Annotated in this window: 45 protein-coding genes (1 of these 45 only partly in view); 33 read left to right on the top strand and 12 right to left on the bottom strand. The window is 56.7% G+C overall.

What is annotated here, in order from left to right; all coding sequences use genetic code 11:
• On the top strand, positions 1-223 hold a 223-nt coding region (locus RSK20926_RS17405; RefSeq protein WP_008208725.1), incomplete at its 5' end, for a cytochrome P450.
• Positions 224-380: 157 nt separating this feature from the next.
• On the opposite strand, the gene RSK20926_RS17400 is transcribed toward RSK20926_RS17405, so the two are convergent.
• Positions 381-845, bottom strand: a complete 465-nt coding sequence (locus tag RSK20926_RS17400) for an Lrp/AsnC family transcriptional regulator (protein WP_008208723.1) — start codon at positions 843-845, stop codon at positions 381-383.
• 158 nt (positions 846-1,003) lie between these two features.
• Here RSK20926_RS17400 and cobA point away from each other — a divergent pair, with 158 nt between their 5' ends.
• From cobA to RSK20926_RS17370, 6 genes are all read left to right on the top strand, one after another.
• The gene (cobA, locus tag RSK20926_RS17395) at positions 1,004-1,810 is read left to right on the top strand and encodes a uroporphyrinogen-III C-methyltransferase (protein WP_050773115.1); all 807 of its coding nucleotides are present in this window, start codon (positions 1,004-1,006) and stop codon (positions 1,808-1,810) included.
• On the top strand, positions 1,810-2,118 hold the full coding sequence (locus RSK20926_RS17390; RefSeq protein ID WP_008208719.1) for a DUF2849 domain-containing protein: 309 nt from the start codon (positions 1,810-1,812) through the stop codon (positions 2,116-2,118). Before cobA ends, RSK20926_RS17390 begins: the two co-directional genes overlap by 1 nt.
• Entirely contained in the window at positions 2,111-3,775 is a 1,665-nt protein-coding gene (locus tag RSK20926_RS17385) for a nitrite/sulfite reductase (protein WP_008208717.1), read from the top strand. Before RSK20926_RS17390 ends, RSK20926_RS17385 begins: the two co-directional genes overlap by 8 nt.
• 3 nt (positions 3,776-3,778) lie before the next feature.
• Complete coding sequence (locus RSK20926_RS17380; RefSeq protein ID WP_008208715.1) at positions 3,779-4,549, top strand: phosphoadenylyl-sulfate reductase; 771 nt, start codon at positions 3,779-3,781, stop codon at positions 4,547-4,549.
• Positions 4,550-4,554: 5 nt separating this feature from the next.
• Positions 4,555-4,956, top strand: a complete 402-nt coding sequence (locus RSK20926_RS17375; RefSeq protein WP_037255617.1) for a DUF934 domain-containing protein — start codon at positions 4,555-4,557, stop codon at positions 4,954-4,956.
• A gap of 141 nt (positions 4,957-5,097) precedes the next feature.
• A complete protein-coding gene (locus RSK20926_RS17370; protein WP_008208713.1) occupies positions 5,098-5,964 on the top strand; it encodes a ferredoxin--NADP reductase in 867 nt (288 codons plus the stop codon).
• A gap of 175 nt (positions 5,965-6,139) precedes the next feature.
• Here the strand turns inward: RSK20926_RS17370 and RSK20926_RS17365 are convergent, their stop codons facing one another.
• Both RSK20926_RS17365 and RSK20926_RS17360 read right to left on the bottom strand, forming a co-directional pair.
• Positions 6,140-6,475 carry a GFA family protein gene (locus RSK20926_RS17365; protein ID WP_232281923.1) on the bottom strand — a complete coding sequence of 112 codons (336 nt, stop codon included), beginning with the start codon at positions 6,473-6,475 and terminating at the stop codon, positions 6,140-6,142.
• A gap of 218 nt (positions 6,476-6,693) precedes the next feature.
• Positions 6,694-7,464, bottom strand: coding sequence for a hypothetical protein (locus RSK20926_RS17360; RefSeq protein WP_008208711.1), 771 nt, complete (start codon positions 7,462-7,464; stop codon positions 6,694-6,696).
• Between the two features lie 288 nt (positions 7,465-7,752).
• Here RSK20926_RS17360 and infC point away from each other — a divergent pair, with 288 nt between their 5' ends.
• Entirely contained in the window at positions 7,753-8,355 is a 603-nt protein-coding gene (gene infC / locus RSK20926_RS17355; protein WP_008208707.1) for a translation initiation factor IF-3, read from the top strand.
• Positions 8,356-8,564: 209 nt separating this feature from the next.
• On the top strand, positions 8,565-9,176 hold the full coding sequence (locus RSK20926_RS23375; RefSeq protein ID WP_008208706.1) for a methyl-accepting chemotaxis protein: 612 nt from the start codon (positions 8,565-8,567) through the stop codon (positions 9,174-9,176).
• 77 nt (positions 9,177-9,253) lie between these two features.
• Here the strand turns inward: RSK20926_RS23375 and RSK20926_RS17345 are convergent, their stop codons facing one another.
• The 8 genes from RSK20926_RS17345 to RSK20926_RS17310 all read right to left on the bottom strand — a co-directional run bounded on the left by RSK20926_RS17345 (position 9,254) and on the right by RSK20926_RS17310 (position 18,420).
• Positions 9,254-10,030 carry an FAD binding domain-containing protein gene (locus RSK20926_RS17345; protein ID WP_008208705.1) on the bottom strand — a complete coding sequence of 259 codons (777 nt, stop codon included), beginning with the start codon at positions 10,028-10,030 and terminating at the stop codon, positions 9,254-9,256.
• Between the two features lie 92 nt (positions 10,031-10,122).
• A complete protein-coding gene (locus tag RSK20926_RS17340) occupies positions 10,123-12,486 on the bottom strand; it encodes a xanthine dehydrogenase family protein molybdopterin-binding subunit (RefSeq protein ID WP_008208704.1) in 2,364 nt (787 codons plus the stop codon).
• Between the two features lie 109 nt (positions 12,487-12,595).
• The gene (locus RSK20926_RS17335; protein ID WP_008208703.1) at positions 12,596-13,081 is read right to left on the bottom strand and encodes a (2Fe-2S)-binding protein; all 486 of its coding nucleotides are present in this window, start codon (positions 13,079-13,081) and stop codon (positions 12,596-12,598) included.
• A 211-nt stretch (positions 13,082-13,292) separates the two neighbouring features.
• Positions 13,293-14,309 carry a molybdopterin-binding protein gene (locus RSK20926_RS17330; protein WP_008208702.1) on the bottom strand — a complete coding sequence of 339 codons (1,017 nt, stop codon included), beginning with the start codon at positions 14,307-14,309 and terminating at the stop codon, positions 13,293-13,295.
• Entirely contained in the window at positions 14,306-15,289 is a 984-nt protein-coding gene (locus tag RSK20926_RS17325; RefSeq protein WP_008208700.1) for an XdhC family protein, read from the bottom strand. Before RSK20926_RS17325 ends, RSK20926_RS17330 begins: the two co-directional genes overlap by 4 nt.
• 540 nt (positions 15,290-15,829) lie before the next feature.
• A complete protein-coding gene (locus tag RSK20926_RS17320; protein ID WP_008208698.1) occupies positions 15,830-17,080 on the bottom strand; it encodes a vWA domain-containing protein in 1,251 nt (416 codons plus the stop codon).
• Between the two features lie 42 nt (positions 17,081-17,122).
• A complete protein-coding gene (locus RSK20926_RS17315; protein WP_008208697.1) occupies positions 17,123-17,515 on the bottom strand; it encodes a hypothetical protein in 393 nt (130 codons plus the stop codon).
• Positions 17,512-18,420: an AAA family ATPase gene (locus RSK20926_RS17310; protein ID WP_037255613.1), complete on the bottom strand. Its 909-nt coding sequence runs from the start codon at positions 18,418-18,420 to the stop codon at positions 17,512-17,514. The genes RSK20926_RS17315 and RSK20926_RS17310 overlap by 4 nt, the downstream gene beginning before the upstream one ends.
• Before the next feature lie 281 nt (positions 18,421-18,701).
• On the opposite strand from RSK20926_RS17310, the gene RSK20926_RS17305 reads away from it, so the two are divergent.
• The 24 genes from RSK20926_RS17305 to RSK20926_RS17190 all read left to right on the top strand — a co-directional run bounded on the left by RSK20926_RS17305 (position 18,702) and on the right by RSK20926_RS17190 (position 44,185).
• Positions 18,702-19,733, top strand: a complete 1,032-nt coding sequence (locus RSK20926_RS17305) for a glycosyltransferase family 2 protein (protein WP_008208695.1) — start codon at positions 18,702-18,704, stop codon at positions 19,731-19,733.
• 10 nt (positions 19,734-19,743) lie between these two features.
• Positions 19,744-20,370: a sulfotransferase gene (locus RSK20926_RS17300; RefSeq protein WP_008208694.1), complete on the top strand. Its 627-nt coding sequence runs from the start codon at positions 19,744-19,746 to the stop codon at positions 20,368-20,370.
• Positions 20,370-22,745 (top strand): glycosyltransferase family 2 protein, encoded by a 2,376-nt coding sequence (locus RSK20926_RS17295; RefSeq protein ID WP_008208693.1) that lies wholly within the window; start codon positions 20,370-20,372, stop codon positions 22,743-22,745. Before RSK20926_RS17300 ends, RSK20926_RS17295 begins: the two co-directional genes overlap by 1 nt.
• A gap of 48 nt (positions 22,746-22,793) precedes the next feature.
• Complete coding sequence (locus RSK20926_RS17290; protein ID WP_008208692.1) at positions 22,794-23,438, top strand: FkbM family methyltransferase; 645 nt, start codon at positions 22,794-22,796, stop codon at positions 23,436-23,438.
• 2 nt (positions 23,439-23,440) lie between these two features.
• Positions 23,441-24,526, top strand: a complete 1,086-nt coding sequence (locus RSK20926_RS17285) for a glycosyltransferase family 2 protein (protein WP_008208691.1) — start codon at positions 23,441-23,443, stop codon at positions 24,524-24,526.
• Between the two features lie 141 nt (positions 24,527-24,667).
• Positions 24,668-25,624 (top strand): hypothetical protein, encoded by a 957-nt coding sequence (locus RSK20926_RS17280; RefSeq protein ID WP_008208689.1) that lies wholly within the window; start codon positions 24,668-24,670, stop codon positions 25,622-25,624.
• Positions 25,625-25,717: 93 nt separating this feature from the next.
• A complete protein-coding gene (gene pyrC / locus RSK20926_RS17275) occupies positions 25,718-26,761 on the top strand; it encodes a dihydroorotase (RefSeq protein WP_008208688.1) in 1,044 nt (347 codons plus the stop codon).
• Positions 26,762-26,841: 80 nt separating this feature from the next.
• Positions 26,842-27,522, top strand: coding sequence for an orotate phosphoribosyltransferase (locus tag RSK20926_RS17270; protein WP_037255610.1), 681 nt, complete (start codon positions 26,842-26,844; stop codon positions 27,520-27,522).
• A gap of 242 nt (positions 27,523-27,764) precedes the next feature.
• Positions 27,765-29,321, top strand: coding sequence for a replicative DNA helicase (locus RSK20926_RS17265; protein ID WP_442852524.1), 1,557 nt, complete (start codon positions 27,765-27,767; stop codon positions 29,319-29,321).
• 265 nt (positions 29,322-29,586) lie between these two features.
• Complete coding sequence (locus RSK20926_RS17260) at positions 29,587-30,540, top strand: isopenicillin N synthase family dioxygenase (protein ID WP_008208685.1); 954 nt, start codon at positions 29,587-29,589, stop codon at positions 30,538-30,540.
• 30 nt (positions 30,541-30,570) lie between these two features.
• Positions 30,571-31,608 (top strand): alanine racemase, encoded by a 1,038-nt coding sequence (alr, locus tag RSK20926_RS17255; RefSeq protein ID WP_008208684.1) that lies wholly within the window; start codon positions 30,571-30,573, stop codon positions 31,606-31,608.
• Positions 31,605-32,387, top strand: coding sequence for an MlaE family ABC transporter permease (locus RSK20926_RS17250; RefSeq protein ID WP_008208683.1), 783 nt, complete (start codon positions 31,605-31,607; stop codon positions 32,385-32,387). Before alr ends, RSK20926_RS17250 begins: the two co-directional genes overlap by 4 nt.
• Positions 32,388-32,410: 23 nt before the next feature.
• Positions 32,411-33,157 (top strand): ABC transporter ATP-binding protein, encoded by a 747-nt coding sequence (locus RSK20926_RS17245; RefSeq protein ID WP_037255607.1) that lies wholly within the window; start codon positions 32,411-32,413, stop codon positions 33,155-33,157.
• Positions 33,158-33,670: 513 nt separating this feature from the next.
• Entirely contained in the window at positions 33,671-34,120 is a 450-nt protein-coding gene (locus tag RSK20926_RS17240; protein ID WP_008208679.1) for a paraquat-inducible protein A, read from the top strand.
• A gap of 135 nt (positions 34,121-34,255) precedes the next feature.
• Positions 34,256-35,620: a DNA repair protein RadA gene (radA, locus tag RSK20926_RS17235; protein WP_037255564.1), complete on the top strand. Its 1,365-nt coding sequence runs from the start codon at positions 34,256-34,258 to the stop codon at positions 35,618-35,620.
• A gap of 41 nt (positions 35,621-35,661) precedes the next feature.
• Positions 35,662-36,216 carry a CvpA family protein gene (locus RSK20926_RS17230; protein WP_008208676.1) on the top strand — a complete coding sequence of 185 codons (555 nt, stop codon included), beginning with the start codon at positions 35,662-35,664 and terminating at the stop codon, positions 36,214-36,216.
• A gap of 382 nt (positions 36,217-36,598) precedes the next feature.
• The gene (locus tag RSK20926_RS17225) at positions 36,599-37,276 is read left to right on the top strand and encodes a Hint domain-containing protein (protein WP_008208675.1); all 678 of its coding nucleotides are present in this window, start codon (positions 36,599-36,601) and stop codon (positions 37,274-37,276) included.
• Between the two features lie 318 nt (positions 37,277-37,594).
• Positions 37,595-39,115: an amidophosphoribosyltransferase gene (purF, locus tag RSK20926_RS17220; protein ID WP_008208674.1), complete on the top strand. Its 1,521-nt coding sequence runs from the start codon at positions 37,595-37,597 to the stop codon at positions 39,113-39,115.
• Positions 39,116-39,322: 207 nt separating this feature from the next.
• Positions 39,323-39,865, top strand: coding sequence for a DUF2199 domain-containing protein (locus tag RSK20926_RS17215; protein WP_008208673.1), 543 nt, complete (start codon positions 39,323-39,325; stop codon positions 39,863-39,865).
• A 225-nt stretch (positions 39,866-40,090) separates the two neighbouring features.
• Entirely contained in the window at positions 40,091-40,432 is a 342-nt protein-coding gene (gene pilP / locus RSK20926_RS17210) for a type IV pilus biogenesis protein PilP (RefSeq protein ID WP_269724430.1), read from the top strand.
• A gap of 124 nt (positions 40,433-40,556) precedes the next feature.
• Entirely contained in the window at positions 40,557-41,201 is a 645-nt protein-coding gene (locus RSK20926_RS17205) for an SDR family NAD(P)-dependent oxidoreductase (protein ID WP_008208671.1), read from the top strand.
• A gap of 219 nt (positions 41,202-41,420) precedes the next feature.
• Positions 41,421-42,203 (top strand): 5'/3'-nucleotidase SurE, encoded by a 783-nt coding sequence (gene surE / locus RSK20926_RS17200; RefSeq protein WP_037255562.1) that lies wholly within the window; start codon positions 41,421-41,423, stop codon positions 42,201-42,203.
• A complete protein-coding gene (locus tag RSK20926_RS17195) occupies positions 42,200-42,847 on the top strand; it encodes a protein-L-isoaspartate(D-aspartate) O-methyltransferase (RefSeq protein WP_008208665.1) in 648 nt (215 codons plus the stop codon). Before surE ends, RSK20926_RS17195 begins: the two co-directional genes overlap by 4 nt.
• A gap of 117 nt (positions 42,848-42,964) precedes the next feature.
• Entirely contained in the window at positions 42,965-44,185 is a 1,221-nt protein-coding gene (locus tag RSK20926_RS17190) for a M23 family metallopeptidase (RefSeq protein ID WP_008208663.1), read from the top strand.
• A 72-nt stretch (positions 44,186-44,257) separates the two neighbouring features.
• Here the strand turns inward: RSK20926_RS17190 and RSK20926_RS17185 are convergent, their stop codons facing one another.
• Positions 44,258-44,445: the 3' end of an ATP-binding protein gene (locus tag RSK20926_RS17185; protein WP_008208661.1), read on the bottom strand. It continues 661 nt past the right edge of the window; 188 of the gene's 849 nt are visible here — the last part of the coding sequence; its start codon lies beyond the right edge, outside the window — the gene reads right to left on this strand; its stop codon occupies positions 44,258-44,260.

The following is a 44,445-nucleotide window of genomic DNA, read 5'->3' as shown; positions in this document are numbered from 1 at the left end:
AGACGACCCGGAGCTCTTTGATCCAACACGGCCAGCGCGCACCAATACCGCCTTTGGTGGCGGCTTGCATTTCTGTGTCGGCGCCCCATTGGCCCGATTGGAGATGCAGATAGCACTGCCAATCCTGTTTGAGCGCTGCCCTAGCCTGAAACTTGCGGCAGATCCGGAGTATAGCAACAGCTATCATTTCCACGGATTGACCCGGTTGATGGTGACCACCTGAGGGCCAAAACTATGGGTCAAGGGGCGCCCTGCGCCCCTACGCAGCAGGGCTCGCCCTTGACGCGGAACCCAATCCCGGAGAACCAAACAGGCGTCTTCAGGGGCGGACCACCCCTTGAAGCACTCCTTTAACCTTCTCTGCCGTCAACTCCGGAACACTAATCCAGCGGCAACATGGTTGTGGATTTGATCTCTTCCATCGACAAAAGCGCAGTCACATTATGCACCCGCACTTCTGAGATCAAAGCCTGATAAAACTTGTCATAGGCACGGGCATTTTGCACCCGCACCTTGAGAATGTAGTCGATATCGCCGGCCAGGCGATGTGCCTCTTGCACCTCGGCGCGGTCACGCAGGGCCTGAAGGAACTTTGCCTGCCATTGCGCCTCATGCTCTGAGGTGCGGATCAAGACAAAGAAACAGGCCTCAAATCCCAGCGCTTCGGCATCCAGCACCATGGTCTGCTGCCCGATCACCCCTGCCTCGCGCAATTTGCGGATCCGATTCCAGACTGGGGTCTTGGAACTGCCCACTTGTTTGGCAATTTCATCCAAAGATTGGCCCGCATCGCGCTGCAGCTCAGCCAAAATTTTCCGATCTGTGGCGTCTATCCGCACTGTCATTCTCTAAATCCTCATCAATCAGGACCATTCTATCCGATCACTTCGCACGGAAGAACGATTTTCCTTATTTGCCGCAGCATATAGCGCTAAGGCGGGAATATTTCCTATATCTAACCTCAAGTCAAACAGCTGCAAAGAGGTCCTCCATGGCCGACAACATGACACACACTGCTTTCGCCACCACTCACACTCTGAGCGGTATGTGTTGCCTTGTCTCTGGCCAGGTGGCTTTTGCGGGCTCTGGCCCGGGCGACCCTGGGCTACTGACCCTCAAAGTGTTGCAAGCCCTGCAAGAGGCTGAGATCATTCTCTACGACCGCCTCGTCAGTGCCGAGGTGCTGGCTCTGGCCGGTCCTGAGGCACTGCTGGAGAACGTCGGCAAAGAGGGCTTTGGCCCACAGATGAGCCAAGACGAGATCTGCGAACGCATGATTGCCCATGCGCTGCGCGGCAAAAAGGTTCTGCGTCTGAAATCCGGCGATCCCACCATCTATGGCCGCCTGGATGAAGAGCTCACCGCCTGCGAAGAGGCCGGGATTGCCTATCAGATCATGCCTGGCATCACTGCCGCCTCGGCGTCCGTTGCCAGCATCGGTCAAAGCCTGACACAGCGCGGGCGCAACACCTCGGTGCGGTTCCTGACCGGCCATGACATGAAGGGCTTTGCCGATCATGACTGGGCCGCCCTGGCGCGCCCCGGCGAGGTTGCAGCCATCTATATGGGCAAGAAATCCGCCCGCTTTGTGCAGGGCCGCCTGATCATGCATGGCGCCGACCGCTTCACCCCGGTCACTGTCATCGAAAACGCCTCCCGCGCCGATGAGCGCGTCCTGGAAACCACATTGGACCGCCTGCCTGCCGATCTGGCTGATGCAGATCTCTCCGGTCCCGCCCTCACCTTCCTTGGGCTCGCCCCGCGCCAAAGCCGGGCCGCCCTCGCTGACCTGAATATGGAGCTTGCATAATGGCCCGCCCCTTTACGCCCAAAGTCATCACCGCCAATGACCTGCTCGAAGGCGATGTGATCTATTTCAAAGCCGACGGCACCTGGACCCGCCATATGGGCGAGGCAGAGCTGATCGTGGATGAGGCCGAGGCGCAGCTGCGTCTGCTCGAGGCCGAAAAACAGGCTCTGACCACCGTCGGTGCCTATCTGGCCGATGCCAAGGCAGGCCCCAATGGCCCGGAGCCGACGCATTTCCGAGAAGAATTCCGCCGCAAAGGCCCTTCCAACTACCAGCACGGCAAACAGGAGGCACTCGCCAATGTATAAGTACAACGCTTTTGACGAGGCCTTCTTGGCCGAACGCAACGCCCAGTTCCGTGCCCAGGTCGAGCGCCGCATCGACGGCTCCCTCACTGAAGATGAGTTCAAGCCGCTGCGCCTGATGAACGGCGTCTATCTGCAGCTGCATGCTTATATGCTGCGGGTTGCAATCCCCTATGGCACGCTGAATTCCGCCCAGATGCGCCAGCTGGCGCTCTTGGCTGAGAAGTGGGACAAGGGCTACGGCCATTTCACCACCCGCCAGAACATCCAGTACAACTGGCCCAAGCTGCGCGACATCCCCGACATGCTGGATGCGCTGGGTGAGGTCGGGCTGCATGCGATCCAGACCTCGGGCAATACCATCCGCAACACCACCGCCGACCATTTCGCCGGTGCCGCTGCCGATGAGCTGACCGATCCGCGCCCCTACGCGGAGCTGATCCGCCAGTGGTCCACTGATCATCCCGAATTCCAATTCCTGGGCCGCAAGTTCAAAATCGGCATTACCGGCAGCCCCAATGACCGCGCCGTGGTCAAGGCCCATGACGTGGGCTTGCGGATGGTGCAGCAGAACGGCGAGATCGGTTTTGAGGTCATCGTCGGTGGCGGCTTGGGTCGCACGCCCATGGTGGGCAAAGTGCTGCGGGACTTCCTACCCAAAGAGGACCTCCTGCCCTATCTAGAAGCCGTGCTGGCGGTTTATAACGTGCTGGGGCGCCGTGACAACAAGTACAAAGCCCGGATCAAGATCACCGTTCAGGAGAACGGTATCGAGAAGTACCGCGAGCTGGTGGAAGAACACTTTGAAGCGCGCCGCAAAGAGTTCGACGGCACCGACCAGCTGCTTTTGGCGGAGATCAAAACCCATTTTGCGGCACCTGCGTTCCGCCAGGGGTCTATTGCGGCCTATAGTGCGGCCTATGATGCGGACCCGGTCTTCCGGGCCTGGGCCGATACCAATTTGGCCGAGCACCGCGACGGCGAACACGCCATCGTAACCGTCTCGATCAAGAAACATGGCGCCACTCCTGGCGACGCGACCGCAGAACAGATGCGGGTGATGGCGGATCTGGCCGAAGAATTTGGCTATGATGAGCTGCGCATCAGCCACCAGCAGAACGTGATCATCCCGCACGTCCATAAATCGGACCTGCCCGCAATCCACGCCCGTCTGAAAGAGCACGAGCTGGCCACCGCCAATATCGGCCTGATCTCCGATATCATCGCCTGCCCCGGCATGGACTACTGCGCTCTGGCAACTGCCCGATCGATCCCTGTCGCACAGGAGCTGGCACAGCGTTTTGATGATCTGAAACTGGAGCATGACATTGGACACCTGCAGATCAAGATCTCTGGCTGCATCAATGCCTGTGGTCACCACCACGTCGCGCATATCGGCATCCTCGGTCTGGACCGTGCGGGCGTCGAAAACTACCAGATCACCCTCGGCGGTGATGCGACAGAGACCGCGGCCATCGGCACCCGGACCGGCCCCGGTTTTGCATATGACGAAATCATCCCCGCGGTAGAGCGCATCGTTCAGACCTATCTGAGCCTGCGCCAGGGCGACGAGGAAACCTTCCTCGAAACCTACCGCCGCCTCGGCATGGAGCCCTTCAAAGCGGCCCTGTATCCCGAGGCTCAGAAAAAGGTGGCGTAGATCATGGTACAGTTTGCCCAAGGTACAACCCCAGAGCAAAACGCAGAGGTTTTTGAAAGCCTCAAAGCCAAAGCTGATGCGTTGAATGCGCGCTTTCGCCATCATTCGGCCACCGCCGTGATGGAAGGCGCCCTCAACGATGCAGGGCACATCGCGCTTGTCTCCAGCTTCGGAGCGGAATCAGTCGTCCTGTTGCATATGGCCGCGGTCATCGACCCGATGGTGCCGGTGATCTTTATCGATACAGAGCTTCTGTTCACCGAGACGCTGATCTATCAGCAGGAGGTGAGCGAGCGTCTGGGCCTGCGCAATGTGCAGATTATTCGCGCCGCCGATATCGCTGAAAAGGACCCCTATGGCGCTCTGCGCTTTAGCGACACCGATGCCTGCTGTGCCCTGCGCAAGACCGCACCGCTGCAGAGGGCTTTGTCGGAATTTGACGGCTGGATCACCGGCCGTAAGCGTTTTCAGGCTGGAACCCGAGCGGCGCTTGAGTTCTTTGAGGTCGAAATGGAGGCCAATGGCCCAACCGGTCGCCTCAAGATCAACCCGTTGGCCCATTGGGCGCCGGAAGATGTACGCGCCTATATGGATGAAAATCGCCTGCCCCGCCATCCGCTGGTCGCCAAGGGCTACCCCTCGATTGGCTGCGCCCCCTGCACCTCGCCGGTGCAGCCCGGTGAAGACCCGCGTGCGGGCCGCTGGCGGGACCAAAGCAAAGAAGAATGCGGCATTCACGTGGTCAATGGCCAATTTGTCCGCACAGGAGCATGAGTGATATGACTGTAATTGTGACTGACGCGGGTTTTGGCCCGGAAACATGGACCGCTGGTTTTGAAGCCGAGACTGTCCTGAACCTCACCTCTGACACTGATCCCGCCAGCCTGGCCGGGCAGATCGCCGGGGTGGAATTGGTCCGCATCGCGTTCCCCAGCTTTGCTGATGGGCGTGGCTTTACCCTGGCGCGCCAGCTGCGTCTCATGGGCTACAACGGTCGCCTGCGGGCCCATGGTCATGTCTTGGCAGATCAATACGCCATGGCACGCCGCACGGGTTTTGATGAGGTGGAGATCAGCGAAGAACTCGCGGCCCGCCAACCACAGGAGCAATGGCTTGCGCGCTCTGCCTGGACCTCCCATAACTACCAAGCCCGCCTGCGCGGCAGCACTGCTGCCTCCTGACGCCAGCTTTTCGACTTCATTGGGATGCCTTTGCCGCAAAGTCACAGCCAAAGTGCTGCGGCTTTGCGCTTTCCGGGCTTTCCCTGACCTGAATCAAAGATTAATCAGAGGTGCCGGTCTTTAACACCGGCAGTGCTATCGATGAACGAGATGACTTCTGTGACCGACACCGCCACCGACCAAAAGCCGGCCAAAGCAGTGCCTACGCTGCCCGACGCCCAAACCGTAACCGAGGTTAAGCACTGGACGGACCGGCTGTTCTCCTTCCGCTGCACGCGTCCGGCCTCCCTGCGCTTTCGCTCCGGCGAATTCGTGATGATCGGCCTGATGAATGATCCAGATCCCAAGACCGGCAAGCAAAAGCCGCTTCTGCGCGCCTATTCCATCGCTTCCCCCTCCTGGGACGAGGAAATGGAGTTCTACTCGATCAAGGTGCAGGATGGCCCGCTGACCTCGAAGCTGCAGCACATCCAGCCCGGCGATGAAATTATCCTGCGTCCCAAACCAGTCGGCACCCTGGTGCATGACGCGCTGGTTCCGGGCAAGCGGATCTGGTTCTTTGCCACCGGCACCGGCTTTGCGCCCTTTGCCTCGCTGCTGCGTGAACCCGAGACCTATGAGAAATTCGACGAGGTGATCATCACTCATACCTGCCGCGAAGCGGGTGAGCTGACCTATGGCCGCGAACTGATCGAGAGCCTGAAGGACGACGAGCTCCTGAACGAGGTGATCGGCGAGGGCTTCTGGAAGAAGATCAAATACTACCCGACCACGACCCGCGAAGAGAGCGCCAAGATGGGCCGCATCACCGATCTGATGCGCTCGGGCGAAGCCTTTGAGGATCTGGGCGTGCCACCGCTGAACCCCGAAAGCGACCGCGCCATGATCTGCGGTAACCTGGCCTTCAACCTGGAGCTCAAGGATCTCTTTGAAAACACCTACAACCTCGAAGAAGGCGCTAACTCCAAGCCTGCGCATTTTGTTGTGGAAAAGGCTTTCCTGGACTGATCGCACAGAGACTTCTGATAAGAAAGCCGGGCCGCATCTGCCCGGCTTTCTTTTTTGTTTGCACATGACATTCGAACAGTATGTCTGCGTGATTCCAGCCTGAATATGGGACAAATTAGCGGAGAGAGCAGGCTGCGTTGCGGTGACAGCGGCCTATTTAGCGCATTTGCTTTCCTTAGGCCTGTTCGGGATGCACTTCAGATTGCGGCGCCTCATCACAGATCTCGTACCAGTCTGGTTTCTCCGCCACATGCTCATGAAACTGAACCTTCAGACCAATATCTTCGTCCAGCGCATTGGCGGCGATGGGGAAGCTGTCTTCTTGCGACAAGATTTCCCCCAATGAGGTGCCACAGGTCATACAGAAACATCTGCCGTATTTGTAAGGCGCCTCTGGCTGGAAAAGGGTCACATTCTCTCTGCCCTGGACCCATCTAAGATCGGCCTGCTTCACAAAGACAATGGTGCTGGCCCCTGCTTTGCGACAACGACTGCAATGGCAGGTTCCCATCATCGATGGCTTGTTTAACAGTTCAAATCGCACAGCGCCGCAATAGCAACTTCCCTTAATCACAATTTTTCTCCTTGCTTGCACCAGGCGGAACATATCGTGAACATATGAAATGAGCAATCAAAATGGAGAGTATTAGGATAAGGCTCAAAAGAAAGAGAGACGCCTCATTTCGGCGCCTCTCCAAGACCTCGAAATCTCCAACAGAGCAGCTCTGATTACAGACCCAAAGCCGTTTTGATCTGCTCCAGAACGCCTCCTAGCAACTCTGGGTTATCCTTTGCCTGGCCCAATGTACCGCGCAGAAGGGTTTTCTTCACATCATCAAGGTTAGATGCATCGATCAACTCGATCACCTTGTCGTAGTTGAAACCCTCCGGCGTCAGGTACTCCGCTACAGCTGTTGCAGCTCCCGCCGCACTTGCCAGAGTGCTCTCACCGGTTTCGGCGACGCTCGTAGCGACTTCAGAAACAGTCTCACTTGTGGCTTCAGCAACTGCGCTAGCAGTATCAGTCGCGGTCTGAGCAGCGGTGCTGGCTACTTCTGTAGCGGTATCAGCTGCTTCCGCAACCACTGAGGATGCGACCTCACCTGCTGTTTCGGCTACATTGGCAGCGGCTTCACCCGCTCCAGTGGCAATACCGCTTGCAGTCTCAAGTGCATTTTCCATCGCTTCTTCAGCAACTTCTTGAACCCTGTCCTGGGCGTCATCCGCCAGTTCCTCTGCGGCGTTTTCAACAGTTTCGGCCGCAGCTTCGGCACTCTCTGTAAGCTCGGTCGCCGCAGTCTCAAGTGCTTCCTCCACCGCTGCCTCTGTAGAAGCCACCTCTTCAACCGACTCTTCCGCAACTTCAGCAGCATTCTCTGCGGGTGCCTCGCTTACATTTGCAGCGGGTTCAGGTGCCAGAGCGGTCTGCTGCCCCTCAAAATACAGATACCCAGCGGCGGCCACTGCTCCCAATCCCAAAATCACAACGATTGGTTTCATTGCATAACTCCATGTCATTTTGCATCACCCAATACCGGGCGTTATGCGCACTGAGGTGAGCTTTGCATGCACCTTTAGCAAGGGGGAAATCCTGAGGCGCGACCTCACAAGCCAAAGCCTGCGCAAATCTAAAGCCCTGTCGGCAAGTCCTGGCGCAGTTGCCCCGCGCACCCTCAAAGTTGCTGTGAAAGCTGTAACTGCAGTTGAATTCACCTGAAACCACTAGTATTCGCGCAACGCCCCCGGAAAACCCCCACTGCAACTCCGGTTGCCGCTTGAAAGCCGACGTTGTTCCGTTTAAGTTCCGGGCTCGAAAACGGCAATCATCAAAGGATTAAAGCCATAGCCCGCAGACCACATAATGCGCCGCCGCAACGAGACACTGGCCCGCGCACCAACGAAAAGATTCGCGCCTCTGAAATCCGCCTGATTGGCGCCGATGGGGAGAATGTCGGAGTCGTTCACCCAGCCAAAGCCATGGATCTGGCTAATGAAGCTGGTCTCGATCTCGTAGAGATCTCGCCGAATGCGAAGCCTCCGGTCTGCAAGATCATGGACTTTGGCAAGTTCAAATACGAACAGCAGAAACGCGAGAGCGAAGCCCGCAAGAAGCAGAAGATCATCGAAGTCAAAGAGGTCAAGTTCCGCCCGAACACCGACACTCACGACTACGAAGTAAAGATGCGGAACGTTTTCAAATTCCTGGAAAACGGCGACAAGGTGAAGGTCACACTGCGCTTCCGCGGCCGCGAAATGGCGCACCAGAACCTGGGCCGGGAACTCCTGGAGCGGGTTGCCGAGGACGTCAAGGAAATCGGCAAGGTTGAAAACATGCCGAAGATGGAAGGCCGTCAGATGATCATGATGATCGGCCCGCTTCCGCAAAAATAGCTCAAGTCGGACTTTGTTTCCGTAAAAGCTTTGCAACGCTTCTCCATATCTTTGGAGGAGCGTTTTTTGTTTTCTCAGCCGCTCCATCTAATGCTGAGTAAATCCTGCATGTTCTTTGGCAAGCAAACTCTGCATCAATCCCGCCTCTTGAGCTTGCGTTAACCTCCTTTTGCTAGGGCTCAATACAGCAACATCATTGGCGGACTTCGATGCAAACTTTAAATGACATTCAAAACAAAGCCTTCATGGCCATTGGACCGGCAAGAATTGCCGCACTCGCGCTCTTGGTACTGAAAGACAAAGAAACCACAGAAGACGCGCAGACAGCACTGAAACTGTCGCAGGATCGTGTAGGCGAAGCGCAAGAGATGTTAGAAAGCAAGCTGCCGGCCATGTTGAAATCCAATCAACATAGCCTCCCAGAAGCCTTGGAGACACAGCGACAAGATTGCATCAAGGCCATGACACCTCTCGTCCAGTCCCTCAAGGTCGACCAACACGAGCAAAGCCGTGATTTTGCAGAACACTGCCTTTATCAGCTGGAGCCTCAGATCTCAAAATTTCTGAAAGAACTGACCTCTCATTTGCTTGAAAGCCAGAAACAGCTGGAGGCCAACCGCCAGGACAAGATGCTGCAAGCCATTACCAGCGCCGAAGCGGCGGGCAAGAATATTCAGCTCATCGCTTTCAATGCCTCTATTGAAGCGGCCCGCATTGGGGAACTTGGCAAAGGCTTTACTGTTATTGCCTCTGAAATCCGCGACCTTGCGGGCAAGACGCAAGGCATCCTCGACAATATTGCCAGCCTTCTAAAAAAGTAACGTATATCACCAGCCGAAAACACAAATGGTCCTGCCGCATAGCATGCGACAAGACCATTTCTCTTTGTTGGGCCGTTTCAAACAGCCGAGACAGCACGCTTGGTCAACACCCCAACCAGATGAGCGCGATAGGCTTTGCTTCCATGAATGTCAGCCATCATTCCCTCTGCATCCAGTGCAAGCCCCTCCAGCGCAGCTGCGCTGAAATTGCTATTCAAAGCCACTTCGGCCTCATCCCAACGGAAGGCTCCCTCCTCTGAGGCTCCGGTCACGCCGACGCGCACCCCATCAGCATATTTGGCAACAAACACCCCAACCAATGCAAAACGGGAGGCGGGCTGAACGAACTTCTGGTAATTTGCGCCCTCGGGAATTTCACAACGTACCGATGTGATGATCTCCCCTTCTTCCAGAGCAGTCTCAAACAGGCCTTGGAAATAATCGTCGCCCGCAATCTCTCGATTGTTAGTCACGATGGTGGATTTCAGTGCCAGCATTGCGGCCGGGTAGTCCGCGGCGGGATCGTTATTGGCCAGGCTGCCGCCAATGGTGCCGCGGTTGCGCACCGCCGGATCGCCAATCTGCCCGGCCAATGCCGCCAGCGGCGGGCAGGCCTCGGCCGCTACCTCTGCATGGGTTGCGCCGCCGCCGATTGTCAGCATCCCGTCGGCGATAGAAACCCCCTTCATTTCGGCGATGCCTGCAAGGCTCACCAGTTTCGAGGGCATAGCCAGACGCTGTTTCAGCGTCGGGATCAGGGTCTGGCCGCCGCCCAGCGCCTGGGCCTCCTCTTCTGCCAAGGCTGCAACCGCTTCGGCGATGCTTGAGGGGTTTTCAAACTCGAAATTATACATTCCGTTTTCCTTTCCAGAACTGGCCCGGCCAGCTCCTTCATCTTTCTAAACAATATCCCGGGGGTGCGGGGGCTGGCCCCCGCCCTTCCCTCTCAGCCTTGCATCGCGGCCCAAACCCGCGATGGGCTTAAGGGCATATCCACATGGGTCACATCCTTGCCCGCGGATTGCAGCGCATCGACAACCGCATTGACCACCGCAGGCGGGGAGCCGATGGCGCCGGCCTCGCCGCAGCCCTTTACGCCCAAGGGGTTATGGGTGCAGGGGGTCTGGCAGGAATGATCCACCTGATAGAAAGGCAGATCATCAGCGCGCGGCATGGCATAGTCCATGAAGGAGGCCGACAGGAGCTGCCCGTCGTCATTATAGACCGCCGCTTCCAGCAGCGCCTGGCCAATGCCCTGGCCTAGCCCGCCATGGACCTGACCGTCCACAATCATCGGGTTGACGATATTGCCAAAGTCATCCGCCGCCGCAAAACGCTCGATGCTGACCTTGCCGGTATCCGGATCCACCTCAACCTCGCAGGCATAGGCGCCTGCGGGATAGGTGAAGTTGGCCGGATCATAAAAGGCGGTCTCCTCCAGGCCCGGCTCGATCTCTTCCAGCGGGTAGTTATGCGGCACATAGGCCGCCAGGGTTACATCGCCCCAAGCCACGGATTTATCCGTGCCCGCAACCGAGAACTGCCCATCCTTCAGCTCGATGTCGGCCTCAGCGGCTTCCATCAGATGGGCAGCGATCTTCTTGGTCTTGGCGATAATCTTTTCTGTGGCGCGCACCATGGCAGAACCGCCCACTGCCAGCGAGCGGGACCCATAGGTACCCATGCCCATCGGCGTATTGGCGGTATCGCCATGGACGATCTCCACCATGCTCTCGTCGATACCGATCATCTCAGCAATCACCTGCGGGAAAGAGGTCTCATGCCCCTGCCCGTGGCTGTGGCTGCCGGTCATCACCACCAGCCCGCCGGTAGCATTGACCCTGACGGTCGCACTTTCATAAAGCCCCGCGCGCGCACCGAGCTGTCCAACCAGGTTCGAAGGTGCAATGCCGCAGGCCTCGATATAGCAGTTCACCCCCAGGCCGCGAAGTTTGCCCTTGGCTTCGCTCTCGGCCCGCCTCGCGGCAAAGCCCGCAAGATCGGCGATCTCCTCCAGCTTATCCATGGTGGCGTTGTAGTCACCGGTATCATATTCCACCGCCACCGGGGTGGCATAGGGGAACTCGGTGATAAAGTTCTGGCGGCGCAGGGCAATGGGATCAACACCCAGTTCCCGCGCGGCCTTGTCAATGACCCGCTCCAGCTGGAAAGTGGCTTCAGGCCGACCCGCGCCACGGTAGGCATCCACCGGAACAGTGTTAGTGAAGACGGCCTTCACGTTCACATAGATCAGAGGGGTCCTATAGTTCCCAGCCATCAGCGTGCCATGCAGCCAGGTCGGAACCGAGGGCGCGAAGGTCGAGAGATAGGCCCCCATATTGGCATGGGTATCGGTGCGCAGCGCGGTGAAGTTATTCGCCGCATCCAGTGCAAGTTCAATCTTGGTCACATGGTCGCGACCATGGGCATCACTGACAAAGGCTTCCGAGCGGCTCGAAGTCCATTTGACCGGCCGATTGACCGCCTTTGCCGCAAAGGTGCAAAAAGCCTCTTCCGCGTAATGGAAGATCTTGGAACCAAAGCCCCCGCCCACATCCGGCGCAATCACGCGCAGCTTGTGCTCAGGGATCCCCAGCACAAAGGCCCCCATCAGCAGGCGGATCACATGCGGGTTCTGTGAAGTGGTATAAAGCGTGCTGTCGCCAGTGGCGCGGTTGAAATCACCCACCGCCACACGTGGTTCCATCGGGTTGGCCACAAGGCGGTTGTTGACCAGCTCCAGCGTTGTCACATGGGCGGCATTGGCAAAGGCCTCGTCCACCGCGCCTTTGTTTTCCTCAACAAAGCCCCAGTCGTAGCAAAGGTTTGAGGTGAGATCGTCATGCACCTTGGTGGAGCCTTCAGCGAGTGCCGCTTTCATGTCGACAACGGCGGGCAGCTCTTCAATGTCAAGCTCGATCGCTTCGGCTGCATTGCGAGCCTGATCGGGCGTTTCTGCCACCACAGCTGCAATCGCCTCCCCAACGTGTCGTACTTTACCCTGAGCCAGAACCGGGTGGGCGGGCTCTTGCATCACCTCACCATGACGGTCCGTCACCTGCCAGCCGCAGGGTATGCCTCCAACCCCTTCAAAGTCCACGCCTGTGAAAATGCGAACAACGCCGGGCATTTCAGCAGCGATCGAAGTATCAACCCCGTTCAGCTTACCATGGGCCATATCCGAGCGCAGAAAATGCACATAGGCTTGGCCATTCAGATTGATGTCATCTGTATAATTCCCGGTTCCGGTCAGGAACCTTGCATCCTCGCGCCGCTTGGGGCTGGCGCCAATACCACTATCTTTTGGCATGTCTCAAATCTCCTCCCTGGAGTGTGCCTCCGCTTGGGGCGCACCTCTTGGTTATGCTTTTGACAATTGCCGGGGCCGCGCCTCCCTCTGGCGGCCCAGGAGGCGGGCGTTATTCTGCTGCGATGGCAGAGGCATCCTGTCCGGATGCGGCCAAGATCGCCTTGACGATGTTATGATAGCCGGTACAGCGGCAGAGGTTCCCTTCAAGGTACTCTCGGATCTCCTGCTCGCTGGGCTTGGGATTGTCCTTCAGCAGAGCCGCTGCGGACATCACCATCCCCGGCGTGCAGAAACCACATTGAAGCCCGTGATGATCCTGGAAGGCCTGCTGGATCACATTCAGCGTACCATCAGGGGCGGCCTGACCTTCGATGGTGGCAACCTCAGCGCCTTCGGCCTCAGCGGCCAACATGGTGCAGGATTTCACCGCAACCCCATTCACATGGACAACACAGGCGCCGCACTGGCTGGTGTCGCAGCCCACATGGGTTCCCGTCAGCCCCAGTTCCTCACGCAGGAAAGACGACAACAGCGTGCGCCCCTCTGCCTCTCCGCTCGCGGCTTTGCCGTTCACGGTCATCGAGACCTTGGTCATGTATTCCTCCCGTTTAGCTTGTTTTTTTCTGGCTAATGAGAGTTAAACACGGGAAGAGCTCTACGCGAACCCCTTTGGACGCTGGGTCACAAACAATTTTACCGGTTGGCAAAAAATGGCTCTCCTCTCAGAGAAGGACCTCCAAATCAGGACAATTTGACCCTAGCCTGCAGCCACACTGCACAAATGGGAGGCGATCTCTTGGCTGCCCCTAGCTATCTCTCGGCATGGGGCGCGTGGGAATCTCTTTAAGCAACCCGCCGACACCCATGGCAGCAATATCCCCTCCGGTCAGATCCAAGCCGCACAAAACCCTTTCCAGCACCCAATCGGCGCCATTCAAAGCAGGGGAACGCGCACATCCAGGCAAACCGATGACAGGCTTCTCACCCAGATTGCCCAAGAATAGCAGGTTGCCAGGATCAACCGGCATACCAAAGCGCGTGATCCTGCCACCAGCAAGGTGCAGCGCCTCTGGTGCAACATCTCGTGCATCTGAAGTAGCTGAGCCGGTCAGAACAAGCAGCACCTCTCCCGGTGCCTTTTGAAGCGCTGCAGACAAGTCTTCCTCGCGATGTGGGACAATCTGTCGGGAGGTCAGCTCTAGCCCCATTCGGTGTAGGCGCCCAGCCATGGCACGCCGCCCCTTGTTCGACGGCATCTCTTCGTTGACCTGCGTTTCGATCAGTGTGGCCGTTCTGAATACTGGTGGCAGTACTTTGACCGCTTCGCCCCCCTTTTGTGCAGCAGCTTGCAAAAGTTCTGAGGCAACCGCGTAGGAAATTATCTTTATGGTGGCGATCATTCCCCCTTCGTCTACGCGATACCAGGGCGGAACAGTCGCAATAGTGATCATAGGGTCAACAGCATTCAGCGCTTCGATACATGCAACATCCAGGCAGGTTATCCCGCAACAATCCGCATAGAGATTTACCCGGCCTGCACCCGCATCAGAGATACGTACGCGTTGCCGAGCTTCGTCCGGCACCAATGCCCGCGCCAGGAATAATGCAGCTTCGTTTTCTTGAACGTCCTCAGCTTCGATTTCCGCAACCGTTACAACCTCATGCCCGACCGCGATCAAATCCTCCAAGTGGCGACGTGTAAGTTCCGTTCCCTTTGGGATCCTATAGGGAGTCCCTATCTCCTCAGCCGAACGCGATGCCTTGATCGAATGGGCCAGAATCGTTCCAAGTGCCTCACGAACAGGGCGCTTGCCGAATTTCATGTCTGTTTCCCACGCAGCACGGCTGTCATCTCTGCCAGGATAGCAACCGCAATTTCCGATGGGCCTGAGGCACCCAGATCAAGGCCAATAGGTCCGTGAATTCGCTGTAACTGCGCCTCCGAGCTTCCGCTGGCCCGCAATCGGTCCAGCCGCTTGGCATGCGTGCGTTTTGAGCCCAGTGCGCCAAAATAAAAGCAATCCCGGTCAAGCGCCGCAATCAGGGCGGGATCATCGAGTTTTGGGTCATGGGTAAGCAACACAAGTGCAGTGCGGTGATCCAGGCCCAAAGTCGTAACAGCCTCATCTGGCCAATCCTCCAAGAGAGTGACTCCCGGAAACCGCTCTGGGGTGGCAAAGGCTGCCCGGGGATCGATCACATAGGGATCATATCCCGCGATCTGCGCCATCGGAACCAAGGACTGAGCAATATGGACCGCTCCAACAATGACCAAACGCAGAGGCGGATTATGGACGGCAACAAAGGTCTCTCCATCGTCTTCAAACCCTGAACGATCAGAACGGAGGCGTTCGGGATAACCATCCTTCAACAAGCGTGCGCGCCCTGAAGCAAGATTGATCTCATAAGTAACGGCTTGGCGCGATTGCTGCGCTGCAACCAGCTCTTCCAGAACGCAGAGAGGCAAAGCTGATCCAACCGGTTCCACCAGAATGCGAATTGTACCACCACAGGCCAGGCCAACAGCAAAGGCATCGCCATCGCTCACGCCAAATTCCAACACACGGGACAGGCCCTCTTTCAGGGCCTCCTGCGCTTCTAGCACAACCGCGCCTTCGACACAGCCTCCCGAAACCGAGCCTTCAATTCGCCCGTCACCACTGACCACCAGCTGAGCGCCAGTACGGCGTGGGGCGGACCCCCAGGTCTCGATCACGGTTGCCAGAACAGCGCCATGCCCTTCGCGATGCCAGCGCAGTGCAGTGCTCGCCGCGCTCTCCCAGATGGCTGTTTTCTCGACCATACCCCCTCCAAGGTTGTTCAACTGTCTCAACCTTGCCCTTCAGGCACAGGGTTTCAAGGCGCAAAACCGTGAGATTTACAAAACACCCCAGCATCAGCAGGTACGCCAGGAAGCAAGGGCCGTTCCCGAGTTTGAGGGAACACCGGGTTATTCAGCCTCTTGCACCCGACCAACCGAGGGGTTCAAACGCTCCGCAAGCGCAAAGGCAATCACGATAGAAACCAAGCCTTAGAGGACGCCCAAGAGATCACCAAGCGTTTCGATCAGGCTTTCGGTTTTGGCGCCTGGAATAACCCCTAGGGTCGTCTTACCCCAAATTTTTTATCGAGAACGCCACTCGCCTTCCAGACGGCGTCAGTCAGGAAGTAGGCGCGCACATTCTCTAGTAAATCGGCATTTGGTCTCTCCAGAATACACTCCGAAAATGAGGCTTAAACACCCTGCCAGGACAGATGTTCGATCAAAATCGAATAAAATCAGGTATTGGATTTTGCATTGTGAGCGAGGGATAAATCAAAGAAACAAATGAGGAAGACAGGATTACAGCAATGCCATCAACCGCTCGTGTTCACCCTTGTCTTTTTGTTGTGCAAAGGCCTCTGCCAGATCTTCCAGAGAGGCAATTGTATGCCCCGCACGAAAACTGTCAACATGAGGCAACATCGCCCGGATCCCTTGCGCTTTGGGGGCAAACTCTCCCCAACGCAGAAGTGGGTTAAGCCATATGAGTCGACGGGCAGAGAGGTGGAGGCGCTGCATCTCATGGCTCAGAGTATCAGGGTCATCACGATCCAACCCGTCAGTGATCAATAGGACGACAGCCCCCTGCCCCAGAACACGGCGGGACCAATCCCGGTTAAACTCATGCAGACAGGCTCCGATCCGGGTTCCACCCTCCCAATCCTGGGCCTCCGCCCCTGCAGCGGCCAGGGCCGCGTCAACATCTCGGGTTGCCAAATGCCGGGTGATATTGGTGAGGCGGGTGCCAAAGGTGAACCCATATACCCGCGCCCAGCCCTGTCCCTTGGAATTGGCAACCGCATGCAGAAAATGCAGTACCATTCGGCTGTATTGACTCATCGAGCCGGAGATATCGCAAAGAACCACCAGGTTGGGCCAGCGCTTGCGGCGCTCTGCCTTGGCAATGGAGCAGATTTCGCCACCGTTACGGCTCGCTAAACGCATCGTGCGCCGCCAATCAGCCCTGGCTCCTTGCACCGCGGGTTGCAGGCGGCGCGTGATCAATGGGGAAACAGGCAGTGTCATTTTAGCCAGGACCCGTTTGGCAGCAGCGACTTCTTCGGTGCTCATCTGCTCAAAATCCAGGTTCCGCAACCGCTCTTCCGAAGACATAGTCAGGCTGGCGTCCAGCTCTATCTCCGAGCCCTCTTCAGCCATCTCTGGTGGCTCCGCCGCCTGATTTGCCCCATCCAACAGGGCCTCGGCCGCGCGTTTTTCCGCAGGTTTCGCAGCCCGCTCCTCCTGAACCCCGCGAATGGCGGGCAGCATTGCTGCCATCATATGTTCCAAAAACCTCGGATCGCGCCAGTAAAGCCGGAACACCTGGGCAAAAACCCTTCTGTGCTCGGGCCGGGAGACAAAACAGGCATGCAAAGCCCAATAGAAATCCTGCCGGCTGGAGAACCCCGCCGCTGCGACCGCCCGGATGGCATCAGTGACCCGCCCGGGGCCAACGGGCAGCCCAGCCCGCCGCAGCGCCCGCGCAAAATGCGTGATATTCTGCACCAGTTTCGGATCTTCCGGCAATTCCAGTGTTGGAAGCTCAGGCATCAACTGCCCCCTTCATGGCAAGGGCATGGACCTGGTGCGCATTCATGGTCCCTGTAAAACCTGGGCCGCCTCTTCCAGATCCCAGGGCTGGCGGTCTCGATAGGCCGAAACAATTCTGATCGTGCTGGTCAGCTCGCCATTGAACCATTCCAACTCCTCGGCAGGCACCCAAAGTTCGCGGTGTTCGCGCCCTCCGGCCTCTTCAACCGGATAGCGCCGCGCCGCAGCCTCAGAGATGGTGAATTCCGTCACAAACCCCATATTGTCCGGCGCGGGCAGGACTGAGTTCCAGTCCCTTGCGATCTTCTCAGCATAGCCGAAAGTGGTGACCGGATAGAAAATCGGCTGATCCGGAAGCCGGGGCGGCCAGGACGCCCAGCCGCTGTCGCGAACCAGAACCAGCTCTTTCAGCCCAGTCGGGCGAAACAATTTCATGTAGCCTCCAATCCGCTTCTAACCCTGTCCAGAATGCGTTTGGCCTCTGAACCCTGCAGCCGGGCGATGTCATCCTGGTATTTCAGCACGGCCCCCAGTGTGTCTGCGATCACCTCTGGCGAGAGATTGATCACATCCAAGGCCAGCAGGCAATTGGCCCAATCGATCGCCTCCGCGACACCCGGGCGCTTGAACAGATCTTCAGTACGCAATTCTTGCACAAAGGCCACAACCTCGCGGCTCAGCTCCTTAGAGACATCCGGGGCGCGGGCCTGAAGGATGGCCAACTCCCGCTCAAAATCCGGATAGTCGACCCAATGATAGAGGCAGCGCCGCTTCAGGGCATCATGCACTTCGCGGGTGCGGTTAGAGGTCAGAACCACGATGGGGGGTTCCGGTGCCTTGATGGTGCCCAGCTCCGGTATCGTGACCTGAAAATCCGAAAGCGCCTCTAACAGAAAAGCCTCAAAGGGTTCATCCGTGCGGTCCAGCTCATCAATCAGCAGAACAGGCGCTCCATTTTCATCGGGACGCATCGCCTCTAGCAGCGGACGTTCTATGAGGAAATCTTCTGAAAACAGCTCTGCCTGCAGATCGCGACGGTCTGCACTACCGGCGGCCTCAGCGGTGCGGATTGCCACCATCTGCGCCGCAAAATTCCATTCATAAACGGCACTGGAAGTATCCAGCCCTTCGTAGCATTGCAATCGGATCAGGCGCCGCCCCAGGGCAACGGCCAGCGCTTTGGCGATCTCCGTCTTGCCAACACCGGCCTCCCCCTCCAGGAACAGGGGGCGCCCCAGCCGAAGTGAGAGGAAAACCACCGTTGCCAGATCACGGCCACAGACATAGCCTTGCTCGTTAAGCATCGTCTGCACGTGATCTATCGACTGTATGGTCTGCATCAGCATTCTCCCTCTGCGTGCCCAGAGATGGCCACGCCCAGGAGCTAGGGTCAAGCAAGAGCAGACTATCGTTACGTCTCTTTGGCAACACAAACCTATGCGCTCGAACCCGAAGTGGCTGGAAGATTGACCTGCGCGCCCTGCAATGCAAAACTCAGGTTCAAAGAGAATGCGCCATAAAAACAGGTGCGACGAGGCAGAGCAGATAGACCCATGAACCAGCGATTGACTGGCACCGGCAGGTTCTGGCCCGGTGCAAGATGCTATTGCAGAGGTGCATCATGCGCATCACGGCCGTAACCTGCGTCAAGAACGAAGGCCCTTTCCTGCTGGAGTGGATCGCCTTCAACCGATTGCTCGGTGTGACGGATTTCCTGTTCTATTCGAACGATTGCACAGATGGCACAGCCGAGCTGCTCGACGCTTTGGCCTCACGCGGCCTGCTGACCCATTTGCCCAATCCCGCCCAAGGGCGGAATTACCAGATGGAGGCGTTAAAAGTCGCCCGGCAGCACCCCCTGATTCAGAAGGCAGATTGGGCCTGGGTCGCGGATGTAGATGAATTTTTGAACATTCACGTTGGGGACCATAGTATCCCTGCCCTGATAGAGGCCTGTGGTGATCCTCAGGCAATCTCGGTGAACTTTCAGTTTTTTGCCAATGATGGGGTGGAGCGTTTTGAGGATCAGCCGGTGATCAGCCAGTTCACCCACTCCCACAATCCAGACATCTGGTGTGATGAAACCGCGATTGAGGTCAAAACCCTCGTCCGGCAGGACTTTCCTTTGCAATATTACGGCGCGCACCGCCCTTTCTTTAAGAAATCCATACCAAAATCGGAGTATCCGCGCTGGAGTGACGGTTCCGGGCGCGCTGTGCAGCACCGCTTTTTGGTTGCAGCCAACCCGCGCCGGATCCGCAAATTTCCTGCACAGGGAAGCCGCGATTTTGCAACGCTGAACCACTATGCCCTACGCTCACTTGATAGCTATTTGGTCAAAAACGATAGGGGCGACGTGAACCGCGAAAATCGTGCCTTTGACGACAGCTATTGGCGAGAACGCAACGATCCAGCCTATCAAGACCTCTCGATAGCGCGATATCTGCCCGCGCTGACTGAGGCCCTCAAAGCGCTTAAATCAGATCCTGAAATTGCCGAACTGCACCGCAATGCAGTGCGTTTACACCGAGAAAAACGCGACATTCTTTTGGAGCACCCCAGCTATCAGGACATGCGCGATAAACTGCGCCAGGCCTCCACCCTCCCACCACAGGAAGAAGCATTTCTGGCAGAAATGGGGCTTTCAAAATGAGACTACACCCATGACACTGAAGGTCATAAATCTGGGCCTGCCAAAGTCCGGCACCACCACCTTGAACAAGGCGCTCACGCAGGCTGGGTATCAAGTGGCGGATCACCGCTTGAAAGAGCGTGAGGAAGATCGCCCCGGAAAGCGCCGGGTCTTTGTGGGTGGGCTGCTCTACAAGGGGCTCTATGAACAAGGCGACCCAATGGCCTTCATGCGAGAATATGATGCCATCTCTGAAATCAGCTTTATACATGGAAAATTTTCGGTCTGGCCGCAGTTTGATTTTGCCCTCTTGCAGGCCTTCAAAAACCTTTACCCAGAGGTGAAATTCATCGCCACGCGACGTGATGCGGCTAGTCATTCCAAATCAATCATGGCCTGGAACAACCTGGGCACCACTCGGCTGCCTGCCAGTACAGTGCCCGGTCTGCCTATCGGATATGGCAAAACAGAAGAGCAACAAGTGCGTTGGATCAATGGCCATTATGATGCCTTGAAGCATTGGTTTCGCGATGACCCGGATTTCCTGGAAATCAATGTCGCAGATCCCGAAGCACGCGAGAAGGTCAGTGCCCACCTCGGGCGTGATCTGCCCTGGTGGGGCAAGGCAAACGTAAACCGGAAGGCACAAAACGGATAATGCGGATCTATCTTCATATCGGGCTGGAGCATGCCGGAGCAGAGCGTTTGCAAAAACTGCTGATCAAAAAGCGCGACAAGCTGCAACGCAATGGTGTGTTGTTCCCACGCGCGCCTGGAGCAAGCAACCACACCCGTCTGTTCATGGCCGTCACGGATCCCGAACATATCGACCCGCTTCGCTACAATCGCGGTTATATCTCCGAAGGAAAACAGGCCAAACTCTATCGAGAGCTTAGCGAGGAACTGCAACAGGAAGTGGCCCAGGCCAAACCAGATGTGATGATCCTTTCCGCCTCTCAACTTGGAGCCAAGCTGCACCGCAAAAGTGAGTTGGAGCGGTTGAAAGCCCTGCTTTCCCCCCATTCGCATGATATTATTCCGGTCGCCCATATTGATGAGCCAGCTCATGCTTTGGCGTGGAACTACAGCAGCCAGATTCTGGAAGGGCGGGATCGCACTCTTTCACAGGAACTATCTCTCGTAGGAGCAGAAAACTGGTGGCAGGATTGCCTAAACACGCTCCCCCGGATTGCGCCGCAAGCGGGTCAGTTCGAGGAAACACAAGGCGCGCCGTTCTGGCTGGACTACTCTGCCCTCGAACAGCACTGGAATGCGGTCTTTGGCGCAGGAGCCCTGCGGTTTCGCCCCTATCACGAAGCCACCTTTTACGGGGATGGTTTACCTTTAGAAGTTCAGAAGACCTTTGATCTGTCTGTGCCCTTGGGCAAAATTCCCAACGGTCAGCCGCCAGCGCTGCCCTCTGCGGTTTGGCTGGCGCGTTGTCGACACCTCAACCAGCTCTTGCTGCAATTACTCAGCACGCGCAGATTCATCCTGCCGCGCCAGCTTTGGCGCAGTTTTCACAAAGAGATCTTTCGCCCCGGCGCAGGGTTTGATCCCAAGATGCTCCAGCCTATCGCCGCCTATTTCTTGCCTGCAAATACGGCCCTGGCCCAACGCCATCCGGCGCTGGCAGGCTCGGACCGCCTTCTCGACCATGGGTTGGGCGACACACCACTCCCCTTATCAGAGCCGGATCTAGAGAGTGGCTTCCGGGCCTCACAATACCTGATGACCTTCATGCAGCGCATCAAAAAGGCCAGCAGAGGGGAGATGAAATCCAAAGGGGCAGACCTTGGTATCGGAAAGTCAAACCTTCAAGCAGAAGAGAGGGCAACCCCACCTCCTCCCGGCAAAGACGTAAGCAAACTGCTTCCTCCAGCAGCTGTGCAGAATTATGAAACGCTGATCAATTCAGCCCTTCGCCCCCACAACAATCTCGGCGCTGGGGGTGAGGATCAGCCGCGCCCTGATTACTCAGCTATTCCTTCGCGCGTTCTGCCCAAGGGGAGCAGCGGTAATGTCATTGTCGGCTGCATGAAGAACGAAGCCCCCTATATTTTGGAATGGGTCGCCTATCACAGAGCAATGGGTGTCGATAACTTCCTCATCTACACTAATGGCTGTGAGGATGGCACCAGTGAACTGCTGGATCGATTGCAGGAGCTTGGTATTCTGCAGCATCGCAACAATGATAATTGGAAGGGCAACTCACCGCAGCAATATGCGTTGAACCAATCGCTGAAAGAACCACTGATCAAAAATGCCGATTGGATCATCCATATCGATGTGGATGAGTTCATCAATGTGCGCTGCGGAAATGGCACTTTGCAGGATTTTTTAGCGCGCGTGCCTGACGCCACAAATATCGCGATGACCTGGCGCCTATTTGGTCACAATGGGGTCACCCGGTTGGCAGATCGCTTTGTCATTGAACAATTTGACACCTGCGCGCCGAAACACTGCCCTAAACCTCATACGGTTTGGGGATATAAAACTATGTCCAAGAACATTGGCGCATATCAGAAAATCAGCTGCCACCGCCCCAACAAACTCCTGGAGGAAAAGCGCGCTGAGGTGAAATGGGTCAACGGGTCCGGCAAAGACATGACCCAAGAGGCGGTAGACAACGGTTGGCGCAGCTCCCGAAAATCCATTGGTTACGACCTATTGCAGCTCAATCATTATGCGCTACGTTCTGCAGAAAGCTATCTGGTAAAGCGTCAGCGTGGGCGCGCCTTGCATGTGGACCGCTCCATAGGCATCAACTACTGGATCCGTATGGATTGGGGCGATCACAAGGATCTGACTATCCTTCGCAACCTGCCCAGAATGCGCACAGAGTTTGAACGTCTGTTAGAAGATGCCTCTCTCAAAAAATGGCATAAGGCAGGTCTCGACTGGCATCTCGCCAAAGCGGCTGAATTGCATGGCATGGATGAGTTCGAGAGCCTCTACCAAAAGGCACTGACGATCAAGTTGAACGCCGCTGAACGCACGGCCTATGCATTGGCCTTGGATGTGGAGAGTTGACCCATGGGTGAAACATCAAAAGCCGATAGGTATCTTTGGTGCAGAGGAATGCGCTTCCCTTTGGATCGGTCGATCTTACCGGAACGCATCAGGCGCTTGTTGCGTCAGGGCACCTATGAAGCGAAAGAAGCCATTGCCGCTCTGAAACTGATCAAAGCCGGTGATGTCGTTTTGGAATTGGGCGGCGGCATCGGCTTTATGTCAACGCTTGTTGGCACCAAAACACCTGCTGCCTCGGTGCACTCCTTTGAAGCGAACCCCAATCTGGTTCCTTATATTCAAGAGGTTCATGCCGCCAACGAGGTGACCAACGCCCATGTCACCCATGCGGTGCTAGGTGAGAAAGACGGCTCAACATCGTTCTATTTACGGCAGAACTTCCTTGCCTCCTCTCTAGATCCGGAACAAGGTGTCTCAGAGGGCTCTGAGGTTGAGGTTCCGACAAGAGACGTCAACGCAGTTATCGCTGAGTTGAAACCTTCGGTTCTTATTTGTGACATCGAGGGTGCCGAAGTAGATCTACTACCAAAGATGAACCTAACAGGCCTGCGGGCAGTAGTCATGGAAACCCATCCCCAATGGATTGGAAAATCCGGCATTCGCAAACTGTTCCACTGTCTGGATGACGCTGGCCTAGTATTCTACCCTAAATGGTCCCATGGCAAGGTCGCGGTTTTCCGCTCGGATTGGTGAAAATGCGTTTTCTGGCTATCCTGACCGTCCGCAACGAAGGCGCCTTTTTGTTGGAATGGCTTGCCCACCATCGCGCAGTCGGGTTTACGGATTTCCTCGTATTTTCAAACAACTGCCAGGATGGAACTGATTTGATCTTGGACCGGCTGGACGAGCTGGGGCAGCTCACCCATATTCGCAATGACGGTCCCTACGGCAAAGGCGGCGTCCAATTTACAGCGATGAAGCACGCCGACAAACACCCCCTCGTTCACGCGGCAGATTGGATCCTGGCGCTGGATATTGATGAGTTTGTCAACATCAAGACCGGGCAAGGCAAGTTGGATGATTTGTTGGCGGCACTGCCCGATGCCAAAGCGATCACCCTCACCTGGCGACTTTTTGGCAATGGAGACATCCTGCGATACGAAGACCGCCCGATGACAGAGGTCTTTCGGAAATGTGCGCCAGAGATCATCCATTGGCCCTGGCGCGCCTCGATGTTCAAAACTCTATATCGCAATGATGGCACCTATCAAAAGATTGGTGTCCACAGGCCGCGTAGCGCCAAGAACGAAGAGAAGCGCGATCACTTTCGCTGGTTCGATTGTATGGGCCGAGAACTGGGCGATGCTTTCAAAAAGAAACGGGTATTTTCCAACTATGGCCAGCCCAATTACGATCTTGCGCAGCTAAACCATTACCCCTTGGGCAGTATGGAAAGTTATGTCCTAAAGGCGGACCGGGGACGCGCGGTGCATTCTGATGACCTGTTGGGAACCGACTATTGGATTGAACGGAATTTCAACACTGATGAAGACCATTCGATAGATCGCTATGCAGAAGCGCGCGATCAGCATCTCTCGCAGTTTCGCGCAGACACCAAACTGACGAATTTGCATAGAGAGGCAGTGCAGTGGCGTCACGAGAGATTTCGTCAATTAATGCAAGAAGAGCCCTTCCGCGCCCTTTTCGCGCGCCTGTTGATGACGCCCCCTTCGCGATTGATCAATCCCGCCTCAGCCCAAACCCTGACTGGTTTCGCCAATCTCGCCCAGCAAAATGCCGCTAGATCTGCAGCCTCGGACTATGAGGGTAAAAACACATAGAGCGACTTCTTGGATCTGGGGCGCGGGCCCATTGGAAAACAGCCAGCAAAGAAACGCGAGTTTTTCCAAATTTGGCCGCATTCCCTCCTTAGGTCTTGATGCAACTGCGCGCAAATCAAGGCCAAGGCAAGGACACCAGCAATGACCGAAGGGTTAGACATCCTCGAGGAAGATCTTTCCGCTCTCAAACCAGCTGAATGGCAGCAACGCCTTGCAGAAATCTCTGAAGAACTCGGGCTGTTTCAACCCCTTGGGCCCAAGCATTTTGCGACCTTCATCGATCAAGGCAACACACTCCTGGTGAGCTTTGAAACTATTCAAGGTATTCGCAATCTCTCGGATAAGGCGCAGCCTCAGGGTTTTGAGATGGTGCGTACGGCGGGGTGGTCGCATCTCTGTCTCATTTCCAACGGAGATACCTGGTTCCGCGAGGCGCATCTCTATGGTTTCTTTGACCAATTGATCGATGACGGATTCTTTGATGAGTTCGACAATGTGATTTTCTATGGTGCGGGCCCCTGCGGCTATGCGGCTGCCTGTTTCTCGGTTGCGGCGCCGGGCGCCAGCGTCGCCCTAATCCAACCCCAGGCCACACTTGACCCGCGTATGACCGAATGGGACGATCGCTTCACAGAGCTCCGCCGCACCTCCTTTACTGATCGCTACGGCTATGCGCCGGACATGCTGGACGCGGCCAAAGATGCCTATGTTTTCTACGATCCCTATGAGCAGCTTGATGCGATGCATGCCGCATTGTTTCAACGCGAGAACGTCGACCGGATCAGGGTGCCCAACCTTGGGGCAACTGTTCAGACCCGTTTTTTGGAAATGGACATTCTGCAGCAGATCCTGTTTGCCATAGAAAAAGGAGAGTTGAGCACTCTGGAGTTTGCGCGCCTATATCGCGCACGCCGCGAGAACTCAGCCTATTTGCGTTCTGTGATGAACCGTCTGGACCTCTTGGAACGTCCTTTTCTGCAGCTTCTCCTGTGCCGCAATGTAACCTCTCGCATGCGCGCTCCGCGCTTTAGGCGCAGGCTCAACAACCTGCAAAAGCGCGCAGCAGACGGCGAGTTCGAACTCCCCTCCACTCTCTGAGCGATCTCACAGCCTCGCCCTTGGCCAATTCTGGCCGAGCAGAAATCCGAGAGCAGCTTCCCCTTTGCCGGGACCTATGCTAACGCCACTCGCATGACCCAGACGCTGACCCTTACCCGCCCCGACGACTGGCATCTGCACCTGCGCGATGGCGCCATGCTGCAGGCCGTTCTGCCTGAAACTGCCCGCGATTTTGGCCGCGCCATCATCATGCCCAATCTGGTGCCGCCAGTGGTCACTGGGGATCAGGCCGCGGCCTATCGGGAGCGTATTCTGGCCGCTCTCCCCGAGGACATGTCGTTTGAGCCTCTGATGACGCTCTATCTGACCGAAGACACGGATCCGGAAGATGTGGCAGCAGCCTATGCCAGTGGTTTGATCAAAGCGGTGAAACTATACCCAGCAGGCGCGACCACCAATTCAGCTTCGGGCGTTACCGATTTCGATAAGGTCCGCGCCGTGCTCGAAAAGATGGCTGAGATCGGACTGCCGCTCTGCACCCATGGTGAGGTCACCGACCACGACATCGACATTTTCGATCGCGAAGCGGTCTTTATTGATCGCGTACTGGATCCGATCCGTTGTGCCACACCAGATCTGCGCGTGGTGATGGAGCATATCACCACCTCCAACGCTGCAGACTATGTGCGCAGCCAAGACAAAAATCTCGGCGCCACAATCACCACCCATCACCTGATCATCAACCGCAACCATATCCTGGTTGGCGGTATCAAGCCGCACTACTACTGCCTGCCAGTGGCCAAGCGGGAAGAACACCGCCTGGCCCTGCGCTCCGCTGCAACCTCAGGTGATGTGCGGTTCTTCCTGGGCACCGACTCTGCACCTCACATTGATCCCGCAAAAGAAAGCGGATGTGGGTGCGCGGGCTGCTTCACCGCTACCAATACCATGCCGCTATTGGCGCATGTCTTTGAGGAAGAAGGAAAACTGGAAAACCTGGAGAAATTCGCCAGCCAGAATGGACCTTCGTTCTACCGATTGCCGGAAAACCCCGAGACAATCACACTTGTGAAATCAGAGGCCGCGGCTAAGTTCCCGAAAAAGATCCATAGCGACGACGGTCCCGTCACCGTCTTTGATCCAGGGTTCGACATTTATTGGGCTGTCGCCAACTGACGCCCAATTTTCTTGTCGCAAGAAAATTTTCCAGAAAATTTGAATATTTTCTGGTACGAAACAGACTAAGGATGCCATTCATGATCCCGACCTCTTATCCGTCCCGCGAGGAAATCGCTCGCCTTTCTGCCCGCATGCTCTTGGAAATCGGCGCGGTCAATTTCAACACGCGCGAGCCTTACACGCTCGCATCCGGCCTGCCGTCGCCCAGCTACATTGACTGCCGCAAACTGATCTCTTTCCCACGCATACGCACCACCTTGATGGATTTTCTCACCGTCACCGTGATGCGCAACGCAGGGTTCGAAGCCTTCGACAATATTGCAGGCGGTGAAACAGCGGGCATCCCTTTCGGCGCGCTGGTGGCAGAGCGCATGGCCCTGCCGATGACCTATGTGCGCAAAAAACCCAAAGGGTATGGCCGCAACGCACGTATTGAAGGTGTGATGACAGAAGACCAGCGCGTGCTTCTGGTGGAAGATATGACCACCGACGGTGGCTCCAAGCTCTCGTTCGTAGATGCGATCCGTGAAACCGGCGCCTCCTGCGGCCATACGGCGGTGATCTTTTACTATGATATCTTTCCCGAAACCACCAAACGCCTGGGCGACCACGGCGTAGAGCTGCACTATCTGTGCACCTGGTGGGATGTCCTTGCCGAAGCCAAAGCGCAAAAGAGTTTTGACGAGGAAACCCTGACCGAGGTCGAGATCTTCCTCAAAGATCCCCGTGCCTGGCAAGAGGCCAACAAAAAGATCTGAGACCGAATTTAGCGCTTATGGAATAGGCCGCCGGTTCCAACCAGGCGGCCTATTCTATGCCCACGGCCCAAGAATTCACCCCATGGAAAAAGAAATCCACAGCCAAGCACGACTTGCGCACAGGATTTCCAGATACCCAGCCCGGCCGATATGCGCTATCTATTCCTAAAGCGACGAGAGCAGAGATGAACGAGATCCCCCCATATGACGACGGAGCGCCCAGCGCGCCCCTGCCGGAAGAAATGCCGGATCACATCTCTGGTGAAATTCCTGAGGACATGGCCTCTCCGGCCCCGGATCAACTGCCCGCCACTCCGCAAGGCGCGGGCATGGCAGTTGCCAAGGCTGCGGACGAGCCCGTCGAGTTGCCCCATTCAGTCGAGGCTGAGCAGCAGCTTCTGGGCGCGATCCTGACAAATAACGATGTTTATGATCGGGTCGCCTCGATCATAAACTCCAGCCATTTCTACGATCCGGTCCACACAAGGATCTATGAAATCGCCGCCGCGCGGATTTCCAAGAATGCGCTTGCCTCACCCGTGACCCTCAAGGCCTTTATGGAAGATGACGAGGGCTTGAAGGAACTTGGCGGACCTGCCTATCTGGCAAAACTTGCCTCAGCCTCGATCTCGGCCTTTGCGGTTCGTGATTACGCTCAGATGATCTATGATCTGGCGATCCGACGTGAGCTGATCGCCCTCGGTCAAAGCATTGCGGATAAGGCGCGGCGCGTCGATGTGGCCTCGGAGCCGAAGGAACAGATCGTCGAGGCGGAACAATCGCTTTATCAGTTGGCCGAACAGGGCCAGACAGAAAGCGGTTTCAAGAGCTTCCTCAAAGCCGTCACCGAAGCGGTCAATGTCACCAATGAGGCTTATCAACGTGGCGGCGGCATGGCCGGGATCTCAACCGGGCTGGCCGATCTGGATAAGCAGCTTGGCGGCTTGCACCCCTCGGATCTTCTGATCTTGGCGGGGCGCCCCTCGATGGGTAAAACCTCACTGGCGACAAACGTGGCCTTCAACGTGGCCAAAGCCTATCGCCGTGGCACCAAGCCGGACGGGTCAGAAGGAGCTGTGGATGGCGGCGTGGTCGGCTTTTTCTCGCTCGAGATGAGCGCAGAACAGTTGGCGGGCAGGATCCTGGCGGAAGCTTCAGAGATTTCCAGCCACAAGATCCGCCAAGGTGATATGACCGAAAGCGAGTTCCGCCGCTTTGTCCAGGCCGCCAAAGATCTGGAAAGCTGCCCGCTCTTTATCGACGACACACCTGCCCTGCCCATCTCGCAGCTGGCGGCCCGTGCGCGGCGCCTGAAGCGCACCCATGGGCTGGACCTCTTGGTCATCGACTATCTGCAGCTCTGCCGTGGCATGTCCGACAACCGGGTCAATGAGATCGCCGAGATCTCCATGGGGATGAAAGCCATCGCCAAAGAGCTGAACATCCCGGTTGTCGCTCTCTCGCAGCTCTCGCGTCAGGTGGAAAGCCGCGACGATAAACGTCCGCAGCTCTCGGACCTCAGGGAGTCAGGTTCGATCGAACAGGATGCTGACGTGGTAATGTTCGTGTTCCGCGAGGAATACTACAAGGAACGTGAAAAGCCCGGCGACCACGAACTCGATAAAATGGAAGAGTGGAAAACCGCAATGGAACGCCTGCACGCCAAGGCCGAGGTAATTGTCGGCAAGCAGCGTCACGGCCCCATCGGCACGGTTGAGCTTTCATTTGAGGCGCAGTTTACCCGTTTTGGCAACCTCGCCAAGGAGTGGCAAAATGGTCCGCGCGAGGACGAGTATTGAGCCATGCTCAGAACACTCAGTCAACGCGACGCCATGTGAGTGAACCACTTGGGTTGATGGTCTAATCCATAATCTGGCGTGCTGTCTTTTTTATTGACAGAAGCTGCAACCCATACATTGATGCAGATATGTGTATCGCTGCTACATATTCTCAGATCCGTGTCGTCCTGGAGCGGCACTATGGCCATCGCCGGAAACGCTTTGCGGGTTAGCCAGGGGTGAATTTTCACCCCCAAGGCTCACCCTCATAGCAAAGGCTCTTCCCTTGACAGAATTCAACGAAATCCCAGTGATCGAGCTGGGAAGCCGCACCGATGCCGACCTAGCAGCGGACTTACGACGCGCCTATGGCCAAACCGGTTTTGGCTATATCAGCCAACATGGCATTCCGCAGGCTCTGACTGATGCAGTCTTTGATGCGGCGCGTCAGTTCCATGCGCTGCCTCTTGCGCAAAAAATGGCAATCAGCGTCAACAAGGCCCATCGCGGATATATTCCGATCAATACCTCGACCGATGTAAACTCCACCCTGGCCGATGTGACCAAGCCCAACCAATCCGCCAGCTTTATGATGATGCGTGAAGATGAGATCACCGACCCTGACATTTACCTAAGCGGCCCAAATCAATGGCCAGACCTACCCGGATTTCGTGAAACCCTGATGGCTTATAATGAGGCCTTGTCGCGTTTAGGTCGTCGGTTGATGCGTGTTGCACTGTTGGCAGCAGGGGTGGAGGACATGGATTTTCTTGACAGCTTTGACATGGCAACAACCTGGCTCCGCCTTCTGCATTACCCTCCACAACCCACAGCCAGCCCAGAAGATCTATACGGGTCCGCACCGCATAAGGACTTTGGCTGCCTGACGCTTCTTTCGCAGGGTGATATAGGCGGATTGCAAGTCCAAACACCTGCGGGAAACTGGGTAGATGCCCCCTATATCCCGGGCACTTTGGTTGTGAATGTCGGCGATATGTTGCACAGGCTCAGCAATGGCCGCCTGCTCTCGACACCGCATCGGGTGATAAACCGGTCAGGGAAGGAACGGTATTCCATCCCGTTTTTCTTTGATCCTCATGTAAATACCGAAATCGCCCCCCTTCCCGGAACTGGGAACGCCAAATTTGCGACAATCAGATTTGCCGATTTCCTGCGTAACGAGCTGGAAGCAGCCTATGATGTGCACCAGCAATCCCCCAGAGAAGAGAATTCCACTTGACCCCTGCAGCGCGCATGTCAAGAACGGGGCATGAGCACGGCTAAACTGACAATCAACCTAGATGCGCTGGTGGCAAACTGGCGAAATCTCAATGCAATGACCAACTGCGAGACTGCCGCGGTGGTCAAAGCGAACGGCTATGGACTGGATGCTGGGCGGGTGGCCAAGGCATTGGCCCAGGCAGGCGCACGCAACTTCTTTGTGGCTGCTGCTGAAGAAGGTGTGGCCCTGCGTCGCGCACTTGGGGCCGGCCCCGGCATTTCGGTCTTTTCGGGCCACATGGATGGGGATACCCGACTGCTAAAGGACTTTCAGCTGACACCGATGCTGAACTCCCTGGAGCAGATGTTGCGACACTTCGAAAGCCTGCCCGGACACGCTTTTGGTGTGCAGTTGGACAGCGGCATGAACCGACTGGGGATGGAGCCTGCGGAATGGGCCGCTGTCGGCGAAATCGCACTTGGGCAAAGCCCGGTTCTGCTGATGTCGCATCTGGCCTGTGCCGATGAGCCTGCCCATGAGATGAATGCCAAACAGTTGAAGACCTTCCGAGAGATGACGAGTGGTATCGAAGTGCCGCGCTCTCTTGCTGCCACAGGCGGTATTCTGCTGGGGCCCGAGTACCATTTTGACCTCTGTCGTCCCGGTATCGGCCTCTATGGCGGGCGCCCCTATTTGGACGCCCTGCCAGTTGCCTCCCTAGATCTGCCCGTAATCCAGGTGCGTGATCTCGAAGCGGGCGAAAGTGTTGGCTACGGCAATGCCTGGATCGCCAAGCGCCCTTCCCGCATCGCGACCGTGGCGGCAGGCTATGCGGATGGCTTGCAACGGGCGCTGATGAATACAGGCATCGATACCTTTGCAGGCGAAACCCCCTGCCCTATCGTGGGTCGGGTTTCGATGGATCTGATCACAGTGGATGTAACCGCCCTCAGCGACGTGCCCAGCCATCTGTCCCTGCTGAACGAGCGTCAGGGTGTGGACATCCTGGCAGATGCTGCGGGTACGATCGGCTATGAGTTCCTGACCTCCCTTGGTCATCGCTATGCACGGACGTATCTGGGATGACACCACTTGCTCTTCTGGCACGTTTGGGTCGCATGGCGCTTGGCGCTTTGGCCGCAATTGGCCGTGTCACACTTTTTGCGCTGAGCACCTTTACCCATATGTTCCGCCCGCCCTATTACCCGCGGGAGGTATTACTGTCGTTGCTACAGGTGGGCTGGCTGTCCCTCCCGGTTGTGGGATTGACCGCAGTCTTCACCGGTGGCGCCCTCGCCCTGCAGATCTATGCCGGAGGCGCCCGATTTAATGCCGAAGCCGTGGTGCCGCAGATCGTTGCCATCGGCATGGTTCGAGAGTTGGGGCCCGTCCTGGTCGGCTTAATGATCGCCGCACGGGTGACCTCTTCCATCGCAGCAGAGATCGCCACCATGAAAGTGACCGAGCAGATCGACGCATTGGTCACGCTTTCTACCAACCCAATGCAGTATCTTGTCGCTCCCCGCGTCCTTGCCGCTCTGGTCACCGTGCCGGTCCTGGTGGGTGTTGGTGACATCATCGGTATTGCAGGCGGCTATACCGTGGCTGTCTACAATCTCGATTTCAACTCCGCGGCCTACCTCAAGAACACCGTTGATTTCCTGGAGCCGCTCGATTTGATCTCCTCTCTGGTCAAGGGCGCCTTCTTTGGCACCATTGCCGCCACCATGGGCTGCTACTACGGTATGCAATCCGGACGCGGCGCACAGGGTGTTGGCCGCGCCACCAAATCCTCGGTTGAAGCAGCGGCAGTGCTGATCCTGGCCGCGAATTTCATTCTGACTGGGGTGTTCTTCTCACTATGACCCAAGACATTATGCCCGCTTCCATGATCAAGATGGACAACGTCCATAAGGCCTTCGGTGACAATCGCGTGCTGAACGGCATGAATCTGGAGATCGCCAAGGGCACCTCCATGGTCATTATCGGTGGCTCAGGCACCGGTAAATCCGTGGCCTTGAAGAGCATTCTGGGCCTGATCCAGCCAGATAGCGGTGAGATCTATGTCGATGGAAAGCCCTCTGGCTCTGGTGATCGCGACAAGTTCCTGGCCCGTTTTGGCATGTTGTTTCAAGGTGGAGCCCTCTTTGACTCGCTGCCAGTCTGGCAGAATGTCGCCTTTCGCCTGCTGCGCGGTCAGCTGAAGCGCCCGGTGGAGGAGGCCCGCGAAATCGCGATTGAGAAACTCCGCCGCGTAGGTCTGAAGCCAGATGTCGCCGACCGCCTGCCTGCCGAGCTTTCAGGTGGCATGCAAAAACGCGTGGGCCTTGCCCGCGCTATCGCTGCCGAGCCCGAGATTATCTTCTTTGATGAGCCCACAACCGGCCTCGACCCGATCATGTCTGGCGTGATCAACGATCTGATCCGCGAGATCGTGGTGGAGATGGGGGCGACCGCCATGACCATCACGCACGACATGACCTCGGTGCGCGCGATTGCCGATAATGTGGCGATGCTGCACGGCGGGGTGATCCAATGGACCGGCCCGGTGGCAGAGATGGACCAGTCAGGCGACCCCTTTCTGGATCAATTCATCCACGGCCGCGCAGAGGGGCCGATCGAGGCGGTTAGATAATTGATGGTCGATTGGCCAGAGACTTGGGTCTTGTTTGCGCGAATAGTGACCACACTGACAACTTCCTTAGCCTTGATCAGTCTTGGTCACTCCCTGCTGAAAACCCCGACGGGCAAAGTTTTTCCATACAAAGCCCTAGGCATTATCCTAATGGCTTTGCCTATCTCAATTTCAGTTCTCGCCGCTGTTTGTTTCCAAGTTATGTTGCAATATGTTCCCGCAAAGCCCCCGCCGCCTTGGCCTAACGTCGCTGAACTATATCTCTTCCCCTTGCTCGCGGTACAGCTTCTTATTCTTCCACCTCTCGTTTTTGGCCCTTTTCGTAGATTGTCATTCGTTACGAGTATCCATTGCTGGATCTGTGCCACAACCTTTGTTGTTTTATACTAGCTAAGCCAAAGGAAGCCCTCGACATTGCTGTTCAGAAATCTTCTGCTAAAGACAATTGGCTTTTCCCTCTACCAGTATTGGCGCCATCGCTCTACGTCTAAGGAAACAATTGAGCGGGCCTGCATGTCTCTTCGTATACTAACTCTCTCCCTGCTGATCCTTTACCCCGTGGCTTGGTTTGCGCCCTTGATGCGGGCCGGCCTGCTACCAATCTTCGGTCTCAGCGAAATCTCAGTCATCACCGGGTTGCAAAGTCTCTGGGGCAGCGATGCAACATTGGCGCTGATCGTGACTTTCTTTGCCATCTTCGCCCCCTACCTCAAAACCATCGGCTTGGCCCTGGTGCAGTGGGACCTCTTGGATAGCAAAGTGCAGCCGGTGCTGCATGTTTTGGGAAAGCTCGCAATGGCCGACGTCTTCCTGATCGCTCTCTACATTACCCTGGCTAAGGGGATTGGCCTCGCCACCATCGAAGTCGCCTGGGGGCTCTATATGTTCACCGCTTGCATTGTGACCTCTCTTATCCTTGGGATGCTGACAGAGCGCCGCCTGCGTTCAGAACCCGGCGCCTGAGGTATCGCGCGCCGCGCCAGCGGCGCTTGGCCCAACGGGAGGAGATCATCTTTGATGATCGCCCGACGGGCGGGAGGACTACGCTCCCACCAAACACCACTTGAACAAATGCGGAACATCGGGCAGAACCACTTCATGGCAAAGACATCTTATTCCTGTTCGGCCTGCGGGGCCGCATTCTCCAAATGGTCCGGCCGCTGCGAAGGCTGCGGTGAATGGAACACCATCACCGAGGACAAGGGCCTCTCCGCTGGCGGCCCAGCCAAGAAATCCCTTGGCGCCCGGCGCGGAAAGACGATCCCGCTCACCAACCTCTCCACCGAGGAAACACCACCGCCTCGCGCATGCTGCGGTGTGGCCGAACTCGACCGCGTCTTGGGCGGCGGACTGGTGCCTGCCTCTGCTATTTTGGTGGGCGGAGATCCGGGAATCGGCAAATCAACGCTTCTCCTGCAGGCCGCTGCGCGCTTTGCGCAATCCGGCCTCAAGACCATCTATGTCTCAGGCGAGGAGGCCTCGGCCCAGGTGCGGATGCGGGCACAGCGCTTAGGCTTGGCCCAGGCGCCGGTTCAATTGGCTGCTGAAACCAATCTGCGCGACATCCTCACAACGTTGGAAGCAGAAAAACCGCAGCTCGCCATTATAGACTCCATTCAAACCATGTGGGCCGACCATGTGGACAGCGCCCCCGGATCTGTCAGCCAGGTGCGGGCCGCAGCGCATGAGTTGACAACTTTTGCCAAGAGCCAGGGTATTTCCATCATCATGGTGGGCCATGTCACCAAAGAAGGTCAAATCGCCGGGCCGCGCGTGGTCGAGCATATGGTGGATACCGTGCTCTATTTCGAAGGCGAGCGCGGCCATCAATTCCGAATCCTGCGCGCAGTCAAAAATCGCTTTGGCGCTGCGGATGAGATCGGGGTTTTTGAGATGACCGGTTCTGGCCTTTCCGAAGTCACCAACCCCTCCGCCCTGTTCCTCTCTGATCGCGGGGAGCCCTCTCCCGGTTCCGTCGTCTTTGCCGGTATCGAGGGTACCCGGCCAGTGCTGGTCGAAATGCAGGCCCTGGTCGCGCCCTCCCCACACTCACAGCCCCGGCGCGCTGTGGTCGGCTGGGATTCGTCGCGGCTTGCGATGATTCTCGCAGTGCTGGAGGCGCGCTGCGGCATTCCTTTTGCCGGGCTTGATGTCTACTTGAATGTGGCCGGCGGCATGAAGATCTCTGAACCCGCGGCCGATTTAGCGGTTGCTGCTGCGCTGCTTTCCGCCCGCGAAGACACCGCCCTACCCGCAGATACAGCAGTTTTTGGCGAGATATCTCTCTCTGGAGCCCTTCGCCCGGCTCCGCAAACAGAAAACCGGTTGAAAGAGGCGCAAAAACTTGGTTTCACCTCCGCAATAGCTCCTAGCGGTGGCAAATCCGTTTCAGTCAAAGGTCTTGGCCTGCGTCAAGCATCAGACCTGACAGGATTTGTTGGCGAATTCTTTGGAGCCGGCTAGAGTTGCCAAAATTTTAATCGCGGGTTCAACGGGCGAGGGACATGGAAGGTTTCACCATTATTGACGGGGTTGTGGCCCTGGTCATCGTATTATCGGCTCTCTTGGCCTATTCACGCGGCTTTGTCCGCGAGGCCATGGCCATCGCAGGCTGGATCGCAGCCGGCGTTCTTGCCTTTATCTTTGCCCCTCAGGTCGAGCCACTCATGGCTGAGATCCCGGTTGTTGGCGAATTTATTGCCGACAGCTGCGAGCTGTCGATCATTGCAGCATTTGCCGCAGTCTTTGCGCTGGCTTTGATCGTAGTCTCCTTCTTTACCCCCTTGTTCTCATCCTTGGTGCAGCGTTCCGCACTGGGTGGGTTGGACCAGGGTGTCGGTTTCTTCTTTGGCGTTTTGCGTGGCATCCTTTTGGTTGCGATTGGCTTCTTCCTCTACAATGTCGTGATGACCGGACAGAGCTTTACAATCGTTGACGAGAGCCGCTCTTTGGTTGTCTTTGAGCGCATGATTGGCAAAATCGAAGACCGCAACCCAGAGCAGGCACTGGGCTGGGTTACCGAGCAATACGAAGCCTTGATCGGAAAATGCGGCAACTAATCCGCTCATCCTTTACCAAGATTAAAATCAAGGGCGCCACAATGGCGCCCTTTTTATATGGTTCTGCAAGGGCTTTCACAAATCTCTTGCATTCTTGGCAACCTTTGTTAACACGGCCCGTTAACGATTAAGTTTTTGTTAACCAACAAGAATCAGATCTCGCATCGCAAGAGCTTTGCAGCGAAAGCCAAGCGCGATTCTTAACGAATTCCGACCAGAGCCCTCGCAAGAGTTAACAATCCCCCCGAAAAATGAGGTTTTGTCGCCAAAAAATGGGGTCGGATCGAAATTGGCCGCAGGCTTGCCCCATTTTCGGCCCAATTCGGGTGCCACATAGGCTCAACACCGAACGACGGGCACCGATCTCAGAAGGGACGACAAGATGCTGCTGGATCATTTCAACTCATTCGCCGATTTTCAGCCAGTTGGCCTGCTGTTGGATTTCCCTATCCTGCCGTCTGAACCTGTCGTCGAAATCCCACAGCGCAAACGCACCGGCGGTTTTCTTCCCGAAACTATCGTTGAAACAGAGCGCGGCTTTGTTCAGGCCCGCGATGTAAAGCCCGGCGATATGGTTTATACGTTTGATGGCGGCGCCCAGGAAGTGAAGGCTGTTCGTCACGCCGTCCCGCGCATGACCACTATGGTGCATGTTCCCGCCCTTGCACTGGGGAATGAAACCGATCTCTGCCTGCCTGCGGATCAGATCGTCGCGCTGGAGATCGCCGCAATTGAGCGCCTCTTTGGCCTGCCCCTCGCGATGGTGAAACTGATTTCTCTTGTGGGCTACAAGGGCATTAAGGCCATCGCACCCGAGCGTATGGGCCGCATTCACATCGAATGTGAAGAAGAGGAACTGATCTGGGCCGAAGGCGGAATGCTCATGCAATCGGGTGAAAACGAAGATGGCAGCGCCTTCAAAGAGCTCTCCGTCGCCGAAACCCGACAGGTTCTGGCCAGCGAAGAGGGCCGCGCCCTCGCCGCGACGGGTATTGAAGGTGAAGATGCTCGTTTGCCCAACCTGCTTCAGGACCTTCTGGACAGTGCAAAGGCCGCCTAAATCTCAAAGCCATTTCCGAAATTCCGGCAAGCGATGCGCTTAAAACCGCATCGCTTTATTGTTTTTGCCTTTTCAACCTAATCCGGCACCTGCACTGCCCAGATCACACAACTCTTGCGAGGAAAAGCCAGGGCGCAACGCATCTCTCGCAGGTAGGTTTTCCGACACCAGGCGAAGAGATGAAAAATGACGCACTAAAAACCAAGCTTTCTTCTGTATTCTAGGCGTCATCCGGGCTAGGAAGCGCCAGCAGTGTCTTTGTCGCGAACAGCACTGCCGCATCCGACTGCAACGCCACAGTGAAATTGGAGCCATTCAATGTGCGGGATTTTGGGGATCGCAAGCCGACAAGATGAGGTCTTTGCGGAACTATATGATGGGTTGCTGATGTTGCAGCACCGCGGACAGGATGCCTCTGGCATTGTGACCTATACCGGAGAGTTCTTCCGGGAGCGCAAAGCCAATGGTCTGGTCAAAGACGTTTTTGGTGCCAGCGATGCGGACACTCTACGGGGTAAGGTTGGTATCGGCCATGTACGCTACCCGACTGCGGGTTCGCTCTCTGCCTCGGAAGCACAGCCATTCTTTGTGAATGCACCCTACGGTATCTACCTGGTACATAACGGAAATATCACCAATACCGCGGAACAACGCGAGAAGGTGACCGCCAAATACAGCCGACATCTGCGGACCACCTCCGATTCAGAAATCCTGCTGAACGTCCTGGCGGACAAGATCTCTGACAGCATTAAGGTAAACGGAAATCTGGATCCGGTTCGCAATCTCTTTGCTGGCGTAAAGATGACCATGGAGCGGGTTCAGGGCGCCTATTCGGTAATCTGCCTGATTGCCGGTGTGGGCATGCTGGCCTTCCGCGATCCGCACGGCATCCGCCCCCTTTCGGTGGCCAAGCGCACCGTTGAAGGTGAAGGCGATGATTATGCCTTTGCTTCCGAGGATGTCGCCTTTGGAATCAACGGTTTTGAAAAGCTGCGCGATGTAGCCCCGGGTGAGGCGATCCTCATCGACTTGGAAGGGCAAATGCACAGCTTTCAGGCGGTCGAGGGTAAACTCACCCCTTGTGTCTTTGAATATGTCTACCTGGCGCGGCCAGATTCGATGCTGGATGGCATTTCTGTCTACAAGACGCAGCTGCGTATGGGCCAGACACTTGCCACCCAGATCAAAGAAGCCGAGCTGGATATCGATTGCATTATTCCTGTGCCCGATTCTGCTCGCCCAGTAGCGCTGGAAGTCGCAAAATCCATGGGCATCCGCTACCGCGAAGGCCTGGTAAAGAATCGCTACATCGGTCGTACCTTCATTATGCCGGGCCAGGCGGAACGGCAGAAATCGGTGCGCCGCAAGCTCAATGCCATCCCGCTGGAGATGAAGGGGCTGAACATCATGTTGGTGGATGATTCCATCGTGCGTGGGAACACCATCCAGAAGATTGTTCAGATGTGTCGTGATGCTGGTGCCAAGAAGGTCTACATCGCCTCTGCCTCGCCAGCGGTGAAATTCCCCAATGTCTACGGCATCGACATGCCCACCCGGCACGAGCTGATCGCCAATGACCGCAGCACGGAAGAGATACGCGAAGAACTGGGGGCAGATGCCCTGATTTATCAACGCCTTGAAGATCTGGTATGGGCCGCCAAAGAAGGCAATAAGGACATCGAAGCCTTTGATTGCTCCTGCTTTGACGGCAATTACGTGACTGGCAGCGTGACGGAAGAATACCTGCAGTCATTGGAAAGCAGCGGGCGTGTCAGCAAGAAAATCAAGGATATGCCAGCACCAGGCGAATCCTGGAACAGCATGAAAATTGCGAACTAGGCAGTACTTTTGCTAAGGCTCCAAGTCGGCTAGAGCATCTCCTGTTAACAGGGTTTGATCTTGGCGACGAAGCACAGTAAGAGAGCGGCCATCGCTTTGGGGAGGCGCTGATCACTGGATCGGCGCCTCCCCTTGTTTCAGTTGCCCGCCCCGGCACTTTTCGGGGCAACCAGAAAGGTCCCTGCCGTGGACGCTCATCTCGCCCGTATGCTGACATCTGCGCGTCAGTGCCGCTGCTGCGGTGCCACTTTTGCGCAGTTGCTATCCCTCGGCTGCGACCGTCCGGACCTTTGCCCCGAGGATCTGGTTGTACAGGACAACTCTGCCATCTTGGCTCAGTCCGGAGATGTGCTGACCGATGATTTCTGCCGCCTCGGAGACCTGAGGTTCATTCGCGCAATCCTGGCCCTCCCCATCGCAAACAGCGGTGGTGAGGAGTTCACATTTGGCACCTGGGCGAACATCGGTGCGGATGATTTCGAAACCTATATCGACCTTCTGGACTTGCAGGATACCGAAAGCATGGGCAGTCGCCCTGCTTGGCTTGCCAATGCGATCCCACCAGATACCGCCAGCCCTGTGGCCTGCATGTTGCACATGCGCCCAGAAGGCCAATACCCAGATCTGCAAATTTCAGAACCCAATCACCCACTGGCTACATTGCAAACCGCTGGTGCTCAGCTGGAGGAATTGCTGGAGTTGCTCTTCGCATACGGGCACGATCTGGCCTCATTGGTCTATGATTCCTGACTGCACCCGCTCTTTGGGTTTCAAGGGCCAAGCCTAGAACCCCGAGCACGAGTTGAAAACTTGGCAACTCCCTGCTGGTCACTGCGGATCGGCGCGACCTTCCGCCGAAAACAAAGCCGCCTCTCTCACACTTCCCTCATTTCCCTCTGTTCCAGACTGGCAAGGCATCCCTTGCCGCATTAGGTAGCCGTCGCACCCAAATGAAGGGATAGCTCTCGTCGTGAAATCTGCGACGGGTCGAAACAGACACAACACTCAATCCGGCGCAATCGCCGGGAGGAACTCCCAAGCTCCATGGCCAATTCTCTCTCTACCGCAGCAACCCCTGACAATGTTGCGGGAACCGCCACCAAACGCGGCGTTCTCAATTCATCCGATCTCAATCTACTGGGTCTTTTTGGCACCTCCGGCGACATGCAAGCGCTAGTCCGGATGCCGGGAGGCCGTGTGAAGACCGTAAAACCCGGCAATCGTCTAGCCCGCAGCAGAATTCTGAGCATCGATGCCGACGGGGTGGTTTTGCAAAAAGGCAGCACCACGACGCGTATCAAGATGCCCGAGGGATAATCACCTAGATTGAAGGACACGACCTGCGATAAAGCCCCCGTCGAGGCCCATAAACTTCGCCCGCGCTGACACCTCAAGCCTATGGAGGCTTGACCCGCCCGACCTGTCGGACCACAAGGCACCCATGACACAGAAACTTGCTCTTATCACCGGTGCTTCTCGCGGATTGGGCGCAGCCCTGGCGGAGGCCCTAGCCCCGACCCACCATATTATCGCTGTTGCCCGTACAACCGGCGGGCTGGAAGAGCTGGATGACCGGATCAAGGCCCTGGGCGGCAGCGCCACCCTGGCCCCAATGGACATCACGATCCCCGAAGCCATGGCAACCCTTTGCCGTGGCATTCATGACCGCTGGGGAAAGCTGGATCTTTGGCTGCATAGCGCTATTCACGCGACCGCACTCTGCCCCGCCCCATCGGTTGCGCCCAAGGACTGGGATAAGGCTTTTGCCATCAATGCGACGGCAACTTCGGTGCTGATCCCCTATCTGGCTCCCCTTTTGGGTCAGAACGGTAAAGCGGTCTTCTTCGACGACGCCCGCGCTGGCGAGAAGTTTTACGGCACCTATGGGGCCACCAAGGCCGCACAAATGGCCCTGGCCCGCAGCTGGCAGGCTGAGACCCTGAACACCGGCCCGGTGGTTGAGATCGTCGAACCTGCTCCGATGCCAACAGCGCTTCGGGCACGTTTCTTTCCAGGGGAAGATCGCACTGTTCTGGCCAACATCCGCGATGAGGCACAAAGGCTGCTGCCCCAAATTCTAGGCTGACTGCCCTGCAGGCACCTAGGTTAGCAGCTGGGTAGTCTTGCAAACCCAGCGACTACATCGCATCTACTGCCCTTTTCCAAGGGCAGTCAGAAATCCGCCCCCGGCGAACCTGTGACTCTTTTCCCGTTTTTCAACGGTCTTCTGCCCCTAAGCCTGCGAAATGCTTGCCCAGTTCCGCGCCAACGCCTATTCAGATCAAAACAGATCCAAGGGGCCAGCATGCGCATATTGATCACAAATGACGACGGCATTTCCGCTCCTGGTCTCTGCGTGATAGAGCGGATCGCCGAAGAACTGGCCGGTCCCGAGGGAGAAGTCTGGTGTGTTGCCCCAGCTTTTGAACAATCCGGTGTTGGTCATTGCATCAGCTATACTCGCCCCTCAATGCTCAGCCAGCTGGAAGAGCGTCGTTTTGCGGCTGAAGGCTCCCCTGCTGATTGCGTTTTGGCCGGCATCCATGTCGCCATGACCGGAGAGAAACCGGATCTTGTCCTCTCTGGGGTCAATCGTGGCAACAATTCCGCCGAAAACGCCCTCTACTCCGGCACTTTGGGTGGAGCTATGGAAGCGGCACTTCAGGGCATTCCGGCGATGGCATTGTCGCAGTATTTTGGCCCGCATAACCGCGAGTTGCCCGATCCGTTTGAAGCATCTGCCGCGCATGCCGTTGGTTTGATCCGGAAAATTCTGGCCGCCGCCCCCGAAGAAGACGAAGACTACCGCCTGTTCTACAATATCAACTTCCCCCCAGTACCTGCGGATGCAGTCAAGGGAACGCGTGTTGTACGGCAAGGGTTTCGACGCGGTAGCCATTTTTCTGCAGAAGAGCAGACCTCGCCAACCGGACGTCGTTATCTTTGGATCAAAGGTGGCGATCAGCACGTGCACACGGCACCCGATACCGATGCCAGCGCAAACCTGGAGGGCTACATATCCGTGACTCCGATGCGCGCGGATCTTACCGCCGATGAGACACTGGAAGCCTTCAAGAGGATCGAATGAACGGCCCCGATCCAGAAACACAGATGCAATTCCTTTTTGCCCTACGCTCTCGCGGGGTGACGGAGAACCGTGTCCTTGAAGCAATGGAAGCCATAGATCGTGGCCCCTTTGTGCGCGGGATCTTCGCGGAGCGCGCCTATGAAGACACGCCGCTACCCATTGCCTGCGGACAGACCATCTCGCAACCCTCTGTTGTCGGACTGATGACACAGGCACTGCAGGTCAGCCCACGCGATACGGTACTAGAGGTTGGCACTGGATCCGGATACCAAGCCGCGATCCTTTCCAAGCTTGCTCGGCGCGTCTACACCATTGATCGCCATACGCGGCTGGTGCGCGAAGCCCGGCAAGTTTTCGAAGCGCTTCAACTGCCCAATATCACCTCTCTTGTTGGCGACGGGAGTTTTGGCCTGCCGGATCAGGCTCCTTTCGACCGGATCATTGTGACGGCTGCTGCTGAAGACCCCCCCGGCCCCCTGCTAAGCCAGCTTAAGCCCGGTGGCATCATGGTGGTGCCTGTTGGTCAGTCCGATACGGTACAAACCCTAATCCGGGTTCGCAAAACAGATGACGGGCTCGACTATGACGAGCTGCGACCCGTGCGGTTTGTTCCCCTGCTAGAGGGCTTGGGGAAAGACGGCTGAGCCACCGGCAAAGCCCCGCCTATTGTTTCGGGTTTGGCGACAAACCCCATTGACCGCTACAGCAGAGCAGGCACAAGAGAAGATAAGCCTGCTAGAGGCAGATTTGAGGAGTTGAAAATGACGGCGATCCCCCGCCTCTCCATCGCCCCCTTGCGGATGACCCTGGGTGTGGTTTCAATGCTGGCCCTTCTGGCTGGCTGCGAAGGGCCCCTTGATTATGATCTGCGTGGGCAGTTTGGTGGGTTCAACACCACTGCAGCCGCTCAGGGTGCGACAAAGACCCCGCCTCGCCCTGATGCGCGTGGTCTGATCACCTATCCCTCCTACCAGGTCGCGGTCGCAGAACGGGGAGACACTCTCGCAAGCCTTTCCACCCGTATTGGCCTGCCCGCAGCAGAGGTTGCACGTTTCAACGGGATGGAGCCTGGTGACAGCCTACGCAAAGGCGAAGTCATCGCCCTGCCCCGTCGTGCCCCTGACAGCGCGGTCGCATCATCATCAGGCACGACAAACCCCGGCTCGATCGATATCGCGTCACTGGCGGGCAGTGCAATCGAGAACGCTCCCGCCACTTCCCCCAACCCTGGCTCAGTCACCACAACCGAAATCCAGCCGACTCCGCAGGCCAAACCGGTTGTCGTCCAGACCGGTCCAGAACCCGTCCGCCATAAGGTTGAGCGCGGAGAAACCGCTTATACGATTTCCCGCCTTTACCAGGTCCCGGTCAGATCTCTGGCGGAATGGAACGGGTTAGGCAGTGATTTCTCCATCCGCGAGGGACAATATCTGATGATCCCTCTCAAGGATCAAAAAGTGGCGCCCAGCCTTCCACGAGACAGCGGTGATGTTACCGCACCAGGCCAGGGCAGCAGTATTCCAACGCCACCAAGCGCCAGCAAACCTCTGCCAGAGGAAAACTTGGCCCCGGCATCTGTCGCAGTAAAGGACCTACCCAGCGTCTCGGTGCCAGAGCCCTCTCGTAAGGCTGAGGCGCCTATGTCTTATCCTGTGCAGGGCAAAATCGTAAAAACCTATTCCAAGGGCCGCAATGATGGTATCGACATCTCCGCAGCATCCGGCGCGGCGGTCAAAGCGGCTGAGACCGGCACGGTAGCCGCAATCACCAAGGACTCACAGAACACGCCGATCATCGTGATCCGTCATGATCCGCAATTGCTGACGATTTATTCAGGTGTGGATGAAATCAATGTCTCCAAAGGTCAGAAAGTCAGACGTGGAGAAACGATTGCAGCCCTACCCGCCAGCAACAAACCAGTCCTGCATTTTGAAGTGCGCAATGGCTATGACAGCCTGGACCCGCTGGACTATCTAAACTGATCCACAAAAGAAAAGAGCAGCTCTTCAGGCTGCTCTTTTTTGATTTTGACGACTCAAATCTTGTAGTCTAACTTACTTCGTGCTCAGGGCTACGCCGTTGCGGCCCGCCAGATCCGTAAAGAACTGCCAAGCGACCCTGCCTGAGCGCGACCCACGGGTTGCTTGCCATTCAATCGCTTCCGCTCGCAGCCGTTCTGCCGCCACCTTGACGCCATAGGCTGTGCAATAGCCTTCGATCATGGCCAGATATTCATCTTGGT

Source organism: Roseobacter sp. SK209-2-6 (genome assembly GCF_000169455.1).
GTDB lineage: Bacteria > Pseudomonadota > Alphaproteobacteria > Rhodobacterales > Rhodobacteraceae > Pseudophaeobacter.
The sequence above is the reverse complement of the archived record's forward strand: the minus strand, read 5'-3'. Positions and strand labels throughout refer to the sequence as shown.

Coding starts and splice junctions, on each gene's coding strand:
- RSK20926_RS17400 (WP_008208723.1), bottom strand. CDS start 845: ATGACAGTGCGGATAGACGCCACAGATCGGAAAATTTTGGCTGAGCTG.
- cobA (WP_050773115.1), top strand. CDS start 1,004: ATGACACACACTGCTTTCGCCACCACTCACACTCTGAGCGGTATGTGT.
- RSK20926_RS17390 (WP_008208719.1), top strand. CDS start 1,810: ATGGCCCGCCCCTTTACGCCCAAAGTCATCACCGCCAATGACCTGCTC.
- RSK20926_RS17385 (WP_008208717.1), top strand. CDS start 2,111: ATGTATAAGTACAACGCTTTTGACGAGGCCTTCTTGGCCGAACGCAAC.
- RSK20926_RS17380 (WP_008208715.1), top strand. CDS start 3,779: ATGGTACAGTTTGCCCAAGGTACAACCCCAGAGCAAAACGCAGAGGTT.
- RSK20926_RS17375 (WP_037255617.1), top strand. CDS start 4,555: ATGACTGTAATTGTGACTGACGCGGGTTTTGGCCCGGAAACATGGACC.
- RSK20926_RS17370 (WP_008208713.1), top strand. CDS start 5,098: ATGAACGAGATGACTTCTGTGACCGACACCGCCACCGACCAAAAGCCG.
- RSK20926_RS17365 (WP_232281923.1), bottom strand. CDS start 6,475: ATGGGAACCTGCCATTGCAGTCGTTGTCGCAAAGCAGGGGCCAGCACC.
- RSK20926_RS17360 (WP_008208711.1), bottom strand. CDS start 7,464: ATGAAACCAATCGTTGTGATTTTGGGATTGGGAGCAGTGGCCGCCGCT.
- RSK20926_RS23375 (WP_008208706.1), top strand. CDS start 8,565: ATGCAAACTTTAAATGACATTCAAAACAAAGCCTTCATGGCCATTGGA.
- RSK20926_RS17345 (WP_008208705.1), bottom strand. CDS start 10,030: ATGTATAATTTCGAGTTTGAAAACCCCTCAAGCATCGCCGAAGCGGTT.
- RSK20926_RS17340 (WP_008208704.1), bottom strand. CDS start 12,486: ATGCCAAAAGATAGTGGTATTGGCGCCAGCCCCAAGCGGCGCGAGGAT.
- RSK20926_RS17335 (WP_008208703.1), bottom strand. CDS start 13,081: ATGACCAAGGTCTCGATGACCGTGAACGGCAAAGCCGCGAGCGGAGAG.
- RSK20926_RS17330 (WP_008208702.1), bottom strand. CDS start 14,309: ATGAAATTCGGCAAGCGCCCTGTTCGTGAGGCACTTGGAACGATTCTG.
- RSK20926_RS17325 (WP_008208700.1), bottom strand. CDS start 15,289: ATGGTCGAGAAAACAGCCATCTGGGAGAGCGCGGCGAGCACTGCACTG.
- RSK20926_RS17320 (WP_008208698.1), bottom strand. CDS start 17,080: ATGCCTGAGCTTCCAACACTGGAATTGCCGGAAGATCCGAAACTGGTG.
- RSK20926_RS17315 (WP_008208697.1), bottom strand. CDS start 17,515: ATGAAATTGTTTCGCCCGACTGGGCTGAAAGAGCTGGTTCTGGTTCGC.
- RSK20926_RS17310 (WP_037255613.1), bottom strand. CDS start 18,420: ATGCAGACCATACAGTCGATAGATCACGTGCAGACGATGCTTAACGAG.
- RSK20926_RS17305 (WP_008208695.1), top strand. CDS start 18,702: ATGCGCATCACGGCCGTAACCTGCGTCAAGAACGAAGGCCCTTTCCTG.
- RSK20926_RS17300 (WP_008208694.1), top strand. CDS start 19,744: ATGACACTGAAGGTCATAAATCTGGGCCTGCCAAAGTCCGGCACCACC.
- RSK20926_RS17295 (WP_008208693.1), top strand. CDS start 20,370: ATGCGGATCTATCTTCATATCGGGCTGGAGCATGCCGGAGCAGAGCGT.
- RSK20926_RS17290 (WP_008208692.1), top strand. CDS start 22,794: ATGCGCTTCCCTTTGGATCGGTCGATCTTACCGGAACGCATCAGGCGC.
- RSK20926_RS17285 (WP_008208691.1), top strand. CDS start 23,441: ATGCGTTTTCTGGCTATCCTGACCGTCCGCAACGAAGGCGCCTTTTTG.
- RSK20926_RS17280 (WP_008208689.1), top strand. CDS start 24,668: ATGACCGAAGGGTTAGACATCCTCGAGGAAGATCTTTCCGCTCTCAAA.
- pyrC (WP_008208688.1), top strand. CDS start 25,718: ATGACCCAGACGCTGACCCTTACCCGCCCCGACGACTGGCATCTGCAC.
- RSK20926_RS17270 (WP_037255610.1), top strand. CDS start 26,842: ATGATCCCGACCTCTTATCCGTCCCGCGAGGAAATCGCTCGCCTTTCT.
- RSK20926_RS17265 (WP_442852524.1), top strand. CDS start 27,765: ATGCCGGATCACATCTCTGGTGAAATTCCTGAGGACATGGCCTCTCCG.
- alr (WP_008208684.1), top strand. CDS start 30,571: ATGAGCACGGCTAAACTGACAATCAACCTAGATGCGCTGGTGGCAAAC.
- RSK20926_RS17250 (WP_008208683.1), top strand. CDS start 31,605: ATGACACCACTTGCTCTTCTGGCACGTTTGGGTCGCATGGCGCTTGGC.
- RSK20926_RS17245 (WP_037255607.1), top strand. CDS start 32,411: ATGATCAAGATGGACAACGTCCATAAGGCCTTCGGTGACAATCGCGTG.
- RSK20926_RS17240 (WP_008208679.1), top strand. CDS start 33,671: ATGTCTCTTCGTATACTAACTCTCTCCCTGCTGATCCTTTACCCCGTG.
- radA (WP_037255564.1), top strand. CDS start 34,256: ATGGCAAAGACATCTTATTCCTGTTCGGCCTGCGGGGCCGCATTCTCC.
- RSK20926_RS17230 (WP_008208676.1), top strand. CDS start 35,662: ATGGAAGGTTTCACCATTATTGACGGGGTTGTGGCCCTGGTCATCGTA.
- RSK20926_RS17225 (WP_008208675.1), top strand. CDS start 36,599: ATGCTGCTGGATCATTTCAACTCATTCGCCGATTTTCAGCCAGTTGGC.
- purF (WP_008208674.1), top strand. CDS start 37,595: ATGTGCGGGATTTTGGGGATCGCAAGCCGACAAGATGAGGTCTTTGCG.
- RSK20926_RS17215 (WP_008208673.1), top strand. CDS start 39,323: ATGCTGACATCTGCGCGTCAGTGCCGCTGCTGCGGTGCCACTTTTGCG.
- RSK20926_RS17205 (WP_008208671.1), top strand. CDS start 40,557: ATGACACAGAAACTTGCTCTTATCACCGGTGCTTCTCGCGGATTGGGC.
- surE (WP_037255562.1), top strand. CDS start 41,421: ATGCGCATATTGATCACAAATGACGACGGCATTTCCGCTCCTGGTCTC.
- RSK20926_RS17195 (WP_008208665.1), top strand. CDS start 42,200: ATGAACGGCCCCGATCCAGAAACACAGATGCAATTCCTTTTTGCCCTA.
- RSK20926_RS17190 (WP_008208663.1), top strand. CDS start 42,965: ATGACGGCGATCCCCCGCCTCTCCATCGCCCCCTTGCGGATGACCCTG.